Genomic DNA, 54,645 nt, shown 5'->3' on the forward strand with positions numbered 1-54,645 from the left:
GGCATCCATCTGCGCGATCAGGGGCTCGAGCCCGTCGAACCGCATCTCCGGCCGCAGGAACTCCACCAGCGCGACCGAGAGGGTCGTGCTGTAGAGATCGCCGGAGAAGTCGAAGAGGAAGGTCTCCAGATTGGGGGCGTTCTCTCCGAACATCGGGCGCACGCCCAGCGAGGCGACCCCGCGATGGGTGCCGCGATGCGGGCCCTCGGCGATGTCGACCAGCACCGCGTAGACGCCGAGCCGCGGCAGGTGCAGCCCGTCCATCGACATGTTGGCCGTGGGATAGCCCAAGGTGCGGCCCCGCTTCTCTCCGTGGATCACGGGGCCCTCGATCCGGTGCCAGTGGCCCAGCATGGCGGCGGCGTCGCGCGGTCGGCCCTCGGAGAGCGCCTGCCGGATCGCGGTGGAGGAGACCGGCGGGTCGCCGCCCAGAAGCGGCACGGTCGTTACCTCGAATCCCATGCGCCGGCCGGCGTTGCGCAGTGTCTCCACGTCGCCTGCCCGGCCCTTGCCAAAGCGGAAATCCGCGCCGGTGACCACATGGGACAGACCGAGCGCGCGGGCCAGCACGTCTTCGGCGAAGGCGTCGGCGGTGAGCGGGGCGATCCGCGCGAAGGGCAGCTCGAAGAGCAGTTCCACACCAAGCTTCTGGAGCCGCGAGGCGCGGGCCTCGCGCGACATCAGCCGGAAGGGCGGCGCGTCGGGGGCGAAGACCTCGCGCGGATGGGGGGCGAAGGTGACCACGGCGAGGGGCGCGCCGTCGCGGCGCGCGTGGTCGAGCACGTATTGATGGCCCAGATGCACCCCGTCGAAATTGCCGATCGCGGCGGAGGCGCCGCGCGCCTCCGTCGGAATGTCGTCGAGTTCGCGGAAGATGCGCATGGCGCCCGGCTAGCCCGTGCGCCTCATCTGCGCAAGCAGTGAGCCGCCCTTGTCTCATCTTGCCGGAAATACCTCGTGGGGATTTTCAAGGGGGCCCGCGGCCCCCTTGAAGCAGGGGGGGCGGGGGACGGCAGTCCCCCGCTTTCCCCTCAGTCGAACTTGCGCGAGGGGGCGAGCACAACGGCCTCGCCCATCAGCACCTTCTGGTCGCCGATGGCGCAATGCGTCTCCATCGTCACCCGGCGCTTGCGCAGGTCCATATCGGTCACCTTCACCACGGCCTCGACCATGTCGCCCGGCCGCACCGGCGCCAGGAACTTCAACGTCTGACCCAGATAAACGGTGCCATGGCCCGGCAGTTGCTCCCCGATGACGGCAGAGATCAGGCCCGCGGTCAGCATCCCATGGGCGATCCGGCCCTCGAAGATCGTGTCCTGCGCGTAGTCGTCGTCGAGATGGACCGGATTGTGGTCGGTGGAGACCTCGGCGAACAGCTCGATATCGCGGTCGGTGATCACCTTTCGGAGCGAGCGGCTCATGCCGATCTCGATATCCTCGATGCAGATCGTCCCGCGGGGCATGTTGTCGAGCATGGGCGAATCCTCCGAACCAGCCACGGCCCGGAGGTAGCGCAGATGCCGCGTTGCGGCAAGCGGCTCGGTAACAAAAATACTAGAATATGCCAATTCGAGCGATTTTGTTACCGAAGGGATCCGATCACGAAGGTCGGCACGACACCGGTCGCTTCCAGATAGGCGGCCAGTTTCTCCGGGTCGGGGTCGCCCAGGCGCGGGGTGCCCGTCTCCTCGGCGCCGAGCCCGCCGGAGATGAAGAGCAGGTCCAGGTCCTCACCCATCGCGCCCGCCGCATCCGTCAGCGGCCCATCCCCGATGGCGAGGATCGCCGCGTCGGGCACGTCGGCAAGCTTGGCCAGACGGCGGCGCGCCAGGTCGTAGATCGGGGGGTGGGGCTTGCCGAAATAGAGGCTCTCGCCGCCCATTTCGCTATAGAGTTTGGCGATGGCGCCCGCGCACCACTCCCGCCGGTCGCCGCGATCGACCACGATATCGGGATTGGCGCAGAGCAGCTTGAGCCCGCGCGTCTTCGCCAGCAGCAATTCCGGGCGCATCACGTCCGGGTGGGCGGAGGGATCGGGCGGGCCGGTGCAGACGACACCTTCGGCCACGTCCAGCGGCACGCGCGCGATCTCGAGCGGGTCGTCGAGCACGTTGGGCGGCGTGAAGAACCCCCCGTCTTCCTCGCCGGCATACCCCAAATGCCAGACCTTCTGGCCCACGATCCCACGATACATCGCAACGCGTGCCGAGTCGCCCGAGGTGGCGATGTCGTCCCAGGCGTCGCGGGCCACGCCGAAGGCGTCCATCTGCCGCTCCACCCCGGCGCGGGGGCGAGGGGAGTTGGTGACCAGGATCACCTTCCCCCCTTTGGCGCGGAACGCCCGGAGCGCTTCGTTGGCTCCGGGTATCACCCGGACGCCGTCATGGACGCAGCCCCAGAGATCGACGAAGAGCGCGTCGTAGCGGTCGGAGATCTCGGAAAGGGCGGAGACGATCTGCATGGGGCGGGCCTCGTGGCTGTGTCAGCCGCTCCTCTGCCAGCTTCGGACCGTCTGGTCCACCGCCTCGCGCACTGCGCCTCGTGAGCGTGGTCAGAGACCGGCCGGGCGGCGGCGCGCCCCTCGCGGTCTGCGACCTGCGCCCGGTGCTCGGACGCTGCGCGGCTGGTCTGGCGAACCCGGTTCACATCGCCGCTTGACCCATCGGGGAAGGCCAAGGGGGCGGTTCTTTGATGGCGCCTGGGCTCTGTGCCCTTTCCTCCGCCCGGTAGGTCGTCCGGCGCGTCTGGTTAGGAAGCCTGCGATGTAGGGACATCCATTCCGGCCCAACAATGGACCTCGGGTGCGGCTGGAGCCGCCTTAGCTCGGATATGTGCGGGGGGCCGGTTTATGACCGCTGGGTGATCTTCAGGATCGGTCCCATGCCGCGCCCGGAGACGGATGCGCCGGAGGGTGCCGCTCAAGACCCGCTCCGATCGGTTGGTGCGGCGCGGGTGCGGGCCTGTAGGACAACGTCTGCGTGGGCTGGCCGAGGCGGGCCGCCCGCCCGCGACGCAGCGCGATGCCATCCTGCCAAGGGCCATCCGCTGCGCGCGGGGGAGCAGCAAGCGCTGCAGGGCCATGGATGAGATCGGTCGGCCCAGCCGCCGCGCGGGGGGCGGTCCGGGGAAGTCCCCTGTCACCGACCGCCTTGCGATGCGCGCCGACGCGGCTTCCCTCCATGCGGATCGCTTCGGGGCCGGGCGCTCCGCCGATCACCACCGCGGACCGGCGCGGCTCGGGAGGCATTGCCGCCTCGCGCCGGTGCGCCTTCGCCAAGGGACATCCTCGACGCCCCTGCGCTCCTCGCGCGGCGGGCCGCGCGTCACGGCCCGCTTTCAGCGCGGCCCATTCCTCAGCACGGGCCGCCGACCTCCCACTGCACGCCGCCAAGCCGGGGATCGCTTCCCTGGCCGGCCCTAGCCGACGAGTTCGAGCGACTGCGCCTCCGATAGCGTGAGATAGGGGATGCGCGGTGCGCCAAAGCCGCCGGTCTCGGCGGAATGGGGAAAGAGCCGCGCCATGTCCGAGAGCACAACGCGGTTGAGGCTGCGCGCGGTGGTGCGCGAGGGGTGGTAGGTCTCGACCGGCAGGCCCGCGACCACCACCGCCTCCTGCGTGGCGCAGGCGAGGCCATAGACCGTCACCTCGCCCGGGGGCGAGATCGCGGTCACCGTCACCCCGTCCTCGAAGGCCGCGACCGGGGCGAAGGCCTGGCGCCGCCCGATCAGAGGAACGCAACGCGGGCTGTCGATCAGCACCTGCGCATCCGAGCCCAGCACGATGTCCGACTCAGGGCCCTGGCCGCCGAAGGCCCGGGCCGCGATGCGCCAGAGCGTCGGCCGATCCGCGCCCCAGCCATAGCTGCGTGACCCGATCCAGCGGATCTCGGCGGTGCCGCCCGAGGCGGTCGCGATCCGGTCCCCCGGCATCAGGTCTTCGATCGCTATCGGGCCCTGCTCGCCCCGCAGCAGCGCGCCGCGTGCCAGGCAGGAGACGGCGGCGGCCACTTCGGGCGTGTCGGGCAGTTTGCGGTTGTCCCAGGTCGCCCGGCCCTTGCCGTCGACCCAGGCGAGGTCGATCGGCACAAGGGGGCGGGTATCGCTGCGCCCCTCCAAAGCCGGGTCATGCGCGGACCGGAAGTCCGCTGAGGGAAGCCGCTGGTAGGCAGTCATTCGTGGTTGTCCCGTCAGTCGCGGCCCCCACCGCTACGCCGTTTATCGCCAAAGTCGCGGAGTCCGAGCAAGGCCAGAAGCGGAAACAATGGGTTTCAATATCACGCTCCGTGTCGGAATCGTGGCGTATCGGTGGTGCCGTGACGCCTCTCGGGCCTGGACGTGGCACGCGTTTGACAGAGGGCTGAACCGGACCGTCCTCTCCCGTTGCATCCGCCCCGCGCAAGGGCGCGGCGGCCGGCTCCGGCGCCATCCTGGAGGCGCTCCCGTCCACATCGGGCGTCCTGTCGGGCCGCGCCGCACCCGGGGAGGCACCGTTCTTGGCCCGATCGGGCCGCGTCCGCCTCAGTCCGTCAGGGCGGCGAACACGTCGAACAGATCCAGCCCGGGCTCGAAGGCCCCGGTGCGCAGGAAGGACAGGGTCTGCCCGATCACCACCGGGTTGTTCATCAGGAAGGTATGGGTTGCGGGCAGGGTCAGGTGCGCGGCCATGCCCTCGACCTTTGTCGAGTCGACCGACACCTTGCCGTCATCCTCTCCGGGAAGGATTGTGGAATAGACCGCGTTGAGGCTGCGATTGCCCGCGATGATCCCGACATCGGCCCAGACCGGGCCGAGCTGGCTGGGCACTCCGTCTGTTCCCAGCTGAAGCCCCGCCGGTCCGTTGAGCCACTCGAAAGGCGGCAGCTGGTCCAGCTCGTCGACCAGTTCGGATCCATGGTTGGGCGGGGCCAGCATCACGGTGCGTCCGAGCCGCGGGATCTCGGTCTCTGCCAGATACTGCCGCAGCAGGATGCCGCCCATGGAATGGGTGACGAAATGGATTTTCGGGGCGTCCGCGGGGCAGGCGGCCAAGGCTTCGGGCAGCGCCATAGCGGTCAACTCGGCGATCTCGGCCACGGTCGAGTCGTAGTCGCTGTTGAAGACGGTATAGCCCTCGGCCGACAGCGCCTCCTCCAAAACCACCATGGAGCCCGCGCTGCGCGCGAGGCCGTGCAGCAGCACGACACAGTCCGGCACCGCCCCGTCGGGCGGCGCGGCCAGGGCGGCGCAGAGGGCAAGCCAGGAACACATGCTACATACTTAGGTCGTCCTGCCGCCCGATGCATCCCCTTCTGCACGCGATGGCGCGTTACGACCCGGCCCGGCCGATGGGCAGGGTGGCCACGGCGATGCCGGCCAGCACCAGGGCGGCCGCGCCGACCGTCTGAACCGTCGGCAACTCGCCGAGCAGGGCCGCGCCCGCGATCATGGCGATGACCGGCACCGAGAGCTGCGCCAGCCCGGCCGTGGCCGAGCCCATCGCAGGCAGCACCCGGAACAGCATCGCATAGCCCAGCCCCGAGGCCACCGCTCCCGACAGCACCGCCATCAGCGCGCCGAAGGCCGTCACCGGCGCGCCCAGCCAGACCGGCGCGGCCAGCGCGAACATTCCCGCCGCCAGCAGGAAGTTGCTTGCCGATCCGGCGAGCGGCCGGGGTTCGAACCGGCCGGCCAGCGAGTAACCGGCCCAGGCCAACCCCGCCACGGCCATGAGCCCGGCGTCGAGCGGGTCCGCCGAGGCGCCCTCCTCCGGCCAAAGCAGCCAGGTCAGACCGCCGAGCGCCAGGGCCATGCCCAGGAGCGCCCGGGCGCTGGTCCCCTCTCCGCGCGCAAGGCCGATGGCGAAAAGGCCCAGTTGCACGCAGGCAAAGAGGATCAGCGCGCCGAGCCCCGCGTCGAGGCTGCGATAGGCCAGCGAGAAGCCCAGCAGATAGATCGCCAGCGCCAGGGCCGCGCCCCATCTCCGTCCGCCGCCCAGCGTGATCCCCCTCCGCGCCGCCAAGGCCGCGAGCACCACGGCCCCCGCCCCCACGCGGATCGCCGCGAAGGCAAGCGGATCCGTCCCGTCCAGCACGCCTGCGCGGGTCAGCAGCGAATTGGCTGCGAGGAAACAGAAGGCGACGGCGGCTAGGAGTGGCAGGGGCATGGCTCTTGGTGACCGCTGTCCCGGTCCGTGTCGAGGGCAGAGACGTATCTGCGGTCAGGGCACCGAGCGGCGGCGCGGCGTTGGGCGGCCTCCTCGGTCCGTTCCGATCCCGTCGGAGACGGGCCGGCGCGTCGCCGGGGTGGCTGTCCGGCGATCCTGGTTTTGGTCCGCGCGGCCTGTCACAACCCTGATGCGGGAGACCTCCCTTATGCGGGAGACCTCGGCGCGATGCTCTAAACCCCACCTGACCGCCGAGCTTGCGCCCCAACCCCCCGGGCGCGGTCTGCGCGCTCACGCCTCTCCGGGCGCCGTCGCCGCGCGTCCGGCCTCGGACAGGTCGTAGACCCCCGTCGCCACCTTGACGAACCACCCATAATGGTTGTCGCGCAGCATCGTCGTGGCTCGCGCCACCCCCGTCGCGTCGCGCACGTCGCGCCCGCGGCGTGGCCCGGCCTGCGCGAGATGCGCCGCGAGCAAGAGCGCATCCTGGCGATAGGCCGTCACCAACCCGTCCCGCGTCGCCCCGCCCGCTGTCGGGTCGCCGCGCCGGGCCGCGAACTCCCGCAGGAGGCGTTCGCGCGGCGCTTTCAGCAGACGCGGACGGAACGGGCCCGGGTCGCAATGCACTGTCACCAGCCCGTCCGCCGCCCGCACCGTCATCACGCCGAGCCCGAGGCGTCGGGCGAGCTTCAGGTTGGCTCTCAGCGCCGTCCAGCCGCGCCGTCCCGCGACATCCGGGACCGCGAGGTAGACATGCGGCGTGATCGTCTGACGGTCGATTCCCTGATGGATCAGGGCCAGGGAGAAGCCGGTCTTCAACTCCACGATCACCGGCGGTTCGTCCCCGCGCAGCGCGACGACGTCGGCCGGGCCGATCTCGCCCTTCACGGCATAGCCCTGGCCTTCCAGAAAGCGCTTGACCGGGGGGTAGAGCGCCGTCTCCCGTGGCGGCTCAGCCACGGCGCGTCACGGCTCCTCCGCGCAGCAGGATATCGCCGCCGATCAGCCCCGTGAGGCGCACCGTCGCGCCGTCTTCGACGATCAGGTCTCCGGCGACCATGCCCCCCAGATCCAGCGTCACGCCGGGTGCCACGCGGACATCGCCGCCGACCATGCCGTCGAAGCGGCCGTCCTCGGTCACCTCCAGGTCGCCGGCCACCATGCCATCCCTTCCGCGCATAGCCGTATCCCTCCGCCTGCGGCCACGTGACAACGGTCGCGGCCCGCGATAATGCCGCGTCCGAAACGAAACGCAGCACGGATGACCCCTCATGACCACCCTCGTTTTCGGCCACAAGTCCCCCGACACCGACTCGACCGCAGCGCCGATCGCCTGGGCCTGGTATCTGACCGAGGTCGCCGGGACCGACGCGAAGCCCGTTCTCTTGGGCGAGCCCAACACCGAAGCCGCCTTCATGCTCGAGCGCTGGGGTCTGGATAAGCCGGAGATCATCGCCGATGTCGAGGCGGGCCAGCCCTGCGTCGTCGTCGACACCAACAACCCGGCCGAGCTGCCCGCCGGCATCGCTCAGGCGGATCTGCGCCAGATCATCGATCACCACAAGCTGACCGGCGGGCTTGAGACGGCGGGGCCGATCGACATCACCATCCGCCCGCTCGCCTGCACCGCGACCATCATGTACGACATGATGGGGTCTGCGGCCTCGTCGGCGCCAGAGGGGATCAAGGGCGCGATGCTGACGGCGATCCTGTCGGACACGCTGGAGTTCCGCTCCCCCACCACGACCGATCACGACCGCGCCGTGGCCGAGCGGCTGGCCGAGGATCTTGGCGTCTCGATCCCCGAGCTGGCCGAGGCGATGTTCGCCGCCAAGTCCGACGTGTCGGCTTTCTCCGAGGCGGAGCTTCTGCGGATGGACTCCAAGGAATATTCCGTCGGCGGCACGTCCTTCCGCGTCTCCGTGCTGGAGACCACCTCGCCCAAGGCGATCCTCGATCGCAAGGACGCGCTGGTCGAGGCCATGCCGACCGTCGCCGCCGAGGACGGCGTGGCGCAGGTGCTGCTGTTCGTGGTGGACATCCTCAACGAGGAGGCGACGCTGCTGGTCCCGAACGAGCTGACGAAGACGGTCGCGGAGAAGAGCTTCGACGCGACGGTTTCGGGCGACACGGTGGTGCTGCCGGGCGTGATGAGCCGCAAGAAGCAGATCATCCCGGCGCTCAAGGTCTGAGGCCGGGAGGCCCGAAACCGTCGTCACGACCCCGGTCATGACCGGGGTCGTGACGACGGTCGTGACGTGCATGGTGACGGGTCTGAGCCTGCGGGTGGCGGGTCGGGGCGCGGGGCCCGGACTGTTGGGTGATCGGACCGGCCGAAAGGGATCCGCGGCCGGTCCTCGGACCATCGCGCCACTGTTGGGCCGATGACCGCTGTGCGGGACGAAGCAGTCGCTCGTGCTTACGAACGAATCTGCACTTCGCCCTCGATTTCCATCGCGAAACCCAACGGCAGCCCCGACACACCGATTGCCGATCGCGCATGTCGCCCCACGTCTGGTCCAAACACTTCGATCACGAGATCGCTGAAACCATTTACTACCAAATGTTGCTCGGTGTAGCCGGGACTCGAGCTGACCATTCCAAAAACTCGTGTCCAGCCGACAATCCGGGAAAGGTCACCGATTTCAGCTTTAATGTTTGCCAGCACTGAAAGTGCAATTTCGCGAGCTGCATCATAGGCTTGTTCAGTTGTCAGCTCAGCACCGACCGTGCCGAACGGACCTGCTATACTGCCGTCCATTGCGGTCTTGGGGCTTCCAGAAAATAGGAGACGGTCACCCCGAACGTTAACGAAGGCGAACGGTAGGTGCACGCCGACAGGCGGCTTTGCAGCGGCGGGCAAGCTCAATCCGAGTTCACGCAGTCTTTCTTCTGGCGCTGCCATCTCAATCCTCTTGCATCCAGCATCTCGGAAGCATCATATCAGACGCCGGAGCACCCGTCTGCTCCGGGCTCGAAGCCGACATCCACTGACAGCGTCGACCCATTGCCGCAGGAGATTGCCGGGCTTGCGGGCCGCACCCTCAGGGCCTCCGCGCCACCAAGTCGATCTCGACCAGGGCACCCACGGCCAAAGCGGTCACGCCGATGCAGGTGCGGGCGGGCAGGGGGTTCGGGGCGAAGTAGCTGGCATAGACCCGATTCATCGCGTCGTAGTCGCGCTCGAACTCGGTCAGGTAGGCGCGGGCCTGGACGACATTGGCGAGGGTCAGGCCCAGCCCCTCCAGCACCAGAACGAGATTGTCCATGACCCGGGCGGTCTGCGCCTCGATCCCCTCGGGGAGGGGGCGTGCGGGGTCATCGGGCCAGGTCGGCATCTGGCCGGTCAGAAAGACCCATCCGTCGATTTCGGCGGCATGGCTGAAGGTCGCCACCGGCGTGGGCGCGGCGTCGATCATGTGAAAGTCGGGTAGGGGCATGGCGTCTCCGAGGCTGCCGCGCACACTAGGCGCCAGACCCGGCCCGCGCCAAGCCCCTCAATCCGCGCGCAGCGAGACGTGGTCGATGGCGCAGGACTCCTCAGTGATCGGGCGGTCGGTGGCGGAGGCGATTGGGATCGTATCGGTTGCCCGGCTGTGATGCCCTTGCTCGCCAGGGCCGACGGGGTTTCCCCTCATGCAGATCGTCCGCGCGATGCGCCCGTCGCCTCGGTCCCGAATCCCGGCATCCGATCTGTTGACCTCGCCATGATCGCCATGATCGCCGGTCGAGGCAGGGCCTGTCGTCTTGGCTAGGCGTCCAGGGCCAGCCGCGCCTCCAGCACCTCGAAGGGGACGCCGGGCACGTCCTTGGCGCCGCGGATGACCAGCGAGGTCTTGACCGAGGCGACATTGTCGGCGGCGGTCAGTTGCCCGGTCAGGAAGGATTGGAAGGTCGAGAGATCCGGCGCGACGCATTTGAGAATGAAGTCGATCTCACCGTTGAGCATGTGGCACTCGCGCACGAGCGGCCAGTCTCGGGCGAGGGCCTCGAAGGCCGACAGATCCGCCTCGGCCTGCCGGACCAGGGACACCATCGCGAAAACCTGCACCTCGAAGCCCAGGGCACGCGCGTCCACATCGGCATGGTAGCCCTGGATCAGCCCGGCCTCCTCCAGCGCGCGGACCCGGCGCAGGCAGGGCGGTGCGCTGATCCCGACACGGCGGGCCAGTTCGACATTGGTCATGCGTCCGTCAGCCTGAAGTTCGGCGAGAATCTGGCGGTCGATAGGGTCGAGCTTGGAGGCGGGCATTGCAGTGTCCGATGGGAGCGAATTGGCCAGTGTTTCCCATATTGGCCTGGGTAGCGCAATAATCTTTCGCAGCTGCGTAACTATATGTCGGGTGCCATCGCTCTCATCATGCCGCTCAACGCGGCCGGGGATAGGCGCGGGCGGCCACGGCCCCGACCTGCGGCCCGCATGCGGTCCGACCGGAGGGAGCGCCCGTTGGCGCGCGGACCGTGTCTCTCCCGCGCGGGCTCAGGCGACGATTTTCTTCTGGCTGGCGAACGGGCTGAGACCGAGCCAGGTCTGGATCGTCGCCTCCAGGTCGCGCGATCCGCTGAATTCGAACGCCTCGCGTTCGGCGGCAACGTCGGTGACACCCATCCAGATCGCCGTCATCGTGCGGAGATCCGTCGACACGTAGAGATCGATGTCGAAGCCTGGATCGGCCCAGCAGAGGTCGACCTCGCCGCCCGGCTCGATGACGAGCCACCAGTCCCGTTTGGTCGAGGGAAGGTCGTGATACAGGAACTGGACCACGACGCGCCGGTCCGGCAGCGGATCGGGGTTCAGGTTGCGCCGCATGTCCCACATCAGCAGCGACGGGTCGAGATTCTTCAGCGAAAGCGACGACTCGACCCATTTCTGGCCCCACATGCCCATGGCGATCACCACGTCGCGCAGGTCGCGGCCGGCTTCGGTCAGATGGTATTCGTAGATCCCCCGCTCCGCCGGTGCCGGCCTCCGCTCCACGATTCCGGCGTCTTCGAGATCCTTGAGGCGGCGGGACAGCAGGGTGGGCGACATCTTGGGCACGCCGCGGCGCAGGTCGTTGAATCGATGGGATCCTGCGATCAACTCTCGCAGCAGAACCATCGTCCATCGCGTGCACAGCACTTCCGCGGCCATGGCGAGGGGGCAGAATTGTTTGTAGCTGGCCTGGGACATGACGCGTCCTCCGATCTCTTTCCGACAGCCTAGCAGCGGGCTGAAAGGGGCATAGTCCAGAAACTGTACCACCCGGTCCAGTCGCGTGACTGGAGGGTGGGTCGGCCCGGCGGGCAAGGTTCCCGGACAGGGCGCGGCCCTCCCGGTCCGCCTCGGAAAGGAGCATCGAGATGAGCGTCTACCTGATCGCGGATATCAAGGTCACCGATGACGGCTGGGTTCCCGACTATGCCGCCAACGTCCACAAACTGGTGGAGAAGCACGGGGGCCGCTACCTGTCCCGCAGCGGACATATCGAGACCCTGGAGGGCGTGGCGACGGACAGCACGTTGATCGCGATCCTCGAATTCCCCTCGCGGGAGGCGCTGGACGCCTTCGCGGCGGACCCCGCCTATGCGCCCTATGGGCAGGCCCGGCAGGCGGGGAGCGTCTCGACGTTCCGTCTGATCGACGACACCGACATCGCCGGGACGATCCCCTATCTCAAGGCGGGATGATCCGACGGCCTGGGGGGGCGGCGGGCGGATCGGACGGCGATCACGAGCCTGAGACGGGGGTTTCCACCGCCCCGATTCGACGCCTATATCGAGCCCCCAGGCAGGAGGTGTCCCATGTCCGACGCAACCCATTCCAAGGTTCTCATCATCGGCTCCGGCCCGGCGGGCTACACCGCCGCCGTCTACGCGTCGCGCGCCATGCTCGACCCGGTGCTGGTGCAGGGGATCCAGCCCGGCGGGCAGTTGACGATCACCACCGAGGTGGAGAACTGGCCCGGCGACACCGAGGTGCAGGGGCCCGACCTGATGCTTCGGATGGAGGCCCATGCCAAGGCCGTCGGCACCACGATCCTGTCCGACCATATCGCCTCGCTCGATCTGTCCAAGCGGCCCTTCACGGCCGTCTCCGACAGCGGCAACACCTATACCTGCGACGCGCTGATCCTGGCCACGGGGGCACAGGCCAAATGGCTGGGCCTGCCCTCGGAGGAGCATTTCAAGGGCTTTGGCGTCTCGGCCTGCGCGACCTGCGACGGGTTCTTCTATCGCGGCAAGGAGGTCGCGGTGGTCGGCGGCGGCAACACCGCCGTCGAGGAGGCGCTGTTTCTGACCAATTTCGCCAGCAAGGTGACGCTGATCCACCGGCGCGACAGCCTGCGTGCCGAAAAGATCCTTCAGGACCGGCTGTTCAAGAACCCCAAGGTCGAGGTGATCTGGGATCACGAAATCGACGAGGTGCTGGGCTCCGAGCAGCCGCGCGGGGTCGAGGGGCTGCGGCTGCGCCACGCGCAGACCGGGGAGATCCGCGAGATCGCCGTGCATGGCTTCTTCGTCGCCATTGGCCACGCGCCGGCCTCCGAGTTGGTCAAGGATTGGCTGGAGCTGCACCATGGCGGCTACGTCAAGACGGCGCCCGACTCGACGGCGACCTCGATCCCGGGTGTCTTCGCCGCGGGCGACCTGACCGACCACGTCTACCGCCAGGCCGTCACCAGCGCCGGCATGGGCTGCATGGCCGCGCTGGAGGCGGAGCGGTTCCTGGCCGAGCACGGCCAGGACAGCGATATCGAGCAGGAGCAGACGGCGCCGCTGGGCTACGGTGCGCCGGTCGACGCCGCCGAGTAACACGCTCCGCGGCTGCAAGGGCCCTAAATACTGAGAAAAAATGGGCGACATGATACCCGTCGGCGCTGATCCGCCGACGGGGCAAAGTTTGTTCTTTCGTGAACGCACTCTTCGGAATATGCGTTCATCCGTGAACACAGTTTGAGTCGCCGCGATGCTCCCCGCCGCCGCCAAGCCTGCCTTCGAAGAGGACGACGCCCTCTTCCGCCTGCTGCGCCAGATCGATCTGGCGCCGGAGGCGTCGCAGCGCATGATCGCGCAGGCGTTGGGCATCTCGCTCGGCCGGTTGAACGCGCAGCTGCGCGCGGCGGTCGATGCGGGGCTCATCAAGGTCGGCACGCGCAACGGCCCGGACCGGCGCCAGCGCTATGCCTACGTGCTCACGCCACGCGGCGCGGCGGCCAAGCACCGGCTCACCGATGCCTTCCTCGCGCGCAAGTTCGCGGAATACGACGCGCTCCACGCGGAGCTGACCGGCACCCGCGCCGGCTTCTCCCCTCTCAAGACCAGGACCGATTTGATGATGAACAACCTCTCGCCCATCCCGGAGCTCTTCGTCAGCCCCGAGAGCGCTCAGAAGTTGAAGATGGAGGCGGCCGACCTGCCGTCTTGGGATCTGACCCCGCGCCAGGTCTGCGACCTGGAACTGCTGATGAATGGCGGCTTCAACCCGCTCAAGGGCTTCCTGGATCAGGCCGATTACGAGGGCGTGGTCGAGAACATGCGCCTGGCCGACGGCACGCTTTGGCCGATGCCGATCACGCTGGATGTCACCGAGAAATTCGCCGGAACGGTCGAAGAGGGGCAGGACATCGCGCTGCGCGATGCCGAGGGCGTGATCCTCGCGATCCTGTCGATCTCCTCCAAATACACCCCGAACAAGGCGCTTGAGGCCGAGAAGGTCTTCGGCGCCGACGATCTCGCGCACCCGGCGGTCAACTACCTGCACAACGTCGCGGGCCCCGTTTATCTGGGCGGCGCGATCACCGGCATCCAGCAGCCGGTGCATTACGATTTCCGCGCCCGCCGCGACACGCCCAACGAGCTGCGCGCCTATTTCCGCAAGCTGGGCTGGCGCAAGGTCGTGGCCTTCCAGACCCGCAACCCGCTGCACCGCGCGCACCAGGAACTGACCTTCCGCGCCGCCCGCGAGGCGCAGGCCAACCTGCTGATCCATCCGGTCGTCGGCATGACCAAGCCGGGCGATGTGGATCACTTCACCCGCGTCCGCTGCTACGAGGCGGTGCTGGACAAGTATCAGCCCTCGACCACGACCATGTCGCTGTTGAACCTCGCCATGCGCATGGCCGGCCCGCGCGAGGCCGTCTGGCACGGGATCATCCGCCGCAACCACGGCTGCACCCACATGATCGTCGGCCGCGACCATGCCGGCCCGGGCAAGAACTCCGCCGGTGAGGATTTCTACGGGCCTTACGACGCGCAGGAGCTGTTCCGCGCGCATCAGGACGAAATCGGCATCGAAATGGTCGACTTCAAGCACATGGTCTACGTCCAGGAGCGGGCGCAATACGAGCCCGCCGACGAGATCGAGGACCGCGAGAACGTCACCATCCTCAACATTTCGGGCACCGAGCTGCGCCGCCGTCTGCGCGAGGGGCTGGAGATCCCGGAATGGTTCTCCTTCCCCGAGGTCGTGGCCGAACTGCGCCGCACCTCGCCGCCGCGCGCCAAGCAGGGTTTCACGGTATTCTTCACCGGCCTCTCTGGCTCGGGCAAGTCGACGATCGCGAACGCGATGATGGTCAAGCTGATGGAGATGGGCGGCCGCCCCGTGACGCTGCTCGACGGCGATGTCGTGCGCAAGCACCTCTCCTCGGAGCTGACCTTCTCCAAGGAGCACCGCGACATCAACATCAAGCGGATCGGCTATGTCGCCTCGGAGATCACCAAGAATGGCGGCATCGCCATCTGCGCACCCATCGCGCCCTATACCGCGACCCGCCGCGCTGCCCGCGAGATGATCGAAGCCTATGGCGCCTTCGTCGAGGTCCATGTCGCGACCTCGCTGGAGGAATGCGAGCGGCGCGACCGCAAGGGTCTCTACAAGCTGGCGCGTGAGGGCAAGATCCCCGAGTTCACCGGGATTTCCGACCCCTACGAGGCGCCCGAGAACCCGGAGCTGCGCGTCGACACTGAAGGCCAGGAGGTCGATTTCTGCGCCCAGCAGGTGCTGCTCAAGCTCGAGTCCATGGGGCTGATCACCGGCTGAGCCGGTCCTGTCGGCGACGGACCGGCCGTCTTGGGGCCCGGCGCGAGACATCCGTCTCGGGTCGGGCCTCTGGATTTCGGAGGGGGCAGGTATCGGAAAATTCGGACCGCGATCGTGGAACCGATCGCGGTCTTTTCCGTTCTTCTTTCAGATTTCGCGCGGTCCCTCCGCGCCTTCGCGCCCTACCAGATCGGCGCAGAAACTCGAACGGACAAGGCCCGCCTGTTCGGGCCGGAAAGCGCAGCCATGTTGAACGACATGAACATCCTGGTTGTCGAGGACGAGGCGCTCGTCGCGCTCGACATTTCGATGATCCTGGAGGAACGGGGTGCGGCCGTCTGCGGCCCGTGCGGCACCATCGAGGAAGCCTACAAGGCGATCGACCGAGAGATCGACGCCGCCATACTCGATGTCGATCTGCACGGCCGGTCGGTTTTTCCCGTCGCGGATCGCCTACGCGAGAAGGGCACACCCTTCGTCTTCCACACGGGGCGCTACGATACGGAGACGCTGGAAAAGCGATATGGCGGCGTCCCTGTCCTGGAGAAACCGGCGGGGGACGATGCGATTGTGAAAATGCTCGCGCGGCTGCGCGGCGCGTGAGGCCGGGTCAGACCCATGCCGCCCTGGCTTTGCAGCGCCGGCTCGGCTGCGCAGCCCAGGCGGAAGACGTCTGCCCCCGCCGTCTCTATCGCAGGTGCATAGATGCGCGGCCGGCCGAACCGGCCCGCGCTTCGGCTTTTGGTTAATGGACGCTGACCGGCGTGAGCTGGTTCTGGCGCGCCAGGCTGAAGGCCAGCATCCGGTCACCGACAAGGGCGACTTGTTCGCCATCCGCGCGATGCAGCGCGTAGAGCGTCTCCATCCCGCCTTCTTCGGCTTCCTTACGGACGGCACCTGACAGGTCGTTCACATCCACCGCGCGAACATAGACCAGTTCCTTGGTCGACGCTTCAAGAAGTGCTTCGGTCATTGGCCTTGTCCTTTCTTGTCGGTGCCCGAACCGGCGAAGCCGAAGGGGCCGGAAGAGATCTTGATCTGCCTGACAACGTTCTCGGGCGCCGTCCGGTTCAAGTCGATATGCAGCAGGCCGTTTTCCAACGCCGCGCCGCCGACCTCGACACCATCCGCCAGCACGAAGGCGCGCTGGAATTGACGCGCCGCGATACCGCGATGCAGATAAACGCGCTCCGCGTCGTCCTTGGATCGGCCGCGCACGACGAGCTGGCGATCCTCCAGGGTGATCGAGAGATCCTCCTCCGAGAAGCCCGCGACGGCCAGCGTGATGCGAAACCCGTTCTCATCGGTCTGTTCGATATTGTAGGGCGGGTAGCCCTCGTTTCCAGTGCGCGCCGTGCGTTCGACTAGGCGCTCCAACTCGTCGAAGCCGAGAAGGTAGGGATGGGTGCCAAAACTGAGCTTACTCATCGGGACGGGTCCTTATCAAAGCGATCCGCGAAGCGTGGCCCATTAAGGCGCCGCCGCCTCGATAGTGAGATGGGGGCGCGCCCCCATGGCCGCAAGGGCTGTCCCCGAGGCCGGAGCCCCTTTGAAACCGCGCGCCGTCGGTATACGACTGGACCGACCCGGTCCGAGGAGCCGCATGACACAGCCGCCGAAGGAGATGAGCCACGAGGACGTGCTGCGGGTCAAGCTGGAGGTCCTGCGGCAGGATCACCGTGATCTCGATGCCGCGATCCGCGCCTATGAGGAAAGCCTTTCGCCCGATATGCTGGCGGTCCGGCGCCTCAAGCGGCAAAAGCTGGGGCTCAAGGACCGCATTCAGCGGCTCGAAGATCAACTCACCCCTGATATCATCGCCTGAGGCACGCCCCTATGTCCCAGACCCCTCCCGTCGGTATCGTGATGGGATCGACCTCCGATTGGCCCACGATGAAGGAAGCCGCCGACATCCTGTCGGAACTCGGCGTCGCGCATGAGGCGCGTATCGTCTCCGCCCATCGCACGCCCGACCGTCTCTGGAGCTACGGGCGCGAGGCGGTGGGGCGCGGGATCCAGGTGATCATCGCCGGGGCCGGCGGCGCCGCCCACCTGCCCGGGATGATGGCGTCCAAGACGCGGCTTCCGGTGATCGGCGTGCCCGTTCAGACCAAGGCGCTGTCGGGCGTCGACAGCCTTTATTCCATCGTGCAGATGCCCCGCGGCTACCCGGTCGCCACCATGGCCATCGGCGCGGCGGGGGCGGCCAATGCGGGGCTCATGGCCGCCGGAATCCTCGCGCTTTCGGACCCCGCCCTGGCCGAGCGCCTGGACGCCTGGCGGACCGCCCTCAGCGACAGCATACCCGAGACGCCCGACTGAGCCCCGGCCCGCGACCGGTCCGCCCCTTTCTTCCCTGTTCAAATATCCCGGGGGGTGCGGGGGGCTGGCCCCCCGCTGCCTCCCTCGCCACCTGAGAGACACCTGCCATGACCGACACTCCCCTTTCGCCTGGCCCGCTTTCTCCCGGCGCGACCATCGGCATTCTCGGCGGCGGTCAACTCGGCCGGATGCTGGCCATGGCCGCGGCCCGCCTGGGCTTCCGCACCCAAATCTATGAGCCGGGCGACGCCCCCGCCGCTCAGGTCGCCAATGGCTGGACCCGGGCGGCCTGGACGGACGAACAGGCCTTGGCCGCCTTTGCCGGGTCCGTCGACGTGGTGACCTATGAGTGGGAGAACGTCCCCGCCGAGACCCTCGACCTGCTCGAGGCCTCCCGCCCGATCCGCCCGGGGCGCGCCGCGCTTCGCGTCGCCCAGGATCGGCTGGACGAGAAACGCTTCCTGGAGGGGCTGGGCCTCACGGTCGCGCCCTTCCGCGATGTTCCGGACTTGGGCGCTCTGACCGCCGCGCTGGCCGAGCTGGGCCGGCCCGCCATCCTCAAGACCCGCCGCCTGGGCTATGACGGCAAGGGCCAGGTCCGGATCGACGACGCGACCGGCGCGGCCGAGGCCTTCGCCGCGATCGAGGGCGCCGACGCGATCCTCGAAGGCGTCGTGACCTTCGACCGCGAGATTTCGGTGATCGTCGCGCGCGGCGTCACGGGCGAGACGGTCTGCTTCGATCCCGGAGAGAACGTCCACGCGGAGGGCATTCTGCGCACCACCACCGTGCCCGCCGCGCTCACGGCCAGCCAACGCCAGGATGCGGTGCTGCTGGCCGGGCGGATCGTCTCGGCGCTCGACTATGTCGGCGTGATGGGGGTGGAGCTGTTCGCCACCGGGACGGGGCTCGTCGTCAACGAGATCGCCCCCCGGGTTCACAATTCGGGCCACTGGACCGAGGCCGCCTGCGCCGTCGACCAGTTCGAGCAGCATATCCGCGCGATCGCGGGGCTGCCGCTGGGCGACGGGCGGCGCCATGCCGATGCGGTGATGGAAAACCTGATCGGCGACGACATGGACCGGCTGCCGGAGCTTCTGGCCGCGCCCGACACGCGGCTGCATCTCTACGGCAAGGCCGAGACGCGGCCCGGCCGCAAGATGGGCCACGCGACACGGCTGACCCGGCGCTGAGGCGCGTGGCTTGAGAGGCGGGTTGCACCGCGCGGCGATGCGCGGTCTATCGCACCGACACGCGAGGAGCCCATGACCGATCGTCCGCACCGCAATTTCTATGGCCGCCGCAAGGGCAAGCAGCTCAAGCCGTCCCACGAAACCTATCTGGCGGAGGATCTTGCCGCGCTCTCACCCGGTCCGGTCTCCTGGGAGGAGAACCCGGATCGCACGCCCCTCGACCTCGCGGCGCTTTTCGGCGGGCGGCCGGTCTGGCTGGAGATCGGCTTTGGCGGCGGTGAGCACATGGTGCACCAGGCCGAGCTGCACCCGGAGGTCGGGATCATCGGCGCGGAGCCCTATATCAACGGGGTCGCGATGCTGCTGGGCAAGCTGCGCCGGGCCGGGGCGGAGAATGTCCGCATCCATCCGGGCGATGCGCGCGACCTGTTCGACGTGCTGCCGGCGGAGAGCATCGCCAAAGCTTTCCTGCTCTATCCCGATCCCTGGCCCAAGGCGCGCCACCACCGCCGCCGCTTCGTCACGCCGGAGCATCTGGGCCCGCTCCACCGCTGTCTCGCCCCCGGGGCGGAGTTCCGGGTGGCGACGGATATCGAGGATTACGTCCGGCAGACGCTGGAGGAAGTCCCGCCCGCGGGCTTCGAGCTGCTTTCGGACAGCCCCGAGCCTTGGGCGGACTGGATCCGGACGCGCTACGAGGCCAAGGCCGTGCGGGAAGGGCGGTCTTCCCGCTATCTGACGTTCCGCCGGCTGTGAGGCGCCAGAGTTTTTGTAAAAAACTCTGATCAAAGTCTTCATGAAGACTTTGGACCCGTCAGGCGGGCACGTCCCAGGTTTGGCCGGGAGGGGGCGCGCGGAATCGCGCCGCGTCCACCCCCTGCGCGGCGAGCGCCGCGGCCAGCCGGGTCAGCGGCTCCTCGCGGGCCTCATCGGTCAGCTGGAATGTCCCCCAATGATGGGCCAGCGCATGGCGGGCGCCACAGGCAAGCATGCCGGCCACCGCTTCTTCGGGGCTCTGGTGCTGCGGCGCCATGAACCAGCGCGGGGCGTAGGCGCCGATCGGCAGGATGGCCAGCCGGTAGGGACCGTGTTCCGCCGCGGTGGTGTAGGGCCGTCCCGCGTCGTAGCCGGTATCGCCGACATGATAGATCCGTCCCGCCGGGGTCTCGATGGCGAAGGCCGCCCAGAGCGCCATCGACCGGTCCCGCGTACCTCGAGCCGACCAGTGGTGACAGGGCAATAGGCGCACGGAGACGCCCGCCGCCTCCAGGACCTCGCCCCAATCGGCGGCGCGGGCGTCGATACCGGCGATCTCGCGCCGCAGGATCGTGTCGTTGCCCAATGGCGTCAGAACCGGCATCGCGAAGCGGGCGTGGAGGCGTCGCAGCGTCGCTAGGTCCAGATGGTCGTAGTGATTGTGGCTCAGCAGCACCGCGTCGATCGGAGGCAGCGCGTCGAAATCCACCCCGGGCGCCGTGACCCGGGCAGGGCCCGCGAAGTCGAAAGGGCTGGCCCGCTTGGACCAGACCGGGTCCGTCAGCAGGTTCACGCCCCCCGCCTGGATCAGCACCGTGGCATGGCCCACCATCGTCACCCTCAGCTCGGCGACCCGGTGGTCGGGCTGGTGCTGTGTGACGCCGACCCCTGAGGGCCAGGCGGCCTTGTCTCCGCCGAGTTGCCATTTGAGCAGGTCGCGAAAGCCCCGCGGGGCCTGGCCATCCGGATTGAAGAAGCGCGTGCCGTCGAAATGGCCCGTCACCGGTCCCTGGTAGTAGGGATTCGACGATCCGGAGCGCCGGACCGCGGAGGCGGCGGCGCTCAGTGCCCGGGTCATGCCCAGGCGCGGGAAAAGGCGTCTGCGTTTCATGGGGTCGAGATAGGGGGACGTTGTGCCTGCGGCGAGGTCCGGATGCCTCCGGCGGGGATATTTATGCAGGGAAGAAGGGGCATGGACGCGCCTCGGGCCGGGAGGTATCCGCTGACCCGCGCCGACAGGAGAGAGCCATGAGCCACGGACCCGCCCAACCCTTGACCGCGCCCGCCTCGGGGCCGCTGACCGGTGTCGCGGAGGTGCCCGGAGACAAGTCGATCAGCCACCGGTCGCTGATCCTGGGGGCGCTTTCGGAGGGGGAGACGCGGATCTCGGGGCTCCTGGAGGGGCAGGACGTGCTCGATACCGGCGCGGCGATGCGGGCCTTTGGCGCGACGGTCGAGAAACATGGTGGGGATTGGGTCGTGCATGGCGTCGGCGTGGGCGGGTTGCTGGAGCCCGAGGACGTCATCGATTGCGGCAATTCCGGCACCGGCGTGCGGCTGCTCATGGGGGTGGCGGCGACCCATGGCTTCGCGGTGACCTATACGGGCGATGCCAGCCTGCGGTCGCGTCCGATGGCGCGGGTGACGGAGCCTTTGGCGTTGTTCGGGGCCCAGGCTTATGGCCGGTCCGGCGGGCGGCTGCCGATGACGGTGGTGGGCGCGTCCGATCCGATCCCGGTGGCTTACACGACGCCGATGGCCAGCGCGCAGGTCAAGTCGGCCGTCCTGCTGGCGGGGCTCAATGCCCCCGGGGAGACCGTCGTGACCGAGCGCGAGGCCACGCGCGACCATTCCGAGCGGATGCTGCGGGGCTTCGGGGCCCAGGTCGAGACGGAGCGGACGGCCGAGGGCCATGTCATCCGTCTGCAGGGGCGGCCCACGCTGCGCGGCCGGGACATCGCCGTGCCGCGCGATCCGTCCTCGGCGGCCTTTCCGGTCTGCGCCGCGCTGATCGTGCCCGGCTCGGACGTGCTGGTGCCGAATATCGGGCTGAACCCCACCCGCGCTGGCCTGTTCGAGACGCTGCGCGAGATGGGCGCCGACCTGACCTACGAGAACCCCCGCGAGGAGGGGGGTGAGCCGGCCGCCGACCTGCGCGCCCGCTTCTCCCCCGACATGAAGGGGGTGGAGGTGCCGCCCGACCGCGCCGCCTCCATGATCGACGAGTACCCGGTGCTCTCGGTCGTCGCCGCCTGTGCTGAGGGCACCACGGTGATGCGCGGCGTGGCCGAACTGCGCGTCAAGGAGAGCGATCGTATCGCCGCCATGGCCACCGGCCTGCGCGCCATGGGCGTCGAGGTGCGGGATGGCCCCGACTGGTGGGAGGTCGATGGTCTGGGCGCCGGCGGCCTGCCGGGCGGTGTCACCGTGGCGACCCATCTCGATCACCGCATCGCGATGAGCTTCCTGGTGGCCGGGATGGCCGCGCGGCGGCCTGTCACGGTGGACGATTCGGGTCCGATCGCGACCTCCTTCCCGATCTTCCGGCCGCTGATGGAGGGGCTGGGCGCCGCCTTTGCCTGAGGTCTTTGCGCCGGATATTCCAATAGGGACAGGTGGTTGAGCCCAGGCAGGGCCTGACTTGAAGAGGCAAGCCCTGTCTTGGGACTCGACAAACGCGTTCCAAGAATAGAACATAACAGGAACATTTGGTCGATTCCCTGGTTGTCCGCATGTCGACACCCGCCCTGCATCTACCTCCGGTGACGGAGGTGCTGTCCTCCTCGCGCGAGGGGGCGGCCACCGGCTTCGTGCTGGCGCAGCTCGACGCGTCGGGGCGGCAGGGGCCAATCCTCTGGGTGCAGGACCGCCTGTCGATGCAAGAGGGGGGGCTGCCCTGCTTTCAAGGCGTTACCGGTCAGATGGGACAGGAATTTCCGTTGCTGCACGTGGCGGCCAAGGACGCGGCCCAGGCGCTCTGGGCGATGGAGGAGGGATTGCAATGCGCCGCACTATCCGCCGTCATCGGAGAGATCTGGGGCACGCCCAAGGCGCTCGACTTCACCGCGACCAAGCGGCTTGCCTTGCGGGCGGGGCGCTCGGGCGTGCCGCTCTGGCTGATCCGGGCGGACGGGACGCCGGGCTTGTCGGTGGCGCCCGACCGCTGGCGCGTGACCAGCGCGCCCTCGGCGGCGCATCCGCTCGACCCGGAGGCGCCGGGGCCCGCGCTCTGGCAGGCGGAGCTGTTCCGTTCGCGCCGCTCCCCTCCTGGCCGTTGGGTCGCCTCCCATGACCGGGCGGCGCATCGTCTCGATCTGGCTGCCGCGCTTTGCGATCGCCCGGTGGGAGAGGGGCAGGGCGGCCCCGCCCCAAGCCGCGCCGTGGGAGGAAACTGAGCCGGAACTGGCGGCGGATGCACCCGTCGTGCTGGCCGCCGAGGGGCGGCACGGGCCAGTGATCCATGCCGTGACCGAGGCTGCGGCGCAGGCCGGTGCCAGTGTTGGCGCCCGGGTCGTCGATGCGCGGGCCCTCGCGCCCGAACTGGTGGTGCAGCCCGCCGATCTGGCCGGAGATGCCGCCGCGCTGACGCGGCTGGCGCATTGGGCACGGCGGTGGTGCCCCTGGTCGGCGACCGACGGGGTCGACGGGCTGGTGCTCGACACGACGGGCGCGGCCCATCTCTGGGGCGGCGAGGCGGCGATGCTGGCCGATATGGAGGCGCGGCTGGCCGATCTGGGCCAGACCGCGCGCCTGGCCGTCGCGCCCACCCACGGCGCGGCCTGGGCGCTGGCGCGCTACGGCGATGCGCGTGAGGTGAGCGCGCCCTCGGCGTTGCGCGCGCGGCTCGCCATGCTGCCCGTCGCCGCGCTGCGGCTCGACGGGCAGACCCGGCAGACCCTGCGCCGCCTGGGGCTGAAGCGGGCGGGCGATCTGATGGCGCTGCCGCGCGCGGCGCTCGACCGGCGCTTCGGGCATGAGGGCAAGCTCTTGGCCACCCCGCTGCGCCGTATCGACCAAGCGCTGGGCCATCTGCCCGAGCCGGTGGTCAGCCCCGCCCCGCCCCAGCGCTTCCGCGCGGTGCAGCGCCTGCCCGAGCCGGTGATGGACCCGCAGCCCTGGCTGTCCGACCTTTTCGCTGTGCTCTGCGCCGATCTCGCGCGCGCGGGCCAGGGCGTGCGCGAGATCCGGCTGGAACTCTACCGCGTCGACGGCCAGGCCAGCCGCTTTCAGGCCGTCACCGCCCGCGCGACCCGCGACGCGGACCACTTGCACCGCCTGCTGGAGCGACGGTTCGAGACGCTCGATGCGGGTTTCGGCTTCGACACGCTGGCACTGGAGGCGATACGGTGGGAGCCTCAGGAGGCGTCCCAGGCCGGACTTGACGGTGCCGACGGGGCGGAGGTGGCGCTGGCCACTCTGATCGACCGGCTGACGGGCCGGATCGGCGCCGCCGTGCGTAGCCCCGATCCGGAGTCCAGCCATCTGCCGGAGCGGACGGCGCGCTGGGGCTGCGCACGGGTGCCGGAGCCGCCGTGCCGCCCGGCGCTCACGCGGCTCCCCGCTGCCGCGTCCGGACTTGCCGGAGCGCCATCTGCCGCCCCGCATCGATCGCCGAAGCCTGGATTGCTCCTGGCCGACCGCCTCGCCCCCGCTGGCCTGGGCGGCGGCGGTCTCGTCGCGCCGGCCCGCATCCGTCCCCTCCGCCTGTTGCGCGCGCCGGAACGGATCGAGGTGCTCTACACCGTGCCCGAGGGCCCGCCGATCCGCTTCCGCTGGCGCCGCAAGCCGTTCCTGATCCAGCGCCATCAGGGTCCGGAGCGCATCGCCCCCGAATGGTGGCAGGCGCCGGCCTCCGCGCGGCTGCGCGACTACTACAAGGTCGAGGTCGCCGACGGGGCCCGCTTCTGGCTGTTCCGGGAGGGCGTGGCCGGAGATGGCCGCGGCGGCCCGCCGAACTGGTTTCTGCATGGCTTGTTTTCATGAGGGCGCCCGGATCAGCTCCGACATCGCTGGCTGCCCCCGTGGGAGCCTCCGGCGGGAGTATTTGGGGCCAGAAGAAGAGAGGGGGCAGCGCTCCACGCCCGGCATCAGCTTGGCGGCACGGGCAATGGAGCGCCTTCTCCTGGCACGGTCATCGGCTCTCCAGCCTGTTCCGCAATGTAAAGCTAGCGGAAAATCATTAAGGCATTCTTACCGTGTGAGATATTTCCATTCTTCTGGCCGAAAATACTCCGGGGGGGCCGAAGGCGGGGGGCAGCGCCCCCCTCCGAACGTTCCGCAGGCGCCGACCTTCATCGAGTGTCTGTCCCTTCCGCCCCCTAGCCGCCGTAACATCTGCTCCCCCCGATGCCCGACGCCCCCCTCACCCCCGACAAGCGCAGGCTTGACCCGGCGCAGCCTTTCCGCCGCAACCCCCGCGCGCCCTTCGTCGAACTGGGCGTGACCACGCCCTTCTCCTTCCTGCATGGCGCCTCCGACGCTGTCGATCTCGTCACGACGGCGTATGAGATGGGCTACGATCGGATCGGCGTCGCCGATCGCAACACTATGGCGGGTGTGGTGCGGCTGCATGCCGAGGCGGAGACGGCCCAGATGGTGCCGCTGATCGGAACGCGGCTGATCCTGACCTGCGGGGCGGAATTTCTGGCCTACCCGCGCGACCGGGCCGCCTATGGGCGGCTCTGCGCGCTGATCTCCAAGGGACGGATGGAGGGCACGGACGGGACCTGGCAGGAGAAGGGGCGCTGCGATCTGAGCCTCGCCGACCTTGTCGCCCACCAGCAGGGCGTCGTCCTGATCGCGCTGCCCGGCGAGGATCTGGACGCCTTCGCCGCCGGCCTGCCACGTCTGACCCGCGCGCTAACCAGCGTCACCCATATTGCCGCCGTCCATCTCTATCGCGGCGACGATCTTGCGCGGATCGAACGGCTGGACCGGCTGGCGCGCGCGCATGGCCTGCGGATCGTCGCCACCAACGACGTCCACTACCACGCGCCCGAGCGGCGCCCCCTGCAGGACGTGATGACCTGCATCCGCGAGGGCTGCACCCTCGCCACCGCCGGCACCCGTCTTCATGCGAATGCGGAACGTTACCTGAAATCCCCGGCCGAGATGGCACGCCTCTTCGCCCGCTGGCCCCATGCGATCCGGGAAAGCGTCTCTATTGCCGACAGTCTGGATTTCTCCCTACGGGAGCTGCGCTACGAATACCCGCAAGACGACATCCCCCCGGGCCGCAGCCCCTATGACCACCTGCGGATCCTCACGCAGGAGGGCGCCGCCCGCCGCTATCCGCAGGGGGTGCCGCCGAAGATCGCCAAGATCATCGAGATGGAGTTGGCCTTCATCGCCGAGCGGGATCTGGCTCGCTATTTCATCACCATTCAGGAGATCGTGGCCTTCGCCCGCTCCAAGGGCATCCTCTGCCAGGGCCGGGGGTCCGCGGCCAACTCGGTCGTCTGCTTCTGCCTGGAAATCACCTCGGTCGATCCCGCCCAGCACGATGTCCTCTTCGAGCGGTTCCTGAGCGCCGACCGTGACGAGCCCCCCGATATCGACGTCGATTTCGAGCATGAGCGGCGCGAGGAGGTGATCCAGCACATCTACGCCCGCTACGGCCGCCACCATGCGGGGCTCTGTGCGACGGTCATCCACTACCGCCCGCGCATGGCGATCCGCGAGGTCGGCAAGGTGATGGGGCTGACCGAGGATATCACCTCCGCGCTCGCCAAGACGACCTGGGGCAGCTGGGGCAGCTCCACCAAGGACATGCATCCCGAGGAGACGGGGGTGAACGTGGCCGACCCGCATATCCGCAGGGTGCTCAAGCTCACCGATCAGCTGATCGGCATGCCCCGGCATCTCAGCCAGCATGTCGGCGGCTTCATCCTGACGAAGGAGCCGCTCAGCCAGACCGTTCCCATCGGCAACGGCGCGATGGCGGATCGCAGCTTCATCGAATGGGACAAGGACGACATCGACGCGCTGGGCATCTTCAAGGTCGACGTGTTGGCGCTGGGGATGCTGACCTGCATCGCCAAGAGCTTCGGGCTGATGCGGGCGCATAAGGGCATCGAGATGGAGCTGGCGACGGTCGAGGAGGGGGACGAGGCGACATACGACATGCTCTGTCGGGGCGATTCCCTCGGCGTCTTTCAGGTCGAGAGCCGGGCGCAGATGGCGATGCTGCCCAAGCTGCGCCCGCGGGAGTTCTACGATCTGGTGATCCAGGTCGCCATCGTGCGGCCTGGGCCGATCCAGGGCGACATGGTGCATCCCTACCTCAAGCGCCGCCGGGCCGGGGAGACGGTCGACACGATCGAATTCCCCAAGCCCGGGCCCCCGCACGATCCCGATGAACTCAAGAACATTCTGGGCCGAACGCTGGGCGTGCCGATCTTCCAGGAGCAGGCAATGAAGATCGCGCTGGTCGCCGCCGAGTTCTCGGGGGCGGAGGCGAACCGGCTGCGCAAGGCGATGGCGACCTTTCGCTCGAAGGGGCAGGTCAGCGACCACAAGGCCCGGATGGTGGGCCGCATGGTCCAGCGCGGCTATGACGCGGAATTCGCCGCGCGCTGCTTCAGCCAGATCGAGGGGTTCGGGGAATACGGCTTCCCCGAGAGCCACGCGGCCAGCTTCGCGCGGCTGGTCTATGTCTCGTCCTGGCTCAAATGCCACCACCCGGACGTCTTCGCCTGCGCTCTGCTCAACTCGCAGCCGATGGGGTTCTACGCGCCGGCGCAGATCGTGGATATGGCGCGGAAGTCGGGGGTGACCGTCCTGCCGGTCGACGTGAACTATTCCGACTGGGACTGCACGCTGGAGCCCGACGGCAGGGGCCACGCCCTGCGCCTCGGCATGCGGCAGCTCTCCGGCCTGCGCGAAGAAGAAGCGCAGCGCCTGATGAGCTTGCGGGGCGCGCGCTATGCGAATGTCGAGGACCTGCGCCGGCGCACCCGCATCTCCAAGCGGGGGATCGAGATCCTGGCTTCGGCCGACGCCTTTCGCTCCTGCGGGCAGGATCGGCGTGCGGCGCTGTGGGACGCCAAGGCGATCCGCAACGCGCCGGACCTGCCGCTGTTTACCCATGCCGACGCGCCCGATACCGGCGAGGAGGCCGAGAGCCCGCTGCCTGCCATGCCGCTCAGGGAGCAGGTGGTGGCCGATTACCAGACCGCGCGCCTGTCGCTGAAGGCGCATCCGGTGGCCTTCCTGCGCCGGTCGATGGCGGCGCAGGGCTACATTCGATCCGACGAATTGCGCAGCCTACGCTTCAACCAGCGCTGCTCGGTCGCGGGGCTGGTGCTGATCCGGCAGAGGCCGGGCAGTGCCAAGGGGGTCTGCTTCACCACGCTGGAGGACGAGGCGGGCGTCATCAACGTGGTGATCTGGCCCGACCTCTTCGCCAAGTATCGAAAGCCGATCATGTCGGCACGGATGATGGCGGTGCACGGGCATGTGCAGTTCGACGACGCGGTCATCCATGTCGTGGCCCACGAGATCGTCGATCGCAACGATGCGCTCGTCCGCCTGTCCGAGGACGCGCTCGCCCCCGCGCTGGCCCGGGCCGATGAAGTGGTGAAACCGGTGCCCAGCCACACGTCGCGTCACCCGCGCGACGTGGCGGTCATCCCGAAATCGCGCGATTTCCACTGAGTGCGAAACGATCCGATTCCGCTCGCCCGAGAGGGTGCCGGTTTGGCGTCAATTCGGCCTTATTCCCGCCTGAAAGCTTAAATAATTGAGGCGAAAGTAAGGGGGAATTATGATGAATCTGTTTGAAGTCCTCGTGCTCAGCCTGTCTCTCGGCCTCGGTCTCGCGGTGGTCCGATTCGCCATGCTGGCCTTCCTGCCCGCCCATCCGATGTCTCAATTCATATCGCGGCTCGACCGGCTCTTTGGCGACTCCCGCTGATTGGGGGCGGTGCGGCGACAGTGGTGGAGATCACGCGTCATTGTCACTCGGAGTGGTTCGATTCCGCCCCCAGATGGCCCAATTGAGACCGTAGGCTGACTTCGAAACGAACGAGGCCAATTTCCATGATGATCGCCATGCTCGCATCGCTCGCAACTTTTTTTGCCGTCTTCACCTATCTGCTGGTGGCGCTCCGCCAAGTGGTGCTGTGGCGCTTCCCCGACAGCACCGTGGCCCGGTGGATGGAAATCCGCGATCCGGTCGTTCAGGCGCTCGTCTCCCGCCATATCGCGCGGGAGCGTCAGGCGGCGACCACCTGACACGTCCCCCCGGTTCGGCCCGCGCGCGGGCCGTCAGATGTCCAGGTTTTCGACGCTCAGAGCGTTTTCCTGAATGAATTCGCGACGCGGCTCGACGACATCGCCCATCAGCTTGGTGAAGACGTCATCCGCCTCGACCACGTCCTCGACACGAACCTGCAACAACGTGCGCGCCTCCGGGTCCAGCGTCGTCTCCCAGAGTTGATCCGGGTTCATCTCGCCCAACCCCTTATAGCGCTGGAGCGTCAGCCCCTTCTCGCCCTCCGCGAGAATCGCTTCGAGCAGGTCGATGGGGCCGTGGATGAGAGTCTCGCGCTCGCGGCGGGTCAGGCGGGCCGGATCGCGATAGACGTCGCGCGTGCCCGCCGCCACCTGCGCTAGCTTGCGCGCCTCGCCCGAGCGCAGCACCGCGCCGTCCAGGGTGCGCACCTCTTCTACCCCGCGCAGGACGCGCGCCAGCCGAATGCCGTGATCCTGAGTGATGCGGCCAGTCCAGCCGCGTTCGTATTCCTTGGCGACCTGGTCCAGCCGCGCGGCCACCCGGTCGGCCACGGCCTGCAAGTCCGACAGGCCCTCGGCCTCGAAGGCCCCTACAAGCGCGGCCTGTTCCAGGATGTGGCGGGGGTAGTGGGTCGGGAAAGCCTGAAGGATGCGCCGGAACTGGCGCGCGGCCTGAACCACGCGGTCGAGGTCGCCGCCCGCGATCTCTTCGCCCGAGGGCAGGCGCAGCACCGCCCCGTCGATGCCCTGCTGCACGAGGTAATCATCCAGCGCGGATTGGTCCTTGAGATAGACCTCGGACTTGCCGCGAGCGACCTTATAGAGCGGCGGCTGCGCGATATAGAGATGCCCCGCCTCGATGATCTGCGGCATCTGCCGGTAGAAGAAGGTCAGGAGCAGCGTGCGAATATGGGCGCCGTCCACATCCGCGTCGGTCATGATGATGATCTTGTGGTAGCGCAGCTTGTCGAGGTTGAACTCGTCGCGCCCGATGCCGGTGCCCATCGCGGTGATGAGCGTCCCGATTTCCTGGCTCGACAGCATCCGGTCGAAGCGCGCCCGCTCGACGTTCAGGATCTTGCCGCGGAGCGGCAGCACGGCCTGGTTCTGCCGGGCGCGGCCCTGTTTGGCCGAGCCGCCGGCGCTGTCGCCCTCCACCAAGAACAGCTCCGCCTTGGAGGCGTCCTTCTCCTGGCAATCGGCCAGCTTGCCGGGCAGGGAGGCCACGTCCATCGCCGTCTTGCGGCGCGTGAGTTCCCGCGCCTTGCGCGCGGCCTCCCGGGCCAGGGCGGCTTCGATGATCTTGCTGACGACCTGACGAGCGACCTGGGGGTTCTCCTCGAACCACTCCGAGAGCTTTTCGTTGACCAGGTTCTCGACCGCAGGCCGGACCTCGGAGGAGACCAGCTTGTCCTTGGTCTGGCTGGAGAATTTCGGATCCGGAACCTTGACTGAAAGCACGCAGGTCAGGCCCTCGCGGGCGTCGTCTCCGGTGAAGCTGACCTTCTCCTTCTTCGCGATCCCGGAGGATTGCGCATAGAGGTTGATCGTCCGCGTCAGCGCGCCGCGCAGGCCCGCCAGATGGGTGCCGCCATCGCGCTGGGGGATGTTGTTGGTGAAGGGCAGGACGGTCTCGTGGTAGCTGTCGTTCCACCACATCGCGACCTCGACGCCGATCCCGTCGCGCTCGCCCTCCATATAGATCGGCTCCGGCATGACGGCGGCTTTGGAGCGGTCGAGATATTTCACGAACTCGCGCACGCCGCCCTCGTAGTAGAGCTCGGTCCGCAGCTTCTCGGCGGGGCGTTCGTCTTCCAGGACGATGCGGACGCCGGAATTGAGGAAGGCCAACTCGCGTAGGCGCGTTTCCAGCGTCTTGTAGCTGTAGTCGAGGTTCGAGAAGGTCGAGAGCGAGGCCATGAAGCGGACCTCGGTCCCGGTCTCCTGGGTCTCGCCCACGACTTTGAGATGCTCGACCGTCTCGCCGCGTTCGAACCGGGCGACATGTTCCTTGCCGTCGCGCCAGATGCGTAATTCCAGCCAGTCGCTCAGGGCGTTGACCACGGAGACGCCCACGCCGTGCAGGCCGCCCGACACCTTGTAGGAGTTCTGATCGAATTTCCCGCCCGCGTGAAGCTGGGTCATGATGACCTCGGCGGCCGAGACGCCTTCCTCCTCGTGGATGCCGACGGGGATGCCGCGGCCATTGTCGCGCACCGAGACGCTGCTATCGGCGTGGATGATGACGCTTACTTCGGTCGCGTGGCCGGCCAGCGCCTCGTCGATGCCGTTATCGACGACCTCGTAGACCATGTGATGCAGGCCGGAGCCGTCATCGGTGTCTCCGATATACATGCCGGGTCGCTTGCGCACGGCTTCCAGGCCCTTGAGAACCTTGATGGAATCTGCGCCATATTCTTCCGGGATGGGGGCTGCGTCTGCCATTGTCGTTCTTCCCCTTCGTCTTGCGCTAGATATATGCCCGGCCCAGGGGATTGTCACGCAGCTGCCACAAGATTTGGTGGTGTCAAACGGCCTTATTCGGTTGGGTCGAGCGCGTCGCAAGGCAGTGCAGTTCCGGGAGTCACGCGGCCTCGTCGACCTGGCTCTCGCCCGCCGCTTCGGTGACTCTCAGTCGGTGCGCGTCGAGGCCTTCAAATAGCTCGGGGCCGGTGCCGGTCAGGAAGCATTGCCCGCCGAGCGCGGTGAGTTCCGCATAGAGGGCGGCGCGGCGGTCGGCGTCGAGATGGGCGGCGACCTCGTCGAGAAGCAGGATCGGAGCGGCGCCGGTTTCGGCCCGGAGCGCGCGCGCATTGGCGAGGACGAGGGAAATCAGCAGGGCTTTCTGTTCGCCGGTGGAGCAGAGCCGCGCTTCCATCCCCTTGGCGGCGTAGAGGCCGAGCATGTCGGCGCGATGCGGACCCACGAGCGTGCGGCCGGCGGCCATGTCGCGCGGGCGCGAGGTGGCCAGGGCGTCGCGCAGGGCCTCTTCGGTTGCTGGCGTGCCCTCATCGGCCAGCGTCAGGGCTGCCGCCGGGAAGGGGCCGTCCTCTTGCGCGGCCTCCAGGCGGGCGAGGGCGTCGAGCCGGCGCGTGGTGATGGCGGCGCCCGCCTGCGCCATCTGATGCTCCAGCGCGCCGTACCAATGCGGGTCGCGCACGCCATCGCGCAGCAGGCGGTTCCGGTCCCGCATGGCCTTCTCGTAGCGCAGGACGCCGTCGCCATGGTCGGGCAGGAAGCTGAGCGTCATCCGGTCGAGAAAGCGCCGGCGGCCTTCGGCGCCCTCCAGCCAGAGCCGATCCATCGAGGGCACCAGCCAGAGCACCCGCAGCAGCCGGGCCAACGCCACCTGAGGCTGGGCCTTGCCGTCGATGCGGGTGGTGCGTGGCTGGCCCGGCTCGGCGCGCAGCTCGATCTCGTGGCCGGGCAGTTCGGCGGCAATGCGCCAGCCGATGGTCTCGGGGCGGCGGATGATCTCTTCGGCGGCGGCGCGACGCATGCCGCGGCCGGGGGAAAGCAGGGAGACGGCCTCCAGCAGGTTCGTCTTGCCTGCCCCGTTCGGACCGTGGATCGCGACGATCCGGCCGTCGAAGCTCAGCCGCGTGCGGCGGTGCGAGCGGAAATGCGACAGAGCGAGGGTTGAGACATGCGCGCTCAAACCCGCATCGGCATCACGACATAGACGGCGCTGCGGTCGTCGCCTTCGCGCATCAGGGTCGGATCACCGGCATTGTTGAACAGGAAAACGGCGTTCTCACGATCCACCTGCGACGCGATCTCCTGAAGGTATTTCGCGTTGAAGCCGATCTCCAGCTTTTCGTCGGCATAGGCGACGGCCAGTTCCTCTTCCGCGTTGCCGGAATCGGGCGCGTTGACCGAGAGCGTCAGCCGGTCCTCGTCGAGCGACAGCTTCACGGCGCGGGACCGTTCCGAGGACACGGTCGCGACCCGGTCGACGGCGCGGGCGAAATCGGCGGCGTCGACCTCGAGCTTGCGGCTGTTGGAGGTGGGGATGACGCGGGCATAATCCGGGAAGGTGCCGTCGATCACCTTGGAGGTCAGCGTGATGTCTTTCGTGGCGAAGCGGATCTTGGTCTCGGAGACGGAGACCGCGATTTGCGCCTCGTCGTCTTCGAGCAGCTTGCGCAGCTCGCCCACGGTCTTACGCGGCACGATCACGCCGGGCATGTTCTCGGCCCCCTCGGGCAGGGGCGCGTCGACCCGGGCGAGACGGTGCCCGTCGGTCGCCACGCAGCGCAGGCTGCGGCCCTCCTCGCCGTCGGCCACGTGCATGTAGACGCCGTTCAGGTAGTAGCGCGTCTCTTCGGTGGAAATCGCGAAGCGGGTCTTGTCGAAGAGGCGGCGCAGCACGGGCGCGTCACACACGAAATTGGCGTCGTAATCGGAGCTGGCCATCACGGGGAAATCTTCTTTCCCGAGGGTCGCCAGCTGGAAGTGGGAGCGTCCCGCGATGACCGTGAGCCGCCCGGCGGCCTGATCCTCGGAGATCTGGACCAGGGCCCCGTCGGGCAGCTTGCGCACGATCTCGTGGAAGAGCACGGCGTTGACGGTCGTGCCGCCCGCCCGTTCCACCTGAGCCGGAGTCGTGTCGATCACCTCGATATCGAGATCGGTCGCCTTGAAGGAGACGCTGTCGCCCTCGGCACTCATGAGGACGTTGGCAAGGATCGGGATGGTATTACGCCGCTCGACGACCGATTGCGCCTGACTGACCGCCTTCAGGAGCGCGGCCCGCTCGATGGAGAACTTCATTGGGTGATCCTTGCCTGTCGGGACGCGCAGAATAGCCGGGTCGGGCCAAGGCGCAACGACGATTTCGGCTTGTCGCGCGCCTTGAGGGCCGCGGCGTCAGTCGGCCTCGACGAAGGTCAGGATCGGACAGGTGTCCTCTCGCAGAGCCGTGCGGGTGAACAAGCCCGTGCTCGCGCCGAAGCGTGCCTCGCACCAGAAGCCATCGGTCGGCACGAGGCATTCCTCGACGGTGATCTCGGTATCTCTGGGTACGACCCCGATGACCGGCGCGTCGAAGCGCGGCTGGGCCCGGACATTGAGGTTCACGATGGTGCGCACGGCCGGCGTCTCAGGTTTGGCCAGCTCGTCGGGCGCGGCGCAGTCCGAGGAGAAGCCGCGATAGATGCAGCGATAGGTTGCGATGGCCGTGCGGATCGCCTGGCTTTTGGCGTCGCCATTGGCCCGCTCCAGGATGACGGAGCGGGTCGAATCCGCGAGGTCGCCGGAGATGCGGAACTGGTTGCCGCCCAGTGCCGTGATGACGGGCCCGTCTTCGCCGGCCAAAAGGCGGATCTGGCCCGCTTCGATCGTCCAGTTGGCTGTCTCCGAGAGCGGGGCCACGCAATGGCGCGTGGTCGCCGCGTAGGAGCCGGCCGTGTTCGGCGTCTGGGTCAGCTCCACCGTGCAACTGCCGCCATCGGACCAGGCGGGCTCGAAGGCGAACCACGAACCGGGGAAGGCATCAACGAACTGATCTTGCGCCAGGGCGGGCAGGGGGCGAGCGAAAGGGCGGCGAGGGCGGCGGCGAATCGGCGTCCGGTCATTGCGAAAATGGAACCTTTCAAGGAGCGGGGATCACGAGGGAATAGGTGGCGGTCGCAAGCGGACCGTCCGTGCCGGTCGGCGTCAGCGTCGCATCGAGCCGCGCGGGCTGGCCGAGATTGAGCGAGACCTGCGCGATCCGGGCGCTGCCGGAGGCGGAGATCTCCACCTCGGAGGATTGCGCCGAGGACATCCGGTTCCCGCCTGCCACGCGCTCCAGCAGGAGATGGCCGGAGAGCACGCTCCCAGGCTCTCCGACGACGCGCGCGACCACGGTCACGGAGCCATCCGCAGCGGCCAGTTCGATCAACAGCAAGGGCGGGTCGCCCGCCGCAAGCGCCGGCGAGGCCAGCGCGCCCGCCGCGAGGCAACCGATCCAAGCGCGCATCGCGTCAGTTCTGGCCGAGCACGGTTTGTCTGATGGAGATCGCGCCCGCGTTGGAAAACACCGCTGGCCCGCCATTGGCTTGAGTCCCGTTCACGCCGCATCCCACGAGTTGGTAGGTCACGTTCGACCCGTCGCCCGTGACGGTCAGCTCGAAGATGTTGTCGGACCCGATTTGTTCCAACCGGCCGGAGGCATTGTCGGCCTCGACCGAGACCGTTCCCACATTGTCGTTCCCGCGCTGCGAGAGAGGCGCCTGGCTGGAACTGCCGTCGAGGTTGATCTGGCCGGTATTGCGCGCCCCTCCTGGACGATGCTGGCGAACAGGGCATTGCCCGATGCGTCGATCTGCGCGGAGTTGTTGGAGAACGGGGCGGTTGCCGTCCCCTGGAGCAGCACCGCGTCGACATCCGCCCCCTGGAGCGTGATGTCCGCACTGATGCCGGAGCCGTTCTACACGGCAGGGGGCAATCCCAGCTCATCGCCTGCGACGGTCGATTGGATCGTGTTGGACTGATCGAGAAAAAGGGTATTGCCCGGCGCGTTCCCGGGCGGGCTGATCTGAAGTAGAATCAGGGTGTTTTCCTGGGCCATTACGGGCAGGGCAAGCACAGAGTCTAAAATAAGGCTGGGAATATTACGAATAGCCATTCAGACCTCCAATTCCCCGTGCTTACCACGACAACTGGCTGATCCTAAAACTGTTTCCCACGCCTACCTGGCTGAACCGCACCACGCTTGCGTGACCGGCCTGGGCTATGGAAGCTTGGTGTCGAGTGCCGAAGATCGTCCCGGTGATAGAATTAGCCTGACCGGTCTGGCGGACGGCAAAGAGGTTCGAGCGGCCTGTGACGTCGAGGGCGATGCTGTGGTCGAGCCCCGATTGCGCTAGGCGGCCGCTTTGGAGCGTCGGTCCCCCGGGGATGTCGGCGGCATTCCGGGTCTCGGGCGGGACCACGGTCAGGGCATTGGCGGGCACCTCGCCGTCGAATTTCTGCGCGGTATAGCCCGCGATGTAATTGCGCCCCGCGACCGGGTCGGCGAACTCCCAGACCCCCAGCTGCGCGCCCTCGGCGATCAGCGCCATGACGCCTTTCTCCACGGCCTGCTCGATGGCGAGTTGCTTGGGCTCGTTGATGGATCGGCTGTCTTCGGCCTCCAGCGGCTCGTCCAGGGCGACATAGGTAAAGATGCTGCCCTGGTCGCGAATCGAGGCGAGCGGCTTGCGGACGACGACGCTGGCCAGCACTTCGCTCGTCTCGGTCGAGACCGCGCGCAGGCTGACGGTGATGACGTCGAGCTTCCATTGACGATTCGCGCCGATACCCAGGTAGCGCCCGCCCGCGCCTCCGGTGACGGTGTTGGTGTCATAGCCGAGAATGGCGCCTTCGATGAGGATCCCCACATGGTTGAGCGGGCCCAGGACCGAGGCGTTGATCTGCTGCTCGTCGCGGTAGCGGCGGCGCATCTCGGTGATGATTTGGCGCTCGCGGATGAGGTTGTCGAAGTTCGAGCGGTCGAGCACCGAGAACAAGCGCCGCTCGCCCGCGTCTTGCAACGCCTTGACCAGCCCGGCGGAGCCGCCCTGCGTCACGGCGCGGGACAGGGTCTGGCCGTTGGGGGATTCCTTGTCTTGCCCGGTCAGGTCCGGCAGGCCGTAGACCGCGACGGTCACCCGCTTCGCCGGCGGCGGCACGTCGCGCAGGGCGCGGTTCTGTTCGGTCAGATAGCCGACCGTCGCGCGGTACTCGCTTTCGTAGCTGTCCCGGAGCGACAGGTTGCAGCCGCCCAGCGCGGCGATCAGCAATGCGGAAATGGCAATGGTCTTGAAACGCGGAGGCAAGCGGAAAACTCTTGTCAGGGCGGCGCAGGCGGCGTCGGGCATCGTTAATTGATGACCAGTTGCGGGACGATGATCTCGGTCACGCTGCCATCCAGCGCGTCCGTGATCTGAAGCCGGATCTCGCCGACAGAACGGGTGAACTCGACGGTGTTGGTGCCGAAGACGACGGTGCCGCCGTCCTGCGGGTTCTCGCCGAAGATGGCGTCCGTGACCTGGCCTGCCAGGGCCGAGAGCAGACGTCCCTCCAATTGCCGGACGAACAGGTCGGCATCGATGGTTCCGCCATCCCCCGGGTCGCCCGGATCGAAGACATCGTCCCCGTCATCGGCGTCCCAGGCCGTCGCCTCGCGCTGGGCGTTGGCGGTGCTCAGCAGGCGGGAGGAATTCAGCGGGTTGCCTCCGAAGGACGGATTGACCGGGGTGTATACCAGGTCTTGCGCGAGGGCGGGTTAACCGAGACAGAGCGCGGCGAGGAGGCCGAGCCGGCGCGTTCCAAAAGACATTCTTGGCTATTCCAATTGCCTGGCCGACCGATTCTCGGCCGACGCCAAATTTTGTCCTCTTCGGGACGGGAGCATGTCGCCGTTTGTAAACGCGGGGACGCCGTTCAGGGTGAGGACGGGGCGAAAAGTGGAAAATGTGAAACGAATTGAAGTACTTGTCCCGTGCTGGTGGGGCGCCTTACCGTCGGCGCTTGACGGTCAAGCCCCTCCCGCCGCCGGGTTAGAATTGGGCGATTTCATGTTCGAAACGGATCTTTTCGTTGCTCACAGGGCCTATTTGAGTCACAGTGAAGAGGTCACGAGTGAATGCGCCCATGCCGGCGGTAGATGCCAGAAGGTGGGCGTCCGGGAGGGGAGATTCGAGGATTTAGTGGCGGTGTTTGTTTTGGTTGTTTTCAGGTCCGGGCGATGACGCGTCTGCCGCGCGTCGCACGATTATTTCGCCAGAAATTCGACGCGTTTCTCAGCCGGGTCCGCTTAGTCGGACCCGGCTCTCGGACGTGGCGGGGCAGATGGTATCGCGGCTGTCGCGGCCTCGTGATATTTTTCAAACAGGGGGTTTTCTGTAACTATCTGAGTTTAAATGTATACTGAAGGGTTTCGCACCGGCTGTCTCGGTGCTTCCGCTGTCATTGGGGCGGGCGCAGACGGGGCTTGTCGCGGGCGTGGTCACGCAGACCGGGAGCGGGAACGCGGTCACCGGGACGGTGACTGGCGATGGCAACGTCTTCGCGGCCGAGCAGGCGGGAGGCCTGAACGCGATCCTGTTCACCATCCTTGGCGACGATAACGAGGTGCTGTTCTTGCAGAACGGCCGCAGCAATTCCGCCGGGCTGCACCAGCAAGGCAGCGGCAATCGCGCGATCTTCCGGCAGTAGAGTTTCCGGCGGGGCCCGCAGGTCCCCGCCCTCAACCCTCTAGCTTGCGCTGAAGCAGTTCCGCGTCTTCGGCGATCTGCACGTCGGCGGCGATCAGTTCCTCGATCTTGCGCACGGCATAGAGCACCGTCGTGTGGTCCTTGCCGCCGAACTTGCGCCCGATCTCGGGATAGCTGCGCGGGGTCAGCTTTTTGGACAGATACATCGCCATCTGGCGCGGCCGCGCGACCGCCCGGGAGCGGCGGGACGAGGTCATGTCGGACATGCGCAAGTTATAGTGCTCGCAGGTCTTTTTCATGATCTCGTCGATCGTCAGCTTCTTCTCGGAGGCCCGGAGCAGGTCGCCCAGCACGTCCTGCGCCTGTTCCACGGTGATCTCGCGCTTGATGAGGTCGCCATAGGCGAAAAGCCGGGTCACCGCCCCTTCCAGCACGCGAATCGAGGTGGAGATGCGGGCGGCCAGGAACTCCAGCACGCCATCGGCCACGCGGAAGTCGGGGTGGCGGGCGGCGAAGGTCTCGACCCGGTGCTGAAGCACGCCCAGGCGCAGCTCGTAATCGGCGGGGTGCAGATCGACCACGAGGCCCGATTGCAGCCGCGATGTGATCCGCTCCTCCAGGTCGCCGATCTGCGCGGGGCTGCGGTCGGCCGAAATGACCACCTGCTTGCCCTGGTCGACCAGCGCGTTGAACGTGTGGAAGAACTCTTCCTGTGTCGATTCCTTGCCCGCGATGAACTGCACGTCATCGACCAGCAGCACGTCGACGGTGCGGAACAGGTGCTTGAAGTCCATCGTCGACTTGTCGCGCAGCGCCTGCACGAAGCGGTACATGAACTGCTCCGCGCTCAGGAACATGACACGGATGTCGGGCTGCGTGTCGGCCAGCTCCCAGGCGATGGCCTGCATCAGGTGGGTCTTACCCAGCCCCACGCCGCCATGGAGGAAGAGCGGGTTGAAGGACACGCTGTCGCCGGTCGCGACGCGGCGGGCGGCGGCATGAGCGAGTTCGTTGGACTTGCCCACGACGAAGCTGTCGAAGGTAAAGCGGCGGTCCAGCGAGTTCTCGGTGCGCATGGTGGGGCGCGCAGGCGCGGTGGCGGTTGGCGTGCCCGCGGCGGCGCAGACGACCCGCGAGGCAGGCACCCCGGCGGCGGCAACATGCTGAAGGATCACATCAGAGAAGTTCTGCACGACCCATTTGCCGATGAAATCGGTGGGCGAGGTCAGACGCAACGTCCCCTCTTCGAGCGAAACGAAGCTCAGCGGCTCGATCCAGGCCTTGTAGTTGTGGGCGCCGACATCTCGCCCGATCCCCGTCTTCGCTTGCGTCCAACCCGCGTTCGTCATGCCGTTTCGTTCTGCCCCCGCAACCATGTTCATCATGTCTGGCGCCACGCCAGGCCCCTCGCTTTCCACCCGCCCAAAACGCCTCTGTGACCGTCCGAATCGAGGTCGCCCTCGAAGCCTTCGGCCACATTGATGCAGCGAACCGCGACGTCCCGGGCGGCATAGGCCCGGGTGACGGCACGCGCGGCCGCTTTCGACCGTCCGCCGGAGCGGCAAAGGAACAGGAGGATCGGAGGATCCGAACCCATCTCGTCCATCAGCGCCCCGACGAAGGCCGGGTTTGGGGACATTCCGGGCCAGCTCTGCCATTCGATGCGAATGACATCGCGCCGCAGAGCAGACAGATCGGGCCCCCCAACGAACCCCCATTCCGCTGCGCTTCGGACATCGACCAATCGAGCGGTCATGTCCTCAGACAAAATCTTATATGCGTCGGGAGGGTTCACCTCCTCGACGGGCACGTCCGCATCCGAACCCATTATTCATCCCCATTCGGCGGTCTGACTCGCCGGTCTTAATGAGGTAGCGGGGGGCGTGCGGAGCGGCAACGACTCTTCGATCTTGACTCGCGGCAATGGCGAGAAGAATCCGCTGCATGCGCCCTAATAATTTGATTTTATAATAAAAAAGAGCCCGCGCAGCGGCGGGCTCTCGAATCTCTTGACTGTGTTTTGGCTGCGCATGCCGGTGCTCGGGAATCGCGCAAACGGGGCGGTGTCAGGCGCCCATCGCCTTCACGCGGGCCGACAGGCGGGACATCTTCCGCGAGGCGGTGTTCTTGTGGAAAACACCTTTGGTGACGCCGCGCATCAGCTCGGGCTGGGCGGCCTTCAGGGCGGCGGCGGCGGCGGCCTGGTCGCCGGAAGCGATCGCTTCCTCGACGCCGCGCAGGAAGGTGCGGATGCGCGAACGGCGCGCCTTGTTCACGGCGAATCGGCGCTCGTTCTGGCGGGCGCGCTTTTTGGCCTGGGGGGAGTTTGCCATGTGATCGGTCCTATCGGTAGGTGTCTCGTATTCGTTGCAACGTGACGCCGACCCTAATTTGCGACAGCTTCGCTGTCGCGTGGACAGCAAAGCTGCTGCAGGTCCAATCCGGCCAGAGCGGGCCTCACGCGCATGATGCGCGGGCTTTATGGGAGCGGCGGGCGCGGGTCAACCCGCCGAGCAGGGGCGGGTTATTTGTCCCGGAATTGCGGCTCGCGCTTTTCGATGAAGGCGGTCATGCCCTCCTTGCGGTCCTCGGAGGCGAAGAGCGCGTTGAACATGCGCTTCTCGAAGAGCAGCCCCTCGCTGAGCCCCATCTCCTGGCTCTGATTCACGGCCTCCTTGACGGCGGTGGCCGTGACCATCGACTTCTCCGCGATCTTTCCGGCCGCCGACAGCGCCTCGTCCATCAGCTTCTTGGCGGGCACCACGCGCGAGACGAGGCCCGCCCGCTCCGCCTCCTCGGCGTCCATCATGCGGCCGGTGAGATGCATGTCCATCGACTTGGCCTTGCCGATCGCGCGGGTCAGGCGCTGGGTGCCGCCGATGCCGGCGACGATGCCCAGGTTGATCTCGGGCTGGCCGAACTTGGCCGTGTCGGCGGCGATGATGAAGTCGCACATCATCGCCAACTCGCAGCCGCCGCCCAGGGCGAAGCCCGCCACCGCCGCGATGATCGGTTTGCGGACCCGCAAGATCGCCTCAGATTCGGGACCAAACAGGTCGCCCATGAAGACGTCGATGAAGTCCTTCTGCTGCATCTCGCGGATATCGGCCCCGGCGGCGAAGGCCTTTTCCGAGCCCGTCAGGATGATGCAGCGCACCTTGTTGTCGCCCTGCGCGGCGGTCAGCGCCTTGGCCAACTCGCCCAGCAGCTTGGAGTTCAGCGCGTTCAGCGCATCGGGGCGGTTCAGCTTGATGACGCAAACGTGGTTGCTGACGTCGACGTTCAGGGTCTCATATCCCATGGGCGCGCTCCGCAAGTTGCAGCCGGTCTGCCTGCCTGACCCCGGATCGGGGTGGGGGTCAAGTGATCTCTGGCCCGCTTTTCTGTCGCGAGGCGGCGCAGTCGCGCGTCGCCGCCCTCATCGCTGGCAGGCGGGACAGTAGAAGGTCGAGCGTCCCGATTGCACGATCCTGCGGATCCGGCCTTCGCAATCCTCGGTCGGGCAGGGGGTTCCCTCGCGGTCGTAGACGCGAAAGCCGTGCTGAAAATAGCCAAGCGTTCCATCGGCTTGCCGGTAGTCGCGCAGGGACGAGCCGCCCGATTCGATGGCCTCGGTCAGGACATCCCGGATGATGGGGACGAGCGCCGCGACCCGCGCGGCGCTGATACGGCCCGCCTTGCGGGTGGGCGAGATGCCGGCGCGGTGCAGGGCCTCGCAGACATAAATGTTGCCCAGCCCCGCCACGACCCGCTGATCCAGAAGCGCGGCCTTCACCGGCGTCTGTTTGCCGCGAAAGGCGGCGATCAGATGCGCGGCGTGGAAGCCGTTGCCGAGCGGCTCGGGGCCCATCCGGGCGAAATGCTTCGTCGTCTCCAGCGCGTCGGTCGGCGCCAGGTCCATGAAGCCGAAGCGGCGCGCGTCGTTGAAGGTGACGCGATGGCGGTCGGTATGGAGGACGACGTGATCGTGCTGTGGCAGCCAGGCGGGGTCGCGGTGGAACTGGCCCAGACGGATGTCGTCCACCACCATGCGGCCTGACATGCCCAGATGGACGATCAGGGTCTCGCCCCGGTCGAGATGCGCCAGCAGGTATTTGGACCGTCGGCCCAAGGCCGTGATCGTCGCCCCTTCCAGCCGCGCCTGCATGCCTTCGGGAAAGGGCCAGCGCAGATCGGGGCGGCGCAGCTCCACGCGCGTGAGCCGCGCGCCTTCCAGAGCGGGCGTCAGGCCGCGGCGGACGGTTTCGACCTCGGGAAGTTCGGGCATGGGGCCTCATTGCGGGCGGGCGGTCGCGCCCTATAAGTCACCCGGACCACATGAGGAAGCACGCGCCATGACGCAAGAGAGCGGACGGACTACCCATTTCGGGTACGAGGACATCCCCGAAGAGGAGAAGGCCGGCCGGGTGCATGGCGTCTTTTCCAACGTGGCCAGCAAATATGACGTGATGAACGACGCGATGTCCTTGGGCATCCACCGCCTCTGGAAAGACGCGATGATGGACTGGCTCGCGCCCCGGCCCGGCCAGCGCCTGCTGGACGTGGCGGGGGGCACCGGCGACATCGCGTTCCGCTTTCTCAAGCGCGCGCCCGGCGCCACCGCCGTCGTCTGCGACATGACCGAGGGGATGCTGGTCGCCGGCCGCGAGCGGGCCGAGGCCGAGGCCATGGCCGACCGGCTCGACTGGGTCGTCGGCGATGCGATGGCCTTGCCCTTCGAGGACAAGACCTTCGACGTCTATACGATCAGCTTCGGCATCCGGAACGTCACCCGAATCGAGGACGCCCTGTCGGAGGCCTTCCGCGTGCTCCGCCCCGGCGGCCGTCTGATGGTGCTGGAGTTCAGTCAGCTGCCCAACCCCCTGATGCAGCGGGCCTACGACCTTTATTCCTTCAACGTCATTCCCCGGATGGGCGAGGCCATCGCGGGCGACCGGGACAGCTATCAGTACCTCGTCGAATCAATTCGCCGCTTTCCCGCGCAGGATCGCTTTGCCGAGATGATCAGAGCGGCGGGCTTTGAAAACGTGTCCTATCGCAATCTCAGCTTCGGGATCGCGGCGCTTCATTCGGGTTGGAAGATTTGAGAGGCCCGCACAATATCTGGCGGCTCGTCCGCACTGCGGGCACGTTCGAGCGGACAGGGGCGATGGCCTCCGTGCTCGATCAGATGGATGCGCCGCGCCCCGTGCGCATTGCAGCACGGGTGCTCGGTTGGCCGTTCCGCTGGCTCGGTTTCGAGGGCGATCCCGATTTGCCGCCCATCACCCGGGCGATCACGGCGCTGGGGCCGAGCTATATCAAGTTCGGTCAGATCCTCTCGACCCGGCCCGATTTCGTTGGGCCCGAGATGGCGATGCAGTTGCGTGTCCTCCAGGACAAGCTGCCGCCCTTCCCGACCGATGCGGCCCGAAAGGTCGTGGAGCGGGAGTTGGGCGTTCCGCTGGAATCCGCTTTCTCGGAGTTCTCCGAACCTGTCGCCGCCGCCTCCATCGCCCAAGTCCACCGCGCCCGCCTTGCCGAAAGCGGGCGCGAGGTGGCGGTCAAGGTTCTGCGCCCCGGCATCGCCCGGGCCTTTCGCAAGGATATCGACGCCTTCTATCTCGGCGCCCGCGTGGTGGAGCTGGTCGCCCCCCAGGCGCGGCGCCTTCGGCCGATGGACGTGGTCGCCCATTTCGACCTGACCGTTCAGCAGGAACTCGACCTGCGCACCGAGGCCGCCGCCGCCAGCGAGTTCAAAGCCTCGACCGAGCGCGACGACGGCTTTTCGGTTCCCGCCGTCGCCTGGAATTATTGCGGCCGTTCGATGATGACGCTCGACTGGGCCGAGGGCGTCCAGTTGGCGGATCTCGCCGCGTTGGATGCCGCCGGGCATGACCGTCAGGCCCTGGCGGACCGCGTGATACAGCTGTTCCTACGCCACGCCCTGCGCGACGGCTACTTCCACGCCGACATGCATCAGGGGAACCTCAAGGTCGCGCCGAACGGCGATATCGTGGCCCTGGATTTCGGGATCATGGGCCGGCTCGACGAATATACGCGCCGGGTCTATGCCGAGATCCTCATGGGCTTCATCCGCAAGGATTACCGCCGCGTGGCGGAGGTTCATTTCGAAGCGGGTTACGTGCCGGCCGACCGCGATGTCGACCTGTTCGCGCAGGCGCTTCGCGCGGTCGGTGAACCGATCTTCGGTATGGATGCATCGCGGATTTCGATGGGGCGGCTGCTCGCCTATCTCTTCGAAGTGACGGAGCGCTTCGGGATGGAGACCAGGACCGAATTGATCCTGTTGCAGCGCACCATGATCGTGGTCGAGGGCGTGGCGCGTATGCTCAACCCGCATATGAACATCTGGGAGGCGGCCCGTCCCGAGGTGGAGCGCTACATCCGCGACAACCTTGGACCTCAAGCCGTCGCCCGTGATCTCTGGCGGACGGCGAAGGTCCTGTCTCGCTTCGGTCCGCATTTGCCCCAGACCGTCGATGCGGTCCTGAGACGAGAGCGTCAGCCACTCACCGTCGTGTCCAAAGGGCGCGATTTCTCCGGGCCAGTTTGGTTCGTGGCGGGCGCGCTTGCGACGGCGCTCGCCGCCGCGGTGATGACACTGGTCGGTTGAGGTTTGCGGCCCCGCGCGCTTGCTCGGTCTGTCGGCTCTCGGCGACGCTAAATTGCGCCGAGATGACGTGCGCGATGGGCCGGGGCGTCCCGCCCTGGATCGGTCTGACCTTCTCTGACAGCCCGGGGACTGCATCCGTGCGCAGATTGGCGACTGGCCTGCGCAGGGCTGTGTGTCTGGGGGCCGACGCTCTGCCGTGGGCGATCGAGCTCTCAAACGGAACATGGCGTCTTTCTCGCCACAGGAGCATCGGACGGGTCAGCCAGAGTGGGAAGACCCTGCCGACCGTCTCGATGCAGGGGCCTTTCTCGACCGCGCCGCGGTATGAGGCTCTCCTCGCGCTGTTTCCGTTGCCTCAAGGGGCGTCCGAACGGCAGCCGGCCGGTCCGGAGGTTCGAAATCGCCCTCGTGTCAGCGTCCCGCACGGAGGAGGTCCAGCCGATCCGGGGTGACCCGGACCCCGCTATCGAGCACAAGCTCCGGCCCCGACGCGCTCAGCGCGACCTCTTCCACGCGTGCGAAGCTGCGCACCCCCCGCGGGTCGAGCGCTTGTTCGCCCGACTGCGCCTCGATCTGTAGCTTGTAGATAGCATCGGGCAGCTGGCCTCCTTTCCCGTCTCCGCCATGCCAGTCCAGGGTCTCGCTTCTTGTGTCGATCGGCCGTCGCATGACCTCGAACCCGTCCTCGTTGAAGGCGACCAGTTCGGCCCGGTCGGCGATGGCCGGAATGTCGAATTCCAGCCGCGTTGTCCGCCCGGGCGCGACGGCGACCGACCCATCATGGCGCACGTCGAGGCCGATCCAGTTGGCCACGTCCGAGGCCGATCCCGCGCCGAAGGCGGCCATCATCTCGCTTAGCAATTCGTTGGTGCGAACCGCTTGCTCCACATTGGCAAACTGCGCCAGTTGTGCGGCGTATTCGGTCCCGTCCGCGGGCTGCAGCGGATCCTGGTTTCGGATCTGCGCTGTCAGCAGGGACAGGAACGTGTCGAAGTCCGAACTGAGTGCTGCGGCCGAATTCGCCTCGACCTTGTTCGCGGTTCCGGTGGCGGCGGATGTGGATTGAACGTCCATCGCGATCTCCTAGAGGCGGATGTCGAGCCGCCCGTCCGTGGACCGGACCGGGAGCGGTGTTGGGGGCGACTGGGTGTTTGTCGGGCCGTCGCTATCGCTTTCCCGCGAGCCATCCGGGACGGTCGGGCCTGACGCGGAGCGGTCGCGGGCGTTCTCTCCTCCCGAGAGATCGAGTCCGGCCAGGGTCGCGCCCTCCGATGTGATCGCCCGCTGCAGCCCATCCACGTGGCGTCGCACGAGATCCATCGTCTCGGGCCGGTCCGCCGCGATTTGCAGATGCAGTCCCTGTGCTGTGTCGCGCAGGACGATCCGCACGCGGCCGAGTTCCGCCGGAGCGAGTTCGATTTCCGTGCGCAGTCCGGCTCCACGACCGCCCTCGTCCCGAGCGGAAGACGTAGAGATTTGCTCCAGCATGGCGCGAACCCGCTGATCCAGAGCGGCGGGCAGGGCGGATTGGTGGACCGGAGCATCGGCGCGCGGCGGGAGTGCGCCTGCCGCTTCGCTTGCGCGCAGGAGGCCGCTCACGTCGCCGTCTCGCCTCGCGTCATCGACCGCCGCGGCGGCGGTGACGCGTGAGACGCGTCTCGCCACGTCGGTCATGCGCTGCGCATCCGTGGTCCAGTCGGGCGGGCGATCCGTGCCCGTCGGACGGCCGGTCGCGGCCTGCGGGAACCTGGCGGCGTGCAAGTCTGCCGCTGCATCGCGGTCGTGGGGCAAGCCAGCTCCCGCTCGGAGGCCAACCGGCTCGGGGTGCAGGTGGCCGCCGGGATCTCTGGGGACAGAGCTGTTGCTTCCTGCGGGGCGCGCGGTTTCAGGCACGGCGCTTCGGATCCCCAAGCGTACGGCGGTCTTGTCTACAGGCAGCGCGGCATCCGCGCCAATCAGCGCGGCTTTGCGGTCTTCTGCCCCCGATCCAGAGGCGGGGCTGGGCGGCTCGGCCGCAGGGCGCCACTCAGGGCCTCCGGGATTGGCAAGGGCGGTTGCGCTTGGGGGGGCGGGGAGCCAGTTGGCCCGTCCACTGGGCTGCACCGGGCCGAGCGGGGCCGAGCCGGTCTGCGCCTGATGGCCCCGTTCCTGTGCGTCCCTCGGTGGAATGGTCGCGGATCTCGCGATCTTGGCGTCGAACATGCGCGTCTGGCCTCCGAGATCGGGATGGGGATCGGGATCAGGTTGGTCCGCCCGCGCCGCTCCTCCTTGGGTCTCGCTGTGGACATGCGTGCTGTGCAACAATACGGGGGCCCATGTCTTCGGTCGCCAGTCCGCGGACGGAGAGTGGTGGGACGCATCGAAAGACGGTCCAGACGAGTGGGCGCCCGTCGCCGGTGGCGCAAGCGCGCCTGGCGCGCCGACAGCCGCCAACCAGCCTGCGCGTGCCCCGGCCGCGGCGAGACGCCCGCCGGTTCCCACATGTAGGGCGCTGTCTGGATCGGCCGCAGCCCCCGTCGACGGGGCCGCACTGGAGGGGGGCAGGTCAGATGGGAGAGCGACAGCAGCCCCACGCGGGGTGGCTGACCGCCCCGATCGCGCCATGTCGGGCTCCGGTCCGGGACGGCCGAGCGCCTCCCTTGCGAAGGCGGACCGCGAGGGATGCGGAAACTCGGCTTGGTAGGGCTGCGCTCTGTGCCCGGGCAAGTCTCCGGGAGCGTTGGGCCTCGGGCGCGGAGCCAGCGGCGGCTCGGATCGGCTCTGGGCTGCGTCTGCGCTTAGGTTGGGGCTACCAAGCGGCGACGTTTGTCGCGCCGGATCGTAAGCCGGCCCCTGGGACAGGGCGGGGCGTGTCGACTCAGCCTGGATGTCAGCCAGTCTCGCGAGGGATCGACCGTTGGCCAGGGCGCGGCCCGAGGCGGCCGGGGGCTGTGCTCCCGGCTTTGGCTGCGGGGCGAGACGGTTTTCGACGCCGAGCGTCCCGACCGGCGCCATGGGGTGCGACCTGTCTGCCGCCGCAATCTCGCGGGACGGAGCGCTGCCGGTCTCGCCAGCCATCATCCGGACCGACAGGGGGGCGGCCTGGGCGTCCAGGCCGCCGGCTGGGTTCAGTCCGACAGTCTGGTCCGCAGAGCCCTTGGGCGGATCAGCAGAGCGAGGCCCTGCGTCCCATGCCAAGACAACGCTGGACGCGGGCAGGTCGGTGCTTCCGGGCGGAGGCGTCGCGGGTCTGGGCGAGGCAGGCCCCATACTGGCGGTGGCGTCTTGGCGCGCGGCCGCTTCCGCCAAGAAGGGCCGAGCGCCTGGTGTCAGCCTGTCGGAAGAGGACGGGTCTGTATTCGGCTGGCTGCGTTCCGGGGCAGCGTCCGAATGTCCCGCGCCGAGGGGCGTGCTCGTGACGGCTGCGGGCGTTGAGGGCCGGGGCGACGGAGGGCGAGTCTCCGTTGTCGGAATGAGGCTGCCGGGGATGTCGGCGAAGACAGGGGCACCGGTGTCCGCCGTCAAACCCCGCCCCCCGGTCTCGCCTGCCTCTGCCTCGTCCCGCGCGGTGGTCGGGGCACGCCTGTCGTCGTTGCGCGACGTCTCGGCGGTGCGGCGCGATGAGTTGTCCGCGCCGCTTTCGTCAGCGAAGTTTTCGTCTGTCGGCGGGTCCTGCCGCTGCGTCTCCTCCCCCGAGCGGGAGGTTGCCAGGGTTCGCCGGAAAAGCTGTGTCTCGGCGAGATCAGGCAAGCGGCCCTTTGACGAGGCGGAGGCATGCGGCGCCCCATTGGGCGTGAGAGGAGCGAGCGGGTCCACGAAGCCTCCGTTCTGGTCGGGTTCGACGGCATCTAAGCCGATACCCGTTACGAAAGCCTTTACCGCCGCCGCGGTAGACCCGCCTCATCCCACGCACGGAGGCGCTGACATGATTCCGATTGACCCCCTTGCCGCGTCCGCGCCTTCATCGCAGGCGCGCGAACAGGCTGTCCTCGCGCAAGCCCGACAACTGGAGGCGCTCCTCTTCGCGCAGATGCTTAAGGCGTCGGGCGCCGCGCAACCGGGCATGAGCGGGCAGGGTTCGCCCTTCGAGGGCTTCCTTCAAACCGCGCAGGCGGAGGCTGTGGCCTCAGCCGGCCAGACCGGCTTGGCCGAGGCGATCGCGGCCTCCCTGATGCGGCGCGCGGGCTAGTCCGTTAGGTGCAACGCGCCAGTTGCGCCTGGTACATGGCGGCCCGGCTCTCGATCTCGCCGGAAATCCGGATCAGCCAGGGCTTGGCGCGGTAAGTGCCCCTGCGATAGCCGTTCCGCCCGTCGTGATAGGCGAGATACTGGTTGCGCGCATCCGTCAGCGGGATGCCCAGCGACCGGGTCGTCCCGGCCATGTACCAGCCCATGAAATCCGTGGCGTCCCGGATGTTGTCGCGCCGGGCGCGGCGCACCCGCTGATCCTGGAGGTATTCCTTCCAGGTTCCGTCCAGCGCCTGGGAATAGCCGAAAGCGCTGCTCTGCCGACCGATCGGGACGACGCCGAGCGCATAGCGCAAAGGCGTGCGGGCATTCGAGATGAACTTGGATTCCTGGTAGATGGTGGCCATCTGCACGTGCACCGGCACGCCCCATTTGCGTTCCGCCGCCCTGAAGGCACGGAGATAACCCGGCCTCTGGTCCAGGATGGCGCAGGCGTTGTCGAGATTGCGCGGTGCACTGCCCGAGCCGCCGCCACCGCCGCAAGCGGCGAGGAGCAACAGGCAGAGGATCTGCATGAGGCGGTTTGTCATCACTGCTCGGCCATTCTTTGGGACCTGATTGCCGCGATGCTACCCCGTGCCGGGCCCCTTTGCCAATCACATCAGACGAAGACGGCGAGCAGGGCTGGCAACGCGGCAACGGAAAGCAGGGTCGAGACGACGACTAGCCCGGCCACCGGCTCCCCGTCGGCGCCGTAGCGGATCGCCAGCAGGTAGGACGACACGGCGACCGGCGTGGAAAGCTGCACCACCAGGACGCCCAGCTCCACCTCGCCCAACCCGAAGGCCAGGCCGGTTCCCCAGGCGATCCCTGCGCAGATCGCCAGCTTGACGAGCGCCAGGGCCGCCACCGTGCCGAATGCGGTCGGCCGCATCCGCGCCACCGCCACCCCGAGCGTCAGCAGCATCAACGGGATGCCCATCTGCCCGATTAGGTCCAGCGCGTTCAGCGCGACCGGCGGCACCCGCCAGCCCTGCCAGAGAAAGAGCGCGCCCAGCAGCGTCGCGACCACCATCGGCTCCCGCAGGGCGCGGAGGGGGGTGCCGCCGCTCGACACGATCCAGACCCCCACCGTGAATTGCAGGATCGCGGTCACGGAGAAGACCACCACCGCATAGCCCAGCCCCGCCTCTCCGAATGCGAACAGGGCCAGGGGCAGGCCGAGATTGCCGGTATTTCCGAAGACCAGCGGCGCCCAATAGGTGCGCCGCTCCAGCCGCAACGCCAAGCAGAGCGCCAGAAAAGCCGCCAGCATCGCGGCATAGGTCGCGAAGGTCGCCAGGGTCAGCCGCCCGGCATCTTTCGCGTCGATCTCGCCATTGGACAATGCGACGAAAACAAGGCACGGAACGGCCAGGTTCATCGCCAGCCGGGAAACAAAGCCTGTGTCGAAATCGAGGCCAAAACGGACCCAAAAGAAGCCGATGGCTGCCAGCAGGAAGACCGGAGCGACGATCCCGAGGACTGTAAATGCCAGTGTCACAGAGTGTTTCCACCGATTCGCGCTTCGCCCGATTTACACGCTCGGGCGCGGCGGTCTAGGAACGAGACAGGGGAAAGGGCAAACGCTATGATGCACAACGAAGCAAAATACGCGCTCGGCGAGGTGGTGCGCCACAAACGGCACCCCTTCCGCGGAGTGATTTTCGACGTCGATGCGGTCTTTTCGAACACGCAGGAATGGTACGAGGCGATCCCGGCCGAATCGCGGCCTCGAAAGGATCAGCCGTTCTACCACCTGCTGGCCGAGAACGAGGAAAGCTACTACGTCGCCTACGTGTCCGAGCAGAACCTGATGCTCGACAGCACGGGCGAGCCGGTGACCCATCCGGATATCGGCGACCTCTTCGGCGATTTCGACGGGCGGTCGTACCCGCTCCATGTCGATCTGAACTGATCCCTGGTGGCTTAAGGCGCGCGCCAGCGGTTAACCTCGCCTTCACCTGTCTCTGCCAGACCGACAGCTGTCCCGGATGCCGGGAAAAGGGCGGTAGGGTGATCGCAGAGCATGGATGGCGCAGCGCCGGAAGACCGCTATTTCAGTGAAAAGCGCAGACGCCTGGCCGCCGAGCGCACGCTGGAGCGTACCCGCGGCGAACTTGCGCGCGCCTATCGTGCGCTCGTCGCCAACGCGGACCGGCTGTCGCTGCGCTACCTATCGGAGCGGGAGGCGAACCTGCGCCTCACCGACCGCCAGCGCGCGATCCTGCAACAGCGCAAGGATGCCGCCGATAAGGCGGACCGCGCGCGCCGCCGCCTCTGGCACGCGCTGGAAGCGATGCGGGACGGCTTCGCGCTGTTCGACTCTCAGGCGCGCCTGGTCGCCGCCAATTCCGTGTATCTCGGTCTGTTCGACGCCGCGGCCGAGATCGGGCCCGGCGCGTCGGCCGAGGACCTGTTCCGAACTGCCGCCGAGGAGGGCGCTTTCGAGGTCGACCAAGATCCCGACGACTGGGTTGCCGCCCAGTTGGCCCGATGGGAGGATCATCCCATCGAGACGCAGGTTCTGCGGACCTATGACGGGCGCACGATCCGCTTTCAGGACCACCGGGCGCAGGATGGCGATCTCGTCAGCCTCGCCATCGACCTCACCGAAGAGCAGGCGCGCCAAGACAGCCTCGCCGCGGCCCGCGATGCCGCAGAGCAGGCGGCGCGCGCCAAGCAAGCCTTCCTCGCACGCATGAGCCACGAGATGCGCACGCCCATGAACGGCGTGCTGGGCCTGGCCGAGATGCTGGCCGAACGCGACCTGGACCCGGAGTCGCAGACCTATGTCCGCACGATCCGCGACAGCGCCGAGGCGCTGCTGACGATCGTGGGTGACACGCTCGATGTCGCCCGGCTGGAAGAGGGGCGTATCGACCTGCGCGAGGCCGTATTCGACCTCGAGGCCCTCTTGATCGACTGTATCCGGCTGGGCGTCTCGGCGCGGGGGGGCAAGGGTGTCCAGGTCGTGCTGGACTATCCGCTCGTCGCGCCGGTTCGGGTGATGGGCGATGCGGGACGCCTGCGGCAGATCGTGATGAACCTGCTGGGCAATGCGACTAAGTTCACCCGGGACGGCTATGTGCTGGTGCGGGCGGCGCTGAGCCAGGACTCGCTCGGCGTGAAACTGGTGCTGGACGTGGCGGATACGGGCCCCGGGATCCGCGCCGATCAGAGAGAGACGATCTTCGAAGCCTTCGCCCAGGTCGACGAGGGGCGGCCGCAGGCCGAGGGCACGGGGCTGGGCCTGACGATCTCTCGCGGGCTGGCGGAGCGGATGGGCGGCAGCCTCGTCGCGGCCGAGCCCGATCCCGCCCTGGGCGGCAGTCTCTTTCGTCTGACCCTGCCGCTCGGCGCGGCACAGGACTGGCCCGCGCCGCCACCGCTGCCCGTGATCTCGGTCGCCGCTGGAACGGGGATGCACGGAGACGTGCTGGCCGCCCGGCTGGCGGCGGCGGGGGCGCAGGTGACGCGGGGCGGGGCGGGCAGCATCGCCGTCCTCCCCTTCGTGCCCGGCGCGGCGCCCGAGTTGACGGAGGATCGGCCAACGGTCGTCCTCGGCCCGCTGTCTCGGATCCCCGACGCGGTGCGCGCCCGGGCGGCGGCCCTTCTCGACCAGCCGGCCTCCTCGGCCGAACTGCTGGCTGCGCTGCGGGCGGCCGGGGCGGGGGGCGCGGCGGCGCGCCTGACGCGCGTGCTGATCGCCGACGACAACGCCACCAACCGGTTCCTGCTGGAACGGATGCTGGGCGCGCGGGAATTCGTGCTCGACGTGGTGGAGGACGGGGCGGCGGCGGTGGCGGCCTATCGCGCCGAGCGGCCCGATCTGATCCTGATGGATATCAGCATGCCTGGGATGGACGGGTTCCAGGCGCTCGCCGCGATCGAAGCGTTGGAGGCCGCGCGCGGCGGCACGCCGACCCCAGCCATCGCGCTCACCGCCCATACCGGCCCCGAGATGGAGGAGCGGCTGGCACAAGCCGGATTCGCCGCCTACCAGGAAAAACCGATCCGTCAGGCCGCGTTGATCGGCGCCATGACCGACGCGCTCTCCGCGGGCTGACGCGTTGGGCGGTCGAACAAGGCATGGGCCGAGCGCGGACGGTCCAAATCCGAAGGCTGCCGTGCCGCGTTCGCGGATGCCCTGCCTCGGCGACTGCCGCGGGGGGCTTTAGCCCAGCGTGACCTCCAGATGGCCGGTTTCGATCCCGCGGCGGTTGGTGATCGGCCCATGGGTCAGCCGTCGCGCTACTGGTGCTTCCGCGTCCAACGCGCCCAGGCGCATCAGCAGCGTGGCGATCACGGCCTCGGCGGCGCGGGTGGCGCCGTCGGAGCATTTCACCGCCACGCCGCGGTCGAGCTCGGGCAGGATGGCGATGAAGACCCCTTCCGCCCCGGTCTTGACCGCGCCCTTTCCGCCCATCGCGCGCATCAGGTCGGTGCAGGCCCCGCCTTCGCCCGAGACCAGCTCGGGATGCCTGGCCATTGCGGCCGTCAACCGGCGCATGGCTGTGCCGCGCGCGTCACCGCCCGGGCGGGCGAACCGGCCCATCGCGGCGGCCAGCGCGTCGATCCGCGTGGCGAAATTCGGCGCCGAGCAGCCATCGATCCCGTAGCCGGGGCTCTCCATCCCGGTCATCTCTTCGAAGGCCGCGCGGACGGCGCGCTGAACCGGATGGTCGGGCTCGACATATTCGGGGCCCGCGCCCAGATGCGCGCCGAACATCAGAAAGCCGCAATGCTTGCCGGAGCAATTGTTATGGACCTGGCACGGCGCTTCGTCTGCCCGGATCAGGGCAGCCGCCGCGTCCGCGTCATTGGGCGCGTGCACGCCGCAGCGCAGGTCGTCGTCATCCATCCCCATATCCGCCAGCCAGCTCCGCGCCAGGTCGGTATGGATCGGCGCGCCGCGATGGGAGGCGCAGGCCAGCGCCAGATGCCGGTCGGTCAGGTCGCGTCCCGCGCCGCTCTCGAGCAGGGGCAGGGCTTGGATCATCTTGCAGGAGGAGCGCGGATAAATCACCGCCGCTCCGTTGCCCCAGGCCTCCAGCACTTGGCCCGCCCCGTCGCAGATCACCGCATGCCCGCGATGGACCGATTCGACCCGGTCCCCTCGGATCACCTGCACCAGTTCGACGTCGCCAGCCATGTCAAACCCTCCATGCGCGATTTTGCGCCGCACGGGGTTCCGACCCCGGCGGCGCTGCGCTATCATCACGCCCGTTCTAAGGAAACACCGTTGGGTGGACGCGAGCCTGGACGAACCGGGTCGGCCCCCGCGGCACGAGAGCAGAGGCACGACCGACAGATGATCCGCAAGGTTATCGGCGCCGCGACGCTGGCCGCCACGCTGGCCCTGCCGGCCACCGCGCAAGAAAGCGCGAACCGCGTCAACACCGAGACGGATTGGTCCGTCTTCGTCGAGGACAATCCGACCCAGTGCTGGGTCGTCTCGGCACCGAAGTCGATCCGCAATACCCGCGACGGGCAGGAGGTCGCGGCCCGCCGCGGCGATATTCGTCTCTTCGTCAGCTATTGGCCGGGGTCGGACAAGAATGGCGAGGTGTCGGTGACCGGCGGCTATCCCTATGCCGAGGACTCGGAGGTGGTGCTCGAGATCGGGTCCGACCGATTCGAGCTGTTCACTGACGGAGAACTGGCTTGGGCCTACCCTACCGATGACGAACGGATCATCGAAGCGATGAAGCGCGGCGCGCAGGCCGTGGTCACCGGGCGCTCGGGGCGGGGCACGCGGACGGAAGACACGTTCAGCCTGCTGGGCTTCACCGCCGCGATCACCGATGCGGAACAGCGCTGCACCGGCTGACATCGGGCGCCGTCGCCGGGATCGGCATCTGGCCGTTTGAGTTCCGGCGCGGTCTTCCCTATATGGCGGGCTTGCCAAGCCGTTGGAGCCTGCCATGAAAGCGCCGATCACCCAGGACGTGATGACGATCCCGCGC

57 protein-coding genes and 1 pseudogene (2 of these 58 cut by a window edge) are annotated in these 54,645 nt (G+C 67.9%); 24 read left to right on the forward strand and 34 right to left on the reverse strand.

Features of this window, described 5'->3' with window-relative positions:
• The 8 genes from DTQ71_RS18360 to DTQ71_RS18395 form a co-directional block, all read right to left on the reverse strand.
• Positions 1–882, reverse strand: the 5' portion of a protein-coding gene (locus tag DTQ71_RS18360; protein ID WP_109565757.1) for a bifunctional riboflavin kinase/FAD synthetase. It extends 39 nt beyond the left edge of the window; the window shows 882 of its 921 coding nt (coding positions 1–882); its start codon is at positions 880–882; its stop codon lies off the left edge, out of view.
• 149 nt (positions 883–1,031) lie between these two features.
• The gene (locus tag DTQ71_RS18365; RefSeq protein ID WP_109565758.1) at positions 1,032–1,475 is read right to left on the reverse strand and encodes a MaoC family dehydratase; all 444 of its coding nucleotides are present in this window, start codon (positions 1,473–1,475) and stop codon (positions 1,032–1,034) included.
• Positions 1,476–1,582: 107 nt separating this feature from the next.
• Positions 1,583–2,461 carry an HAD family hydrolase gene (locus DTQ71_RS18370; RefSeq protein ID WP_109565759.1) on the reverse strand — a complete coding sequence of 293 codons (879 nt, stop codon included), beginning with the start codon at positions 2,459–2,461 and terminating at the stop codon, positions 1,583–1,585.
• A gap of 956 nt (positions 2,462–3,417) precedes the next feature.
• On the reverse strand, positions 3,418–4,173 hold the full coding sequence (locus DTQ71_RS18375; protein WP_109565760.1) for a Hint domain-containing protein: 756 nt from the start codon (positions 4,171–4,173) through the stop codon (positions 3,418–3,420).
• A gap of 345 nt (positions 4,174–4,518) precedes the next feature.
• Entirely contained in the window at positions 4,519–5,247 is a 729-nt protein-coding gene (locus DTQ71_RS18380) for a lipase family alpha/beta hydrolase (RefSeq protein WP_109565761.1), read from the reverse strand.
• A gap of 58 nt (positions 5,248–5,305) precedes the next feature.
• Complete coding sequence (locus tag DTQ71_RS18385; RefSeq protein WP_109565762.1) at positions 5,306–6,142, reverse strand: DMT family transporter; 837 nt, start codon at positions 6,140–6,142, stop codon at positions 5,306–5,308.
• 291 nt (positions 6,143–6,433) lie between these two features.
• Positions 6,434–7,102: a DUF2161 domain-containing phosphodiesterase gene (locus DTQ71_RS18390; protein WP_109565763.1), complete on the reverse strand. Its 669-nt coding sequence runs from the start codon at positions 7,100–7,102 to the stop codon at positions 6,434–6,436.
• Positions 7,095–7,322: a hypothetical protein gene (locus tag DTQ71_RS18395; RefSeq protein WP_211317152.1), complete on the reverse strand. Its 228-nt coding sequence runs from the start codon at positions 7,320–7,322 to the stop codon at positions 7,095–7,097. Before DTQ71_RS18395 ends, DTQ71_RS18390 begins: the two co-directional genes overlap by 8 nt.
• Positions 7,323–7,413: 91 nt before the next feature.
• Here DTQ71_RS18395 and DTQ71_RS18400 point away from each other — a divergent pair, with 91 nt between their 5' ends.
• Positions 7,414–8,334: a manganese-dependent inorganic pyrophosphatase gene (locus tag DTQ71_RS18400; RefSeq protein WP_109565765.1), complete on the forward strand. Its 921-nt coding sequence runs from the start codon at positions 7,414–7,416 to the stop codon at positions 8,332–8,334.
• Positions 8,335–8,561: 227 nt separating this feature from the next.
• Here the strand turns inward: DTQ71_RS18400 and DTQ71_RS18405 are convergent, their stop codons facing one another.
• The 5 genes from DTQ71_RS18405 to DTQ71_RS18420 all read right to left on the reverse strand — a co-directional run bounded on the left by DTQ71_RS18405 (position 8,562) and on the right by DTQ71_RS18420 (position 11,315).
• Complete coding sequence (locus DTQ71_RS18405; protein ID WP_109565766.1) at positions 8,562–9,047, reverse strand: RidA family protein; 486 nt, start codon at positions 9,045–9,047, stop codon at positions 8,562–8,564.
• Between the two features lie 139 nt (positions 9,048–9,186).
• Positions 9,187–9,582 carry a RidA family protein gene (locus DTQ71_RS18410; protein ID WP_211317153.1) on the reverse strand — a complete coding sequence of 132 codons (396 nt, stop codon included), beginning with the start codon at positions 9,580–9,582 and terminating at the stop codon, positions 9,187–9,189.
• Between the two features lie 57 nt (positions 9,583–9,639).
• A complete protein-coding gene (locus tag DTQ71_RS23620) occupies positions 9,640–9,780 on the reverse strand; it encodes a hypothetical protein (protein WP_170125494.1) in 141 nt (46 codons plus the stop codon).
• Between the two features lie 113 nt (positions 9,781–9,893).
• Positions 9,894–10,394, reverse strand: a complete 501-nt coding sequence (locus DTQ71_RS18415) for an Lrp/AsnC family transcriptional regulator (RefSeq protein ID WP_109565768.1) — start codon at positions 10,392–10,394, stop codon at positions 9,894–9,896.
• A gap of 228 nt (positions 10,395–10,622) precedes the next feature.
• Positions 10,623–11,315: a winged helix-turn-helix transcriptional regulator gene (locus tag DTQ71_RS18420; protein ID WP_109565769.1), complete on the reverse strand. Its 693-nt coding sequence runs from the start codon at positions 11,313–11,315 to the stop codon at positions 10,623–10,625.
• A gap of 170 nt (positions 11,316–11,485) precedes the next feature.
• On the opposite strand from DTQ71_RS18420, the gene DTQ71_RS18425 reads away from it, so the two are divergent.
• The 4 genes from DTQ71_RS18425 to DTQ71_RS18440 all read left to right on the forward strand — a co-directional run bounded on the left by DTQ71_RS18425 (position 11,486) and on the right by DTQ71_RS18440 (position 15,770).
• Complete coding sequence (locus tag DTQ71_RS18425; protein ID WP_109565770.1) at positions 11,486–11,812, forward strand: DUF1330 domain-containing protein; 327 nt, start codon at positions 11,486–11,488, stop codon at positions 11,810–11,812.
• Between the two features lie 114 nt (positions 11,813–11,926).
• Positions 11,927–12,937 carry a thioredoxin-disulfide reductase gene (trxB, locus tag DTQ71_RS18430; protein WP_109565771.1) on the forward strand — a complete coding sequence of 337 codons (1,011 nt, stop codon included), beginning with the start codon at positions 11,927–11,929 and terminating at the stop codon, positions 12,935–12,937.
• Between the two features lie 154 nt (positions 12,938–13,091).
• A complete protein-coding gene (locus tag DTQ71_RS18435; RefSeq protein ID WP_109565772.1) occupies positions 13,092–15,167 on the forward strand; it encodes a bifunctional sulfate adenylyltransferase/adenylylsulfate kinase in 2,076 nt (691 codons plus the stop codon).
• Positions 15,168–15,281: 114 nt separating this feature from the next.
• Entirely contained in the window at positions 15,282–15,770 is a 489-nt protein-coding gene (locus DTQ71_RS18440) for a response regulator (protein WP_211317154.1), read from the forward strand.
• A gap of 142 nt (positions 15,771–15,912) precedes the next feature.
• On the opposite strand, the gene DTQ71_RS18445 is transcribed toward DTQ71_RS18440, so the two are convergent.
• Together DTQ71_RS18445 and DTQ71_RS18450 are read right to left on the reverse strand one after the other, a co-directional pair.
• Positions 15,913–16,140 carry a DUF1150 family protein gene (locus tag DTQ71_RS18445; RefSeq protein ID WP_109565773.1) on the reverse strand — a complete coding sequence of 76 codons (228 nt, stop codon included), beginning with the start codon at positions 16,138–16,140 and terminating at the stop codon, positions 15,913–15,915.
• Positions 16,137–16,595: an Hsp20 family protein gene (locus DTQ71_RS18450; RefSeq protein WP_109565774.1), complete on the reverse strand. Its 459-nt coding sequence runs from the start codon at positions 16,593–16,595 to the stop codon at positions 16,137–16,139. The genes DTQ71_RS18445 and DTQ71_RS18450 overlap by 4 nt, the downstream gene beginning before the upstream one ends.
• 175 nt (positions 16,596–16,770) lie before the next feature.
• On the opposite strand from DTQ71_RS18450, the gene DTQ71_RS18455 reads away from it, so the two are divergent.
• The 4 genes from DTQ71_RS18455 to trmB all read left to right on the forward strand — a co-directional run bounded on the left by DTQ71_RS18455 (position 16,771) and on the right by trmB (position 19,438).
• Entirely contained in the window at positions 16,771–16,992 is a 222-nt protein-coding gene (locus tag DTQ71_RS18455) for a YdcH family protein (protein WP_109565775.1), read from the forward strand.
• 11 nt (positions 16,993–17,003) lie between these two features.
• Positions 17,004–17,489, forward strand: a complete 486-nt coding sequence (purE, locus tag DTQ71_RS18460) for a 5-(carboxyamino)imidazole ribonucleotide mutase (RefSeq protein WP_109565776.1) — start codon at positions 17,004–17,006, stop codon at positions 17,487–17,489.
• A 107-nt stretch (positions 17,490–17,596) separates the two neighbouring features.
• Positions 17,597–18,682, forward strand: coding sequence for a 5-(carboxyamino)imidazole ribonucleotide synthase (locus tag DTQ71_RS18465; RefSeq protein WP_109565777.1), 1,086 nt, complete (start codon positions 17,597–17,599; stop codon positions 18,680–18,682).
• A gap of 72 nt (positions 18,683–18,754) precedes the next feature.
• Positions 18,755–19,438 carry a tRNA (guanine(46)-N(7))-methyltransferase TrmB gene (trmB, locus tag DTQ71_RS18470; protein WP_109565778.1) on the forward strand — a complete coding sequence of 228 codons (684 nt, stop codon included), beginning with the start codon at positions 18,755–18,757 and terminating at the stop codon, positions 19,436–19,438.
• Positions 19,439–19,496: 58 nt separating this feature from the next.
• Here the strand turns inward: trmB and DTQ71_RS18475 are convergent, their stop codons facing one another.
• On the reverse strand, positions 19,497–20,549 hold the full coding sequence (locus DTQ71_RS18475) for an MBL fold metallo-hydrolase (RefSeq protein WP_109565779.1): 1,053 nt from the start codon (positions 20,547–20,549) through the stop codon (positions 19,497–19,499).
• A 137-nt stretch (positions 20,550–20,686) separates the two neighbouring features.
• Between DTQ71_RS18475 and aroA the strand changes: the two genes are divergently transcribed.
• From aroA to DTQ71_RS18500, 6 genes are all read left to right on the forward strand, one after another.
• Positions 20,687–22,021: a 3-phosphoshikimate 1-carboxyvinyltransferase gene (gene aroA, locus DTQ71_RS18480; protein WP_109565780.1), complete on the forward strand. Its 1,335-nt coding sequence runs from the start codon at positions 20,687–20,689 to the stop codon at positions 22,019–22,021.
• A gap of 149 nt (positions 22,022–22,170) precedes the next feature.
• The gene (locus DTQ71_RS18485; protein ID WP_109565781.1) at positions 22,171–22,833 is read left to right on the forward strand and encodes an ImuA family protein; all 663 of its coding nucleotides are present in this window, start codon (positions 22,171–22,173) and stop codon (positions 22,831–22,833) included.
• Positions 22,727–24,421 carry a Y-family DNA polymerase gene (locus DTQ71_RS18490; RefSeq protein WP_109565782.1) on the forward strand — a complete coding sequence of 565 codons (1,695 nt, stop codon included), beginning with the start codon at positions 22,727–22,729 and terminating at the stop codon, positions 24,419–24,421. The genes DTQ71_RS18485 and DTQ71_RS18490 overlap by 107 nt, the downstream gene beginning before the upstream one ends.
• A gap of 363 nt (positions 24,422–24,784) precedes the next feature.
• The gene (locus DTQ71_RS18495) at positions 24,785–28,093 is read left to right on the forward strand and encodes an error-prone DNA polymerase (RefSeq protein WP_109565783.1); all 3,309 of its coding nucleotides are present in this window, start codon (positions 24,785–24,787) and stop codon (positions 28,091–28,093) included.
• Between the two features lie 109 nt (positions 28,094–28,202).
• Entirely contained in the window at positions 28,203–28,352 is a 150-nt protein-coding gene (locus DTQ71_RS23625) for a hypothetical protein (RefSeq protein ID WP_170125495.1), read from the forward strand.
• Positions 28,353–28,489: 137 nt separating this feature from the next.
• Positions 28,490–28,672 carry a hypothetical protein gene (locus tag DTQ71_RS18500; protein WP_146204895.1) on the forward strand — a complete coding sequence of 61 codons (183 nt, stop codon included), beginning with the start codon at positions 28,490–28,492 and terminating at the stop codon, positions 28,670–28,672.
• Between the two features lie 33 nt (positions 28,673–28,705).
• Here the strand turns inward: DTQ71_RS18500 and gyrB are convergent, their stop codons facing one another.
• The 6 genes from gyrB to DTQ71_RS18530 form a co-directional block, all read right to left on the reverse strand.
• Complete coding sequence (gene gyrB / locus DTQ71_RS18505) at positions 28,706–31,117, reverse strand: DNA topoisomerase (ATP-hydrolyzing) subunit B (RefSeq protein ID WP_109565785.1); 2,412 nt, start codon at positions 31,115–31,117, stop codon at positions 28,706–28,708.
• Between the two features lie 139 nt (positions 31,118–31,256).
• Complete coding sequence (gene recF / locus DTQ71_RS18510; RefSeq protein WP_109565786.1) at positions 31,257–32,330, reverse strand: DNA replication/repair protein RecF; 1,074 nt, start codon at positions 32,328–32,330, stop codon at positions 31,257–31,259.
• Positions 32,327–33,445, reverse strand: coding sequence for a DNA polymerase III subunit beta (gene dnaN / locus DTQ71_RS18515; protein WP_109565787.1), 1,119 nt, complete (start codon positions 33,443–33,445; stop codon positions 32,327–32,329). The genes recF and dnaN overlap by 4 nt, the downstream gene beginning before the upstream one ends.
• A 96-nt stretch (positions 33,446–33,541) precedes the next feature.
• Entirely contained in the window at positions 33,542–34,105 is a 564-nt protein-coding gene (locus DTQ71_RS18520; protein WP_245947647.1) for an SH3 domain-containing protein, read from the reverse strand.
• 160 nt (positions 34,106–34,265) lie between these two features.
• On the reverse strand, positions 34,266–34,634 hold the full coding sequence (gene csgH / locus DTQ71_RS18525; RefSeq protein WP_109565789.1) for a curli-like amyloid fiber formation chaperone CsgH: 369 nt from the start codon (positions 34,632–34,634) through the stop codon (positions 34,266–34,268).
• A 4-nt stretch (positions 34,635–34,638) separates the two neighbouring features.
• The gene (locus DTQ71_RS18530; protein ID WP_109565790.1) at positions 34,639–34,857 is read right to left on the reverse strand and encodes a hypothetical protein; all 219 of its coding nucleotides are present in this window, start codon (positions 34,855–34,857) and stop codon (positions 34,639–34,641) included.
• An 87-nt stretch (positions 34,858–34,944) separates the two neighbouring features.
• On the opposite strand from DTQ71_RS18530, the gene DTQ71_RS18535 reads away from it, so the two are divergent.
• Complete coding sequence (locus DTQ71_RS18535; RefSeq protein WP_109565791.1) at positions 34,945–35,148, forward strand: hypothetical protein; 204 nt, start codon at positions 34,945–34,947, stop codon at positions 35,146–35,148.
• A 156-nt stretch (positions 35,149–35,304) separates the two neighbouring features.
• Here DTQ71_RS18535 and DTQ71_RS18540 read toward each other — a convergent pair whose 3' ends face one another.
• Both DTQ71_RS18540 and DTQ71_RS18545 read right to left on the reverse strand, forming a co-directional pair.
• Positions 35,305–36,516, reverse strand: coding sequence for a CsgG/HfaB family protein (locus DTQ71_RS18540; RefSeq protein WP_109565792.1), 1,212 nt, complete (start codon positions 36,514–36,516; stop codon positions 35,305–35,307).
• Positions 36,517–36,518: 2 nt separating this feature from the next.
• Positions 36,519–36,908 (reverse strand): annotated as a pseudogene (locus tag DTQ71_RS18545) (curli assembly protein CsgF); the annotation flags it as partial.
• 734 nt (positions 36,909–37,642) lie between these two features.
• Here DTQ71_RS18545 and DTQ71_RS18550 point away from each other — a divergent pair.
• Positions 37,643–37,855 (forward strand): curlin repeat-containing protein, encoded by a 213-nt coding sequence (locus DTQ71_RS18550; protein WP_170125496.1) that lies wholly within the window; start codon positions 37,643–37,645, stop codon positions 37,853–37,855.
• A gap of 31 nt (positions 37,856–37,886) precedes the next feature.
• On the opposite strand, the gene dnaA is transcribed toward DTQ71_RS18550, so the two are convergent.
• The 5 genes from dnaA to mutM form a co-directional block, all read right to left on the reverse strand.
• Complete coding sequence (gene dnaA, locus DTQ71_RS18555) at positions 37,887–39,203, reverse strand: chromosomal replication initiator protein DnaA (protein ID WP_109565834.1); 1,317 nt, start codon at positions 39,201–39,203, stop codon at positions 37,887–37,889.
• Positions 39,204–39,235: 32 nt separating this feature from the next.
• Complete coding sequence (locus DTQ71_RS18560) at positions 39,236–39,664, reverse strand: rhodanese-like domain-containing protein (RefSeq protein ID WP_245947648.1); 429 nt, start codon at positions 39,662–39,664, stop codon at positions 39,236–39,238.
• Positions 39,665–39,920: 256 nt separating this feature from the next.
• Positions 39,921–40,187: a 30S ribosomal protein S20 gene (rpsT, locus tag DTQ71_RS18565; RefSeq protein ID WP_109565796.1), complete on the reverse strand. Its 267-nt coding sequence runs from the start codon at positions 40,185–40,187 to the stop codon at positions 39,921–39,923.
• A gap of 191 nt (positions 40,188–40,378) precedes the next feature.
• Positions 40,379–41,155, reverse strand: a complete 777-nt coding sequence (locus DTQ71_RS18570; RefSeq protein WP_109565797.1) for an enoyl-CoA hydratase — start codon at positions 41,153–41,155, stop codon at positions 40,379–40,381.
• A 117-nt stretch (positions 41,156–41,272) separates the two neighbouring features.
• Positions 41,273–42,121: a bifunctional DNA-formamidopyrimidine glycosylase/DNA-(apurinic or apyrimidinic site) lyase gene (gene mutM / locus DTQ71_RS18575; RefSeq protein ID WP_109565798.1), complete on the reverse strand. Its 849-nt coding sequence runs from the start codon at positions 42,119–42,121 to the stop codon at positions 41,273–41,275.
• Positions 42,122–42,188: 67 nt separating this feature from the next.
• Between mutM and ubiE the strand changes: the two genes are divergently transcribed.
• Both ubiE and ubiB read left to right on the forward strand, forming a co-directional pair.
• Complete coding sequence (ubiE, locus tag DTQ71_RS18580; protein WP_109565799.1) at positions 42,189–42,941, forward strand: bifunctional demethylmenaquinone methyltransferase/2-methoxy-6-polyprenyl-1,4-benzoquinol methylase UbiE; 753 nt, start codon at positions 42,189–42,191, stop codon at positions 42,939–42,941.
• Positions 42,938–44,470 carry a 2-polyprenylphenol 6-hydroxylase gene (gene ubiB, locus DTQ71_RS18585; RefSeq protein WP_109565800.1) on the forward strand — a complete coding sequence of 511 codons (1,533 nt, stop codon included), beginning with the start codon at positions 42,938–42,940 and terminating at the stop codon, positions 44,468–44,470. The genes ubiE and ubiB overlap by 4 nt, the downstream gene beginning before the upstream one ends.
• Before the next feature lie 411 nt (positions 44,471–44,881).
• On the opposite strand, the gene DTQ71_RS18590 is transcribed toward ubiB, so the two are convergent.
• Positions 44,882–45,544: a flagellar hook capping FlgD N-terminal domain-containing protein gene (locus DTQ71_RS18590; protein ID WP_109565801.1), complete on the reverse strand. Its 663-nt coding sequence runs from the start codon at positions 45,542–45,544 to the stop codon at positions 44,882–44,884.
• Positions 45,545–45,553: 9 nt separating this feature from the next.
• On the reverse strand, positions 45,554–46,144 hold the full coding sequence (locus tag DTQ71_RS23630; RefSeq protein ID WP_170125497.1) for a flagellar hook-length control protein FliK: 591 nt from the start codon (positions 46,142–46,144) through the stop codon (positions 45,554–45,556).
• Between the two features lie 2,230 nt (positions 46,145–48,374).
• Between DTQ71_RS23630 and DTQ71_RS18600 the strand changes: the two genes are divergently transcribed.
• A complete protein-coding gene (locus DTQ71_RS18600) occupies positions 48,375–48,638 on the forward strand; it encodes a flagellar biosynthesis protein FlgJ (RefSeq protein ID WP_109565803.1) in 264 nt (87 codons plus the stop codon).
• Between the two features lie 4 nt (positions 48,639–48,642).
• On the opposite strand, the gene DTQ71_RS18605 is transcribed toward DTQ71_RS18600, so the two are convergent.
• The gene (locus DTQ71_RS18605; protein ID WP_109565804.1) at positions 48,643–49,227 is read right to left on the reverse strand and encodes a transglycosylase SLT domain-containing protein; all 585 of its coding nucleotides are present in this window, start codon (positions 49,225–49,227) and stop codon (positions 48,643–48,645) included.
• A gap of 71 nt (positions 49,228–49,298) precedes the next feature.
• Positions 49,299–50,180, reverse strand: a complete 882-nt coding sequence (locus DTQ71_RS18610; RefSeq protein WP_109565805.1) for an AEC family transporter — start codon at positions 50,178–50,180, stop codon at positions 49,299–49,301.
• 87 nt (positions 50,181–50,267) lie between these two features.
• Between DTQ71_RS18610 and hspQ the strand changes: the two genes are divergently transcribed.
• Complete coding sequence (gene hspQ, locus DTQ71_RS18615; protein WP_109565806.1) at positions 50,268–50,594, forward strand: heat shock protein HspQ; 327 nt, start codon at positions 50,268–50,270, stop codon at positions 50,592–50,594.
• Positions 50,595–50,705: 111 nt separating this feature from the next.
• Complete coding sequence (locus DTQ71_RS18620; RefSeq protein WP_109565807.1) at positions 50,706–52,745, forward strand: hybrid sensor histidine kinase/response regulator; 2,040 nt, start codon at positions 50,706–50,708, stop codon at positions 52,743–52,745.
• 108 nt (positions 52,746–52,853) lie between these two features.
• Here the strand turns inward: DTQ71_RS18620 and DTQ71_RS18625 are convergent, their stop codons facing one another.
• A complete protein-coding gene (locus DTQ71_RS18625) occupies positions 52,854–53,831 on the reverse strand; it encodes an asparaginase (RefSeq protein WP_109565808.1) in 978 nt (325 codons plus the stop codon).
• A gap of 159 nt (positions 53,832–53,990) precedes the next feature.
• Between DTQ71_RS18625 and DTQ71_RS18630 the strand changes: the two genes are divergently transcribed.
• A complete protein-coding gene (locus DTQ71_RS18630; protein WP_109565809.1) occupies positions 53,991–54,509 on the forward strand; it encodes an invasion associated locus B family protein in 519 nt (172 codons plus the stop codon).
• A gap of 94 nt (positions 54,510–54,603) precedes the next feature.
• Positions 54,604–54,645, forward strand: partial view of a dual-specificity RNA methyltransferase RlmN gene (rlmN, locus tag DTQ71_RS18635; protein WP_109565810.1) — the start only. The gene runs 1,137 nt beyond the window's last position; the window shows 42 of its 1,179 coding nt (coding positions 1–42); its start codon is at positions 54,604–54,606; the stop codon falls past the right edge of the window.

This window comes from Jannaschia seohaensis (genome assembly GCF_900116765.1).
In the GTDB taxonomy this organism is placed as follows: Bacteria; Pseudomonadota; Alphaproteobacteria; order Rhodobacterales; family Rhodobacteraceae; genus Jannaschia; species Jannaschia seohaensis.

What these genes read in the sequence shown, in the direction of transcription:
- DTQ71_RS18365 (WP_109565758.1), bottom strand. Translation starts at nt 1,475, where the DNA reads ATGCTCGACAACATGCCCCGCGGGACGATCTGCATCGAGGATATCGAG.
- DTQ71_RS18370 (WP_109565759.1), bottom strand. Translation starts at nt 2,461, where the DNA reads ATGCAGATCGTCTCCGCCCTTTCCGAGATCTCCGACCGCTACGACGCG.
- DTQ71_RS18375 (WP_109565760.1), bottom strand. Translation starts at nt 4,173, where the DNA reads ATGACTGCCTACCAGCGGCTTCCCTCAGCGGACTTCCGGTCCGCGCAT.
- DTQ71_RS18380 (WP_109565761.1), bottom strand. Translation starts at nt 5,247, where the DNA reads ATGTGTTCCTGGCTTGCCCTCTGCGCCGCCCTGGCCGCGCCGCCCGAC.
- DTQ71_RS18385 (WP_109565762.1), bottom strand. Translation starts at nt 6,142, where the DNA reads ATGCCCCTGCCACTCCTAGCCGCCGTCGCCTTCTGTTTCCTCGCAGCC.
- DTQ71_RS18395 (WP_211317152.1), bottom strand. Translation starts at nt 7,322, where the DNA reads ATGCGCGGAAGGGATGGCATGGTGGCCGGCGACCTGGAGGTGACCGAG.
- DTQ71_RS18400 (WP_109565765.1), top strand. Translation starts at nt 7,414, where the DNA reads ATGACCACCCTCGTTTTCGGCCACAAGTCCCCCGACACCGACTCGACC.
- DTQ71_RS18405 (WP_109565766.1), bottom strand. Translation starts at nt 9,047, where the DNA reads ATGGCAGCGCCAGAAGAAAGACTGCGTGAACTCGGATTGAGCTTGCCC.
- DTQ71_RS18410 (WP_211317153.1), bottom strand. Translation starts at nt 9,582, where the DNA reads ATGCCCCTACCCGACTTTCACATGATCGACGCCGCGCCCACGCCGGTG.
- DTQ71_RS23620 (WP_170125494.1), bottom strand. Translation starts at nt 9,780, where the DNA reads ATGAGGGGAAACCCCGTCGGCCCTGGCGAGCAAGGGCATCACAGCCGG.
- DTQ71_RS18415 (WP_109565768.1), bottom strand. Translation starts at nt 10,394, where the DNA reads ATGCCCGCCTCCAAGCTCGACCCTATCGACCGCCAGATTCTCGCCGAA.
- DTQ71_RS18420 (WP_109565769.1), bottom strand. Translation starts at nt 11,315, where the DNA reads ATGTCCCAGGCCAGCTACAAACAATTCTGCCCCCTCGCCATGGCCGCG.
- DTQ71_RS18425 (WP_109565770.1), top strand. Translation starts at nt 11,486, where the DNA reads ATGAGCGTCTACCTGATCGCGGATATCAAGGTCACCGATGACGGCTGG.
- trxB (WP_109565771.1), top strand. Translation starts at nt 11,927, where the DNA reads ATGTCCGACGCAACCCATTCCAAGGTTCTCATCATCGGCTCCGGCCCG.
- DTQ71_RS18435 (WP_109565772.1), top strand. Translation starts at nt 13,092, where the DNA reads ATGCTCCCCGCCGCCGCCAAGCCTGCCTTCGAAGAGGACGACGCCCTC.
- DTQ71_RS18445 (WP_109565773.1), bottom strand. Translation starts at nt 16,140, where the DNA reads ATGACCGAAGCACTTCTTGAAGCGTCGACCAAGGAACTGGTCTATGTT.
- DTQ71_RS18450 (WP_109565774.1), bottom strand. Translation starts at nt 16,595, where the DNA reads ATGAGTAAGCTCAGTTTTGGCACCCATCCCTACCTTCTCGGCTTCGAC.
- DTQ71_RS18455 (WP_109565775.1), top strand. Translation starts at nt 16,771, where the DNA reads ATGACACAGCCGCCGAAGGAGATGAGCCACGAGGACGTGCTGCGGGTC.
- purE (WP_109565776.1), top strand. Translation starts at nt 17,004, where the DNA reads ATGTCCCAGACCCCTCCCGTCGGTATCGTGATGGGATCGACCTCCGAT.
- DTQ71_RS18465 (WP_109565777.1), top strand. Translation starts at nt 17,597, where the DNA reads ATGACCGACACTCCCCTTTCGCCTGGCCCGCTTTCTCCCGGCGCGACC.
- trmB (WP_109565778.1), top strand. Translation starts at nt 18,755, where the DNA reads ATGACCGATCGTCCGCACCGCAATTTCTATGGCCGCCGCAAGGGCAAG.
- DTQ71_RS18475 (WP_109565779.1), bottom strand. Translation starts at nt 20,549, where the DNA reads ATGAAACGCAGACGCCTTTTCCCGCGCCTGGGCATGACCCGGGCACTG.
- aroA (WP_109565780.1), top strand. Translation starts at nt 20,687, where the DNA reads ATGAGCCACGGACCCGCCCAACCCTTGACCGCGCCCGCCTCGGGGCCG.
- DTQ71_RS18485 (WP_109565781.1), top strand. Translation starts at nt 22,171, where the DNA reads ATGTCGACACCCGCCCTGCATCTACCTCCGGTGACGGAGGTGCTGTCC.
- DTQ71_RS18490 (WP_109565782.1), top strand. Translation starts at nt 22,727, where the DNA reads ATGACCGGGCGGCGCATCGTCTCGATCTGGCTGCCGCGCTTTGCGATC.
- DTQ71_RS18495 (WP_109565783.1), top strand. Translation starts at nt 24,785, where the DNA reads ATGCCCGACGCCCCCCTCACCCCCGACAAGCGCAGGCTTGACCCGGCG.
- DTQ71_RS23625 (WP_170125495.1), top strand. Translation starts at nt 28,203, where the DNA reads ATGATGAATCTGTTTGAAGTCCTCGTGCTCAGCCTGTCTCTCGGCCTC.
- DTQ71_RS18500 (WP_146204895.1), top strand. Translation starts at nt 28,490, where the DNA reads ATGCTCGCATCGCTCGCAACTTTTTTTGCCGTCTTCACCTATCTGCTG.
- gyrB (WP_109565785.1), bottom strand. Translation starts at nt 31,117, where the DNA reads ATGGCAGACGCAGCCCCCATCCCGGAAGAATATGGCGCAGATTCCATC.
- dnaN (WP_109565787.1), bottom strand. Translation starts at nt 33,445, where the DNA reads ATGAAGTTCTCCATCGAGCGGGCCGCGCTCCTGAAGGCGGTCAGTCAG.
- csgH (WP_109565789.1), bottom strand. Translation starts at nt 34,634, where the DNA reads ATGCGCGCTTGGATCGGTTGCCTCGCGGCGGGCGCGCTGGCCTCGCCG.
- DTQ71_RS18535 (WP_109565791.1), top strand. Translation starts at nt 34,945, where the DNA reads ATGCTGGCGAACAGGGCATTGCCCGATGCGTCGATCTGCGCGGAGTTG.
- DTQ71_RS18540 (WP_109565792.1), bottom strand. Translation starts at nt 36,516, where the DNA reads ATGCCCGACGCCGCCTGCGCCGCCCTGACAAGAGTTTTCCGCTTGCCT.
- dnaA (WP_109565834.1), bottom strand. Translation starts at nt 39,203, where the DNA reads ATGACGAACGCGGGTTGGACGCAAGCGAAGACGGGGATCGGGCGAGAT.
- rpsT (WP_109565796.1), bottom strand. Translation starts at nt 40,187, where the DNA reads ATGGCAAACTCCCCCCAGGCCAAAAAGCGCGCCCGCCAGAACGAGCGC.
- DTQ71_RS18570 (WP_109565797.1), bottom strand. Translation starts at nt 41,155, where the DNA reads ATGGGATATGAGACCCTGAACGTCGACGTCAGCAACCACGTTTGCGTC.
- mutM (WP_109565798.1), bottom strand. Translation starts at nt 42,121, where the DNA reads ATGCCCGAACTTCCCGAGGTCGAAACCGTCCGCCGCGGCCTGACGCCC.
- ubiE (WP_109565799.1), top strand. Translation starts at nt 42,189, where the DNA reads ATGACGCAAGAGAGCGGACGGACTACCCATTTCGGGTACGAGGACATC.
- DTQ71_RS18590 (WP_109565801.1), bottom strand. Translation starts at nt 45,544, where the DNA reads ATGGACGTTCAATCCACATCCGCCGCCACCGGAACCGCGAACAAGGTC.
- DTQ71_RS23630 (WP_170125497.1), bottom strand. Translation starts at nt 46,144, where the DNA reads ATGACCGACGTGGCGAGACGCGTCTCACGCGTCACCGCCGCCGCGGCG.
- DTQ71_RS18600 (WP_109565803.1), top strand. Translation starts at nt 48,375, where the DNA reads ATGATTCCGATTGACCCCCTTGCCGCGTCCGCGCCTTCATCGCAGGCG.
- DTQ71_RS18605 (WP_109565804.1), bottom strand. Translation starts at nt 49,227, where the DNA reads ATGACAAACCGCCTCATGCAGATCCTCTGCCTGTTGCTCCTCGCCGCT.
- hspQ (WP_109565806.1), top strand. Translation starts at nt 50,268, where the DNA reads ATGATGCACAACGAAGCAAAATACGCGCTCGGCGAGGTGGTGCGCCAC.
- DTQ71_RS18620 (WP_109565807.1), top strand. Translation starts at nt 50,706, where the DNA reads ATGGATGGCGCAGCGCCGGAAGACCGCTATTTCAGTGAAAAGCGCAGA.
- DTQ71_RS18625 (WP_109565808.1), bottom strand. Translation starts at nt 53,831, where the DNA reads ATGGCTGGCGACGTCGAACTGGTGCAGGTGATCCGAGGGGACCGGGTC.
- DTQ71_RS18630 (WP_109565809.1), top strand. Translation starts at nt 53,991, where the DNA reads ATGATCCGCAAGGTTATCGGCGCCGCGACGCTGGCCGCCACGCTGGCC.